General features: G+C 38.5%; 55 protein-coding genes (2 of these 55 cut by a window edge). 4 read left to right on the top strand and 51 right to left on the bottom strand.

All coding sequences use genetic code 11. The features are described from left to right. Positions 1–972, bottom strand: partial view of a YeiH family protein gene (locus tag E0E02_RS01585; RefSeq protein ID WP_133017652.1) — the 5' portion only. Its footprint begins 57 nt before the window's first position; the window shows 972 of its 1,029 coding nt (coding positions 1–972); it begins with the start codon at positions 970–972; its stop codon lies off the left edge, out of view. 103 nt (positions 973–1,075) lie between these two features. On the opposite strand from E0E02_RS01585, the gene E0E02_RS01580 reads away from it, so the two are divergent. Both E0E02_RS01580 and E0E02_RS01575 read left to right on the top strand, forming a co-directional pair. Next, positions 1,076–1,942 (top strand): LysR family transcriptional regulator, encoded by an 867-nt coding sequence (locus E0E02_RS01580; RefSeq protein WP_133017651.1) that lies wholly within the window; start codon positions 1,076–1,078, stop codon positions 1,940–1,942. A 79-nt stretch (positions 1,943–2,021) separates the two neighbouring features. Next, positions 2,022–2,693: a Crp/Fnr family transcriptional regulator gene (locus E0E02_RS01575; protein ID WP_074482065.1), complete on the top strand. Its 672-nt coding sequence runs from the start codon at positions 2,022–2,024 to the stop codon at positions 2,691–2,693. 40 nt (positions 2,694–2,733) lie between these two features. Here the strand turns inward: E0E02_RS01575 and E0E02_RS01570 are convergent, their stop codons facing one another. The 30 genes from E0E02_RS01570 to E0E02_RS01425 form a co-directional block, all read right to left on the bottom strand. Continuing rightward, on the bottom strand, positions 2,734–3,420 hold the full coding sequence (locus tag E0E02_RS01570; protein WP_133017650.1) for a YjjG family noncanonical pyrimidine nucleotidase: 687 nt from the start codon (positions 3,418–3,420) through the stop codon (positions 2,734–2,736). A 10-nt stretch (positions 3,421–3,430) separates the two neighbouring features. Beyond that, on the bottom strand, positions 3,431–3,760 hold the full coding sequence (locus tag E0E02_RS01565) for a potassium channel family protein (RefSeq protein ID WP_074563462.1): 330 nt from the start codon (positions 3,758–3,760) through the stop codon (positions 3,431–3,433). Between the two features lie 83 nt (positions 3,761–3,843). Further along, positions 3,844–4,527 (bottom strand): ABC transporter ATP-binding protein, encoded by a 684-nt coding sequence (locus E0E02_RS01560; RefSeq protein WP_133017649.1) that lies wholly within the window; start codon positions 4,525–4,527, stop codon positions 3,844–3,846. Positions 4,528–4,536: 9 nt separating this feature from the next. Next, a complete protein-coding gene (locus tag E0E02_RS01555) occupies positions 4,537–5,589 on the bottom strand; it encodes an FtsX-like permease family protein (protein ID WP_133017648.1) in 1,053 nt (350 codons plus the stop codon). A gap of 152 nt (positions 5,590–5,741) precedes the next feature. Continuing rightward, entirely contained in the window at positions 5,742–6,242 is a 501-nt protein-coding gene (locus E0E02_RS01550) for a YkgJ family cysteine cluster protein (RefSeq protein ID WP_021142109.1), read from the bottom strand. A gap of 80 nt (positions 6,243–6,322) precedes the next feature. Next, positions 6,323–7,186 carry a hypothetical protein gene (locus tag E0E02_RS01545; protein ID WP_133017683.1) on the bottom strand — a complete coding sequence of 288 codons (864 nt, stop codon included), beginning with the start codon at positions 7,184–7,186 and terminating at the stop codon, positions 6,323–6,325. A gap of 129 nt (positions 7,187–7,315) precedes the next feature. Then, positions 7,316–7,741, bottom strand: a complete 426-nt coding sequence (locus E0E02_RS01540; protein ID WP_133017647.1) for a cupin domain-containing protein — start codon at positions 7,739–7,741, stop codon at positions 7,316–7,318. A 15-nt stretch (positions 7,742–7,756) separates the two neighbouring features. After that, the gene (locus E0E02_RS01535; RefSeq protein WP_132868780.1) at positions 7,757–8,080 is read right to left on the bottom strand and encodes a carboxymuconolactone decarboxylase family protein; all 324 of its coding nucleotides are present in this window, start codon (positions 8,078–8,080) and stop codon (positions 7,757–7,759) included. A 23-nt stretch (positions 8,081–8,103) separates the two neighbouring features. Continuing rightward, positions 8,104–8,496 (bottom strand): stress response transcriptional regulator NmlR, encoded by a 393-nt coding sequence (gene nmlR / locus E0E02_RS01530; protein WP_133017646.1) that lies wholly within the window; start codon positions 8,494–8,496, stop codon positions 8,104–8,106. A 103-nt stretch (positions 8,497–8,599) separates the two neighbouring features. After that, positions 8,600–9,781 (bottom strand): Mbeg1-like protein, encoded by a 1,182-nt coding sequence (locus tag E0E02_RS01525; RefSeq protein WP_133017645.1) that lies wholly within the window; start codon positions 9,779–9,781, stop codon positions 8,600–8,602. Between the two features lie 80 nt (positions 9,782–9,861). After that, on the bottom strand, positions 9,862–12,651 hold the full coding sequence (locus E0E02_RS01520; RefSeq protein ID WP_133017644.1) for a cation-transporting P-type ATPase: 2,790 nt from the start codon (positions 12,649–12,651) through the stop codon (positions 9,862–9,864). Between the two features lie 158 nt (positions 12,652–12,809). Then, positions 12,810–13,292 (bottom strand): DUF2798 domain-containing protein, encoded by a 483-nt coding sequence (locus E0E02_RS01515; protein ID WP_039697103.1) that lies wholly within the window; start codon positions 13,290–13,292, stop codon positions 12,810–12,812. Positions 13,293–13,629: 337 nt separating this feature from the next. After that, the gene (locus E0E02_RS01510; protein ID WP_039697104.1) at positions 13,630–14,046 is read right to left on the bottom strand and encodes a cupin domain-containing protein; all 417 of its coding nucleotides are present in this window, start codon (positions 14,044–14,046) and stop codon (positions 13,630–13,632) included. A gap of 132 nt (positions 14,047–14,178) precedes the next feature. Beyond that, positions 14,179–16,056 (bottom strand): ABC transporter ATP-binding protein, encoded by a 1,878-nt coding sequence (locus E0E02_RS01505; RefSeq protein ID WP_133017643.1) that lies wholly within the window; start codon positions 16,054–16,056, stop codon positions 14,179–14,181. Beyond that, complete coding sequence (locus E0E02_RS01500) at positions 16,056–17,807, bottom strand: ABC transporter ATP-binding protein (protein WP_133017642.1); 1,752 nt, start codon at positions 17,805–17,807, stop codon at positions 16,056–16,058. Before E0E02_RS01500 ends, E0E02_RS01505 begins: the two co-directional genes overlap by 1 nt. Then, a complete protein-coding gene (locus E0E02_RS01495) occupies positions 17,800–18,246 on the bottom strand; it encodes a MarR family transcriptional regulator (RefSeq protein ID WP_074563441.1) in 447 nt (148 codons plus the stop codon). The genes E0E02_RS01500 and E0E02_RS01495 overlap by 8 nt, the downstream gene beginning before the upstream one ends. 229 nt (positions 18,247–18,475) lie before the next feature. Beyond that, entirely contained in the window at positions 18,476–19,684 is a 1,209-nt protein-coding gene (locus E0E02_RS01490; RefSeq protein ID WP_133017641.1) for an MFS transporter, read from the bottom strand. A gap of 81 nt (positions 19,685–19,765) precedes the next feature. Then, a complete protein-coding gene (locus E0E02_RS01485; RefSeq protein WP_039698351.1) occupies positions 19,766–20,623 on the bottom strand; it encodes an Rgg/GadR/MutR family transcriptional regulator in 858 nt (285 codons plus the stop codon). Between the two features lie 45 nt (positions 20,624–20,668). Further along, on the bottom strand, positions 20,669–22,588 hold the full coding sequence (locus E0E02_RS01480; protein ID WP_133017640.1) for an ABC-F family ATP-binding cassette domain-containing protein: 1,920 nt from the start codon (positions 22,586–22,588) through the stop codon (positions 20,669–20,671). 77 nt (positions 22,589–22,665) lie between these two features. Further along, positions 22,666–23,379 carry a M57 family metalloprotease gene (locus E0E02_RS01475; RefSeq protein ID WP_133017639.1) on the bottom strand — a complete coding sequence of 238 codons (714 nt, stop codon included), beginning with the start codon at positions 23,377–23,379 and terminating at the stop codon, positions 22,666–22,668. Positions 23,380–23,528: 149 nt separating this feature from the next. Then, positions 23,529–25,190, bottom strand: a complete 1,662-nt coding sequence (locus E0E02_RS01470; protein WP_039697111.1) for a ribonuclease J — start codon at positions 25,188–25,190, stop codon at positions 23,529–23,531. Positions 25,191–25,390: 200 nt separating this feature from the next. Continuing rightward, complete coding sequence (locus E0E02_RS01465; protein ID WP_039697112.1) at positions 25,391–26,149, bottom strand: ABC transporter ATP-binding protein; 759 nt, start codon at positions 26,147–26,149, stop codon at positions 25,391–25,393. Further along, the gene (locus E0E02_RS01460; RefSeq protein WP_133017638.1) at positions 26,146–27,015 is read right to left on the bottom strand and encodes an ABC transporter permease; all 870 of its coding nucleotides are present in this window, start codon (positions 27,013–27,015) and stop codon (positions 26,146–26,148) included. Before E0E02_RS01460 ends, E0E02_RS01465 begins: the two co-directional genes overlap by 4 nt. A 21-nt stretch (positions 27,016–27,036) precedes the next feature. Next, positions 27,037–28,038 carry a tryptophan ABC transporter substrate-binding protein gene (trpX, locus tag E0E02_RS01455; protein ID WP_133017637.1) on the bottom strand — a complete coding sequence of 334 codons (1,002 nt, stop codon included), beginning with the start codon at positions 28,036–28,038 and terminating at the stop codon, positions 27,037–27,039. A gap of 348 nt (positions 28,039–28,386) precedes the next feature. After that, entirely contained in the window at positions 28,387–30,009 is a 1,623-nt protein-coding gene (locus E0E02_RS01450; protein WP_133017636.1) for a peptidase M20, read from the bottom strand. Further along, positions 29,999–30,964 (bottom strand): NAD(P)-dependent oxidoreductase, encoded by a 966-nt coding sequence (locus tag E0E02_RS01445; protein ID WP_133017635.1) that lies wholly within the window; start codon positions 30,962–30,964, stop codon positions 29,999–30,001. Before E0E02_RS01445 ends, E0E02_RS01450 begins: the two co-directional genes overlap by 11 nt. Next, positions 30,942–32,027: a histidinol-phosphate transaminase gene (hisC, locus tag E0E02_RS01440; RefSeq protein ID WP_133017634.1), complete on the bottom strand. Its 1,086-nt coding sequence runs from the start codon at positions 32,025–32,027 to the stop codon at positions 30,942–30,944. The genes E0E02_RS01445 and hisC overlap by 23 nt, the downstream gene beginning before the upstream one ends. A 63-nt stretch (positions 32,028–32,090) precedes the next feature. Next, a complete protein-coding gene (locus E0E02_RS01435) occupies positions 32,091–32,927 on the bottom strand; it encodes an arginine deiminase family protein (protein ID WP_074625917.1) in 837 nt (278 codons plus the stop codon). Between the two features lie 12 nt (positions 32,928–32,939). Continuing rightward, a complete protein-coding gene (locus tag E0E02_RS01430) occupies positions 32,940–34,493 on the bottom strand; it encodes an ABC transporter permease subunit (RefSeq protein WP_133017633.1) in 1,554 nt (517 codons plus the stop codon). Positions 34,494–34,513: 20 nt separating this feature from the next. Beyond that, complete coding sequence (locus E0E02_RS01425; RefSeq protein WP_043878421.1) at positions 34,514–35,236, bottom strand: amino acid ABC transporter ATP-binding protein; 723 nt, start codon at positions 35,234–35,236, stop codon at positions 34,514–34,516. Positions 35,237–35,469: 233 nt separating this feature from the next. Between E0E02_RS01425 and E0E02_RS01420 the strand changes: the two genes are divergently transcribed. Beyond that, positions 35,470–36,330: a LysR family transcriptional regulator gene (locus E0E02_RS01420; RefSeq protein WP_133017632.1), complete on the top strand. Its 861-nt coding sequence runs from the start codon at positions 35,470–35,472 to the stop codon at positions 36,328–36,330. A 141-nt stretch (positions 36,331–36,471) separates the two neighbouring features. After that, the gene (locus tag E0E02_RS01415; RefSeq protein WP_074563425.1) at positions 36,472–38,133 is read left to right on the top strand and encodes an NFACT RNA binding domain-containing protein; all 1,662 of its coding nucleotides are present in this window, start codon (positions 36,472–36,474) and stop codon (positions 38,131–38,133) included. Between the two features lie 51 nt (positions 38,134–38,184). Here E0E02_RS01415 and E0E02_RS01410 read toward each other — a convergent pair whose 3' ends face one another. From E0E02_RS01410 to rnz, 20 genes are all read right to left on the bottom strand, one after another. Further along, positions 38,185–39,588, bottom strand: a complete 1,404-nt coding sequence (locus tag E0E02_RS01410; RefSeq protein WP_074563424.1) for an amino acid permease — start codon at positions 39,586–39,588, stop codon at positions 38,185–38,187. Positions 39,589–39,804: 216 nt separating this feature from the next. Next, positions 39,805–40,524, bottom strand: a complete 720-nt coding sequence (gene budA / locus E0E02_RS01405; RefSeq protein ID WP_039697121.1) for an acetolactate decarboxylase — start codon at positions 40,522–40,524, stop codon at positions 39,805–39,807. Positions 40,525–40,597: 73 nt separating this feature from the next. Beyond that, on the bottom strand, positions 40,598–42,271 hold the full coding sequence (gene alsS, locus E0E02_RS01400; protein ID WP_133017631.1) for an acetolactate synthase AlsS: 1,674 nt from the start codon (positions 42,269–42,271) through the stop codon (positions 40,598–40,600). 270 nt (positions 42,272–42,541) lie between these two features. Further along, entirely contained in the window at positions 42,542–42,718 is a 177-nt protein-coding gene (locus tag E0E02_RS01395) for a hypothetical protein (RefSeq protein ID WP_006532428.1), read from the bottom strand. Continuing rightward, complete coding sequence (locus E0E02_RS01390) at positions 42,702–43,937, bottom strand: CDC27 family protein (protein ID WP_074563420.1); 1,236 nt, start codon at positions 43,935–43,937, stop codon at positions 42,702–42,704. Before E0E02_RS01390 ends, E0E02_RS01395 begins: the two co-directional genes overlap by 17 nt. Continuing rightward, positions 43,927–45,114: an AI-2E family transporter gene (locus E0E02_RS01385; RefSeq protein ID WP_133017630.1), complete on the bottom strand. Its 1,188-nt coding sequence runs from the start codon at positions 45,112–45,114 to the stop codon at positions 43,927–43,929. Before E0E02_RS01385 ends, E0E02_RS01390 begins: the two co-directional genes overlap by 11 nt. 34 nt (positions 45,115–45,148) lie before the next feature. Beyond that, on the bottom strand, positions 45,149–45,634 hold the full coding sequence (locus tag E0E02_RS01380; protein ID WP_074563417.1) for an 8-oxo-dGTP diphosphatase: 486 nt from the start codon (positions 45,632–45,634) through the stop codon (positions 45,149–45,151). A 193-nt stretch (positions 45,635–45,827) separates the two neighbouring features. Further along, complete coding sequence (gene rfbB, locus E0E02_RS01375; protein WP_006532368.1) at positions 45,828–46,877, bottom strand: dTDP-glucose 4,6-dehydratase; 1,050 nt, start codon at positions 46,875–46,877, stop codon at positions 45,828–45,830. A 169-nt stretch (positions 46,878–47,046) separates the two neighbouring features. Continuing rightward, a complete protein-coding gene (locus E0E02_RS01370; protein ID WP_074563416.1) occupies positions 47,047–47,640 on the bottom strand; it encodes a dTDP-4-dehydrorhamnose 3,5-epimerase family protein in 594 nt (197 codons plus the stop codon). Further along, positions 47,640–48,509: a glucose-1-phosphate thymidylyltransferase RfbA gene (gene rfbA, locus E0E02_RS01365; RefSeq protein WP_074482010.1), complete on the bottom strand. Its 870-nt coding sequence runs from the start codon at positions 48,507–48,509 to the stop codon at positions 47,640–47,642. Before rfbA ends, E0E02_RS01370 begins: the two co-directional genes overlap by 1 nt. Positions 48,510–48,641: 132 nt before the next feature. Beyond that, positions 48,642–49,430 (bottom strand): Nif3-like dinuclear metal center hexameric protein, encoded by a 789-nt coding sequence (locus E0E02_RS01360; RefSeq protein WP_074563414.1) that lies wholly within the window; start codon positions 49,428–49,430, stop codon positions 48,642–48,644. After that, on the bottom strand, positions 49,417–50,103 hold the full coding sequence (locus E0E02_RS01355; protein WP_074563413.1) for a tRNA (adenine(22)-N(1))-methyltransferase TrmK: 687 nt from the start codon (positions 50,101–50,103) through the stop codon (positions 49,417–49,419). The genes E0E02_RS01360 and E0E02_RS01355 overlap by 14 nt, the downstream gene beginning before the upstream one ends. Before the next feature lie 91 nt (positions 50,104–50,194). Then, a complete protein-coding gene (nth, locus tag E0E02_RS01350; RefSeq protein ID WP_133017629.1) occupies positions 50,195–50,845 on the bottom strand; it encodes an endonuclease III in 651 nt (216 codons plus the stop codon). Beyond that, a complete protein-coding gene (locus tag E0E02_RS01345) occupies positions 50,845–51,519 on the bottom strand; it encodes a DnaD domain-containing protein (RefSeq protein WP_074601616.1) in 675 nt (224 codons plus the stop codon). Before E0E02_RS01345 ends, nth begins: the two co-directional genes overlap by 1 nt. Positions 51,520–51,597: 78 nt before the next feature. Beyond that, complete coding sequence (gene metA, locus E0E02_RS01340) at positions 51,598–52,542, bottom strand: homoserine O-succinyltransferase (RefSeq protein WP_074559710.1); 945 nt, start codon at positions 52,540–52,542, stop codon at positions 51,598–51,600. A gap of 107 nt (positions 52,543–52,649) precedes the next feature. Further along, a complete protein-coding gene (locus E0E02_RS01335; protein ID WP_004231134.1) occupies positions 52,650–53,168 on the bottom strand; it encodes an adenine phosphoribosyltransferase in 519 nt (172 codons plus the stop codon). A gap of 102 nt (positions 53,169–53,270) precedes the next feature. Continuing rightward, a complete protein-coding gene (bsh, locus tag E0E02_RS01330) occupies positions 53,271–54,248 on the bottom strand; it encodes a choloylglycine hydrolase (RefSeq protein WP_133017628.1) in 978 nt (325 codons plus the stop codon). A 170-nt stretch (positions 54,249–54,418) separates the two neighbouring features. Beyond that, positions 54,419–56,623, bottom strand: coding sequence for a single-stranded-DNA-specific exonuclease RecJ (gene recJ / locus E0E02_RS01325; protein WP_133017627.1), 2,205 nt, complete (start codon positions 56,621–56,623; stop codon positions 54,419–54,421). 35 nt (positions 56,624–56,658) lie between these two features. After that, positions 56,659–57,417: an SDR family oxidoreductase gene (locus tag E0E02_RS01320; RefSeq protein WP_133017626.1), complete on the bottom strand. Its 759-nt coding sequence runs from the start codon at positions 57,415–57,417 to the stop codon at positions 56,659–56,661. Next, positions 57,414–57,671, bottom strand: the 3' portion of a protein-coding gene (rnz, locus tag E0E02_RS01315; RefSeq protein WP_074559701.1) for a ribonuclease Z. Its footprint extends 672 nt past the window's final position; 258 of the gene's 930 nt are visible here — the last part of the coding sequence; its start codon lies off the right edge, out of view; the stop codon is at positions 57,414–57,416. The genes E0E02_RS01320 and rnz overlap by 4 nt, the downstream gene beginning before the upstream one ends.

Here is a 57,671-nt window from a genome sequence, read left to right as displayed (position 1 = left end):
ACAAGCAGCACCTACACCGATAGCTTGACCACCTGTTTTTACTAATTTGACTGGATTTGTATTAAGTCCAATAGCCCCCATAGCCATGACGATAAAGAATTTTGATAGTACTTTAAGCTGGTCAAAAATCATTGTATCAAAGCCAAGAGCACTTGCAAATGTTGTGACAACTGAGGCTAGCAAGAAATAAAGCACAAACATCGGAAAGGCTCTTTTTAGACTGAACGTCTTCTCAGAAGCTCCGCCATTTTTCGACGCTTTATAAGCCTGATAAAATGACAAACCAAGCGTAATTGGAATAATAGCGAGCGTGCGTGTCAACTTAACAATGGTCGCCCCTTCAAGGGTATTCGAGTGATGAATGGCATCCCATGCCGCTGCAGTCGCTGTTACAGATGAAGTGTCATTGACAGCTGTCCCCGCAAAAAGAGCAAAACCATGATTCGTAAGACCAAGCATATCACCCAATGTTGGGAAAATAAGCGCTGCTAAAATGTTAAAGAGGAAGATAACTGAGATACTCTTAGCCACTTCTTCGTCTTTAGCTTTAATAACTGGCGCTGTCGCTGCAATAGCTGAACCACCACAAATCGATGAGCCAACGCCGACCAAGGTTGCTGTATTAACGTCTAACTTCAACCATTTTTGCAAGCAAAAGGCTACAATCAAAGACGTCGAGATTGTCGAGATGATAATCGGCAACGACTGTACACCAACTTTGACAACTTGCATCAAATTAAGTCCAAAACCCAGTAAAACAACTGCTGTTTGCAAAATGTATTTTGAAGTAAAGGCAATGCCTTTAGCTGTTTTATCGCGTTTCTGATAGAAACTTCCCACAAACATGCCCAGTAAAATAGCAAAGACTGGTGCACCGACCAAAGGAAAGGCTTGCCCTAAGAGCCAAGCTGGCACAGCTAAAATCGCGCAAAGAATCACTCCTGGCGCTTTTTTCTGAATTGTTAACATAATGAACTCCTTTTCACGTCACTCATTATAGCGTGCCCAATCTATAATGTAAAATTATGATTTATTATGATACAATAACAAATAATAATTGCAAAGGAGATTTGTCATGCTTGATTATCGTGTGTTTACTTTTATGAAAGTCTGCGAAACGCTTAATTTCACCCAAGCCGCAAAAGAACTGCATATCACTCAGCCTGCTGTCACTAAGCATATCAAAGCTTTGGAAACCGAATATCAAACCAAACTCTTTACATTTTCTGGTAAACAATGCCAGATAACACAAAGTGGCAAAGAACTGCTTGATTTGCTGACGACAATGGACACAGATATTAAGCATTTCAAGACACAGCTCAAGCAAGATTTGCAACCGCTAAATTTTGGGGCAACTTTGACCATTGGCGAGTATGTTTTGACTGATTCTTTAGTGGATATTTTGGCAAATCATCCAAACTTTCAAGTCAAAATGCTGGTGGACAATACCGAGACACTATTGAAAGCTATTGATAATGGGCAGATTGATTTTGCCTTGATTGAAGGTTTCTTTTCAAAAGAAAAGTATGATTTTCTGCCTTATCGCACAGAACCTTTTATCGCTGTCGCTTCTCCCGACTCACCCCTAGCAAGCGGTAGCTATTCTTTAGAAGACCTACTAGCCTATCCTATCATCGTTCGCGAGCAAGGGTCTGGAACACGTGAAATGCTTGAAATCACGCTCAAGGAAGCCAACCTGACTATTTCAGATTTTCGCAAAATCACCGAAATTGGCAGCCTCAATACCATTTGTGAGCTGGTCCAAAAAAATTTAGGGATTAGTTTTGTCTACCAAAGCGTGGTTCAAAAAGAAATTTCAACAGGCAAACTTAAAAAAATCACTTTGGATATTCCTGCCATGAGCCATGATTTTACCTTTATTTGGCGCAAAAATAGCCACTTCAAACATCATTATCAAGATGTTTTTAAGCTCTTCTTCTAATTTTTTAGCTTGATAAAAACGCTTTTTTAACGTAAACTATATAGTTATATAGCCTATGTTAATTTTAGAAAGGGCAATTATGCACTCTACACTAGATATTACAGAACTTTATCAATACGGCGAACGTGTGACCTTTAAAAAGGGAGATAATCTCGCACAATCCGTCGCTGGCGAAACAAGCGGTGATATTTATATCCTATCTTCAGGCATTTGTGCTCTTTCATCTATTTCTTGCGATGGTAGAGAAACAACCTACCTTTACTTTAAAAAGCAACAATTTGTCGGCTTCGTGCCATTGATGAACACGCTACATTTGAACTATTACGGGAAAAAATCGTTTTCAATTGTTGCTAAAACGCCTTGCGTGGCTTACCGCATTTCTAATCGTCAATTTCAAGAATTGTTAGGCTTTCCTTCAGTTGTTAGCCTGATGTTAAATACATTGACAGAAAATCATATTTATCTCATGGAACATTTTCACAGTAGTAAAAATGAACCCGCTTTGGTCCAATTTTGCCGCTTCTTACTTGATCAGGCTGAACCGTGTGAAGCTGGTAATCTAGCCTTAAACACATTCTTTACCTATCAAGAAATCGCCTGCTACCTAGGCATGCACTCAGTAACCATTGCACGAATGGTAAAAGCACTTCGCGCTGAAGAAATGATTGAAAAAACAGGCCATCAGATTCATATTATAAATCCTGATCAAATGGCAAAACTAATCACCGAAGAACGCAAAATCGACTATTAAAGATAAAAGCTAGAAGTTTCAAACTTCTAGCTTTTTGTTTTTATCGTAATAATTTTAACAATTCTTGATAGTTGTGGACGGTGTAGGTAGGGTTGGCTGCGGTGTGGTTGGCTTTTTTATCTGGGTTATACCAGACAGTATCGATGCCAGCATTATTGCCACCTTGGATATCCGCCAGCAAATTATCACCAATCATCAGCGTTTTATCCTGATTAAATCGTGAAATGGCTCCAGAAATCGCATCATAAAAACCTTTATCTGGCTTTTGAAAACCAACTTCATCAGAGATAAAGACGTGTTCAAAATAATCTTTAATTCCTGAATTGGCCATACGACAAGTTTGAATCTTGGTAATGCCATTTGTTGCACCAAAAATGCGGTAACCTTCTTGATTTAGCTGGTCTAAAAGCTGATCTGCACCTGGAAGAATCTGACCTTGTTGGCTAAGAAAATCTTGATAGCGCATGGCAAAGGCATGACCATCAACCTCGTGCCCAAAATGGGCAAATAAACGAGAGAAACGCGTGTCAACTAACTCTTTCTTAGTAATCTTTTTCAGACTTAAATCATTCCAAAGTTTACGATTCATGGGAATATAAACTTCTTTATAAGTCTCAACATCACCCACACGCGCTTCTGTCAAAAGCTCTGTCAAAGCAACATCTTCTGCCGCGTTAAAATCAAGCAAAGTATGGTCCAAATCAAACAATAAATCACGATAAATCACAGGTCTTCTCTCACTTTCTTCTATCCAATTGACCCAATTTCTTAACAACAACAGCTAGAAAACTCCCCATAACCCCTAATCCGACGACTGAATACGCCATGGTAAAAATCTTTCCAGCCGCTGTGACGGGATAAATATCCCCGTAGCCAATCGTTGTTAAAGTTGTAAATGAAAAGTAAAGGGCATCTAAATAAGTAAAATGTTCTACGTGTGCATAAAAAAGTGTCCCACTAAGCAATAAAACAGCTGTGACACCAGCAATTCCTCTGGTTTCATCATCCTTAAAGAGTGACCATAAGACACGCAATGTCCGACGCATTTGCAAGAAAAAAGTAATCATGACGTCTCCTTTACTAACGACCCTTTTTTAAGTCAGTAAGATTTGACTTCATTATATCACACATCGCATCTCAAGACACATTACTACTGATAAGCAGCAATCTCTTCTTCTCGTAAAACGCCGTCTTCCATGACCAACAATCGGTCACAATAAGCAACTAAGCGTCTGTCGTGTGTAACCATTAAGACTGCTTTATTTTTTTCTTTAGCTTCATCGGCTAATATTTTGACAACTTCCATAGCTTTTTCGGTGTCTAAACTCGCTGTTGGTTCATCAGCCAAAATAATAGTCGGATCATTGTACAAAGCTCTGGCAATAGCCACTCGTTGCCTTTGTCCGCCTGAAATTTCCTCAGGGTATTTGTTTGCGATATCAGTGATGCCAAGCTGAGCAAAAAGACTATCAATCGACTCACGTTGCTTTTCCTTATCCACCTTATCAACCAAACGTAGCTGGTCTTTGATTTTTAAAAATGGCACTAAGTTTGAAGCTTGCAGAATAAATCCAATCTGGTCAAAACGCATTTTAGCGCGTTCTTTTTCTTTTTTCTGGCTAAATGATTGACCATTGAGTCTGACCTCACCTTGTGATGGGGATTGTAGCCCGCCAATAATGGTCAAAAAGGTACTTTTCCCAGAGCCTGATGGCCCAATAACTGCTACAAATTCTCCCTTATTAATGGTCAAATTGGTTTCTTTCAGAGCTTCAATTTGCTCTGAGCCATCTTTGAAATATTTTTTGATATTGATTAATTCAATTGCTGTCATAATTATCTCCTAACCGATTGCCTTTAAAGGGTCAACTTTGACAATGCTTACCACTGAGAAAAGGGCACCAAACACAGCGATAAGAATCATCAGTACGCTGATGCCTGCAAAGAAAATGGGATTAATCTGGAAAGGCACACTAGTTGGCAACACTAAAGCGCTAGCCATTGTCACCAAAAGCCCTAACCCAACTGCCAAGAGTGCCAGAATGAAGGTCTGTGCGAAAACCATTCGTGACAGATAGCCGTTAGAAATGCCTTGAGCTTTTAAGACGCCAAAAATTTCTTTCTTCTGAAGGGTCAAAATGTAGATAAAAATCCCAATCACGATAGCAGCGATGACGATTAAAAAGCCAATCATGAAAAAAAAGGTCAGATTTTGAGCTTTATAACCTGGAAGATTCTCGATGAAGCTTGCTGTGGTCATGCTTTCAAGCCCTTTTGGAACTTGATTAACCTTGCCACGAACCACAAGGGCACTGATGGTAGCAGCTTGGCTATTATCACCGAGAATGCTTGTCAGTGTGTCCTTGCTCAGATACAAAACAGGTTGCACATTAAAGCTAGCCTTGTCCGTAAAACCAGTGATAGTCAACTTTTTGCCACTATCTCCAAGAGTAATCTCATCACCAATCTCTAGTTGATAAGCTTTTTTCAAACTACTATCTGCGACAACTTGTCCGGTTTTTGAGAAAATCTTTCCATCACTAAGCTTTGGGCGTAAGAATTCATCTGACTTAATGGCAAATAAATTGACATTCACCTTCGACTTATCATTAGCTTTTATGGTTGCTGAAGCTTGTGTCAATTCAGCAGTTTGGTCTGCCTTGACTTCATCTGCTAAGGCTGTAGAAAAGCGTGACAAACGTAAATTTTTATTAGCTTGTTCGCTTAAGATAATATGGTCAGCTTTCCAAGAATCAACCGCCGAGCGATTGGTCTGGGCTAAACCATTAGCCAAGCCCGTCAGGAAAAAGACCAAGTAAGCAATCAAGAAAATCACCCCAATCACTAATCCATAACGCAGCTTCGAGTGTTTCATTTCATTCCAGGCTAAAAACATAACTGCCCTCCTCTATTTCGAATACTGTAAGCTTACTATGATTTTCAGGTAAAGTACATTAATTTGATTGCAAATTTTACCGTTTTCATGAAAACCCAGACACAGCAAGGGATAGGAAAAAAGCACCTCAAAATGAGATGCTTTCTAAATCTTTATTTCCCTTCCAATCGTTCTTTGAGTTTTTCAACAAAGAGGTAGGCTGCTGGGCAGAAAAGGGTATTTTTAATGGTTAGATTATTGATTTGATAGATTTTTTTGCGGTCTGTGTGTGGAAATTCACGGCAAGCTTTCGGGCGCACGTCGTAAATGGTACAAAGGTTGTCATCGCCTAAAAATGGACAAGGCATTGATTGAAAGACTTTGTCGCCGTCTTCATCAACACGAAGGTACATGTCTTCAAATACGCCAAGTTTCATGCGAAAGACTTTTGAGATACGCGTGATGTCAGCCTCGGTAAAGAGCGGACCTAAGCTTTTACAGCAGTTAGCACATTTGGTGCAATCAATCTCGTTGAAAACTTCTGTGTGAATTTCTTGAGTGATTTTATCAAGATTTTTAGGAGCTTTTTTCTTGAGTGTTGCTAAAAATTTGCGGTGTTCTTTTTGTTTTTGTTGAGCTAGTTCATGATAACGTTCAATGTCAATATCTGTCATTTTCATACTTTCTAATATTGTTTTCAGTCAGAAAATATTATAGCACAAATAAAAAGAGGACTCAAAAACCTCTTTGATTATCAGCGCAGCTTTAGCAAAGCCACACGTTCTTGCTCTTTGATTTCTTCGATGAATCTATGGTACTCAGTTTCTGCAGCTCTGCTATTTTGCCCAGCACCTTGAAAATCAATAAGCAAATGGTCAAGAAATACGGGATCTGTGCCCTTTTGCCTATAAATATTTCCTTGGAAAAAATATTTGCCAGTCTTTTTATCAATGGCAACTACAGATGAACGCCAGCGTGCTTTATAGCGGTTATCTGGTTTCCAGCTGATTTTTAACTGCTGACCAAGATAATACCAGCCCATCACTTGAAGGTTAATATTTTGCTTTCTTATCGGGTCTTTGTAAAAACACGACAGGGGATTTGCCTGATCTTCTTTTACTGAAAAAGGATGAAAATCTTGAATGCCTTGATAATCTTCATACGATAACAACTGCTCTTCTTGCCACTCACTATGAAAAATAGATGAATGAGCATCTCTAAAAGGATCATAAACATCATCATCAATTTTTTTCCCGTATGCAATCCAATCCATAGCTGCTTGATTATAATAAGTTATATAATCTTTTTGGTCATCTCGACTACTTGGCACCTGCAAAATCTGAATCGTCTCACGCGCCTTAATCGGAACAGACATCATGGCATTGTAAAGCATCGATGTCGTAAACACCTTAATACGTTTTAAATCCTTGCTATAGCCTTTTTCAGAGCGATTAAGGACATAAAAATCATCATCTTCTAGCTTGAAGACAATGACAAATTGTAAATTTTTTCGTTTCTGGTCTATTCTAAAAATCGGTGTGGCGTATTGAGTGTCGTTTTTAAAGAGTTTTAAAAACTTGCCAGCCTGCACCAATCTTGTGTGTTTCATTTGCATCATGATTTCTAGTTTAACATGGTCAAAAGAAATTGTCACGATAAGCAGTATCAAAAAACGCCCAAGCTGTTTCTTGGACGTTATTATTGGATGGATTGTTTTGGGTTTTAGGAGTAAAAGGTTAATTAGAATTTATAGGTTGTTATAATCTTCTTCGCTTACTGCTTCTAGCCAAGTGTTTGAGGTATTTTCACCTGGGACTTCTAGCGAAATATGGCTAAACCATGAGTCTTTCTTAGCACCGTGCCAGTGTTTTGTATTGGCTGGAATCACAATGACTTTACCCGGTTCAAGACTGACAGCTTTCTTACCTTCTTCTTGATACCAACCTTGACCTGCGGTACAAATCAGAATTTGACCACCGCCTTTGTCAGCCTTGTGAATGTGCCAGTGATTTCTACAACCCGGTTCAAAGGTCACATTTGCTAGAAAAAGTGGCGAATCCGCATCAACCAAGGGATTGAGGAAAGAATTGCCATCAAAATATTGTGCGTATGCGTCGTTTGCTTGCCCTTTTCCAAAGACATTTTCTCTATCAAAAAGTTCTTTATCTGTCATCGATTTCTCCCTCACTTAATCTTCGTTCCAAACTTCTTTTGCAAGATTGAAGACTGCCCAAGCTTTTGGCCAACCTGCGTAGAAAGCTACGTGTGTGATAACAGCAGCAATCTCAGCTTTGCTGACACCATTGTTCTTAGCATTTTGTAAATGATAAACAAGAGAACTGTCGGTGATACCAGATGACATAAGAGCTACAACTGTGATGATACAACGCGTCTTTAAGTCAATATCGTTATTATTCCAATTCTCACCAAAAAGCACGTCATCATTAAAATGCGCAAAATCTGGTGCAAATTCACCCAACTGGTCACGTCCTGCGGTTTGTTTAATTGTCATGTTAACTCCTATTTTCTAAATGTTTAATCAGCTGTTCCTTCTTCAAAAAGACTATCTTCTTTTTTCAAAATGATGTTTTTATAATTCTCAATTTTATAATCTAGTCGTTCTTTAGCAGCTTGCAGTTCAGCAATGCGGGAAATCAATTTTTCACGTTGTTCTTCTAAAATTTTCATTCGTGCTTTTTCCGTGCCTTCACCTTCTTCAACCAAACTCATGTATTCAATCAAAGATTCTACGCTCATACCAGCACTTCTAAAACAACGAATAAATTCAAGAGCAGCAATATCTTTTTCAGAAAAATCCCTGACACCAGATTTATTTCGGCGCACTCGTGGCAACAAGCCAATACGCTCATAATAGCGGATCGTATCTGCTGAAACGCCCGTTTGCTCACTGACTTTTTTGATATTCATAACTCATCTCCTCTCATCTTTCTAACACAGTATATACCTTAGAGTTAACTCTAAGTCAAGCAAATTGCACAAAAAAACTTGGGAAAACCCAAGATTTTTACTCTTATTTCTTTTTATCTAAACGTGACAAAAGACTATTGAAATCAGGTAGCGACAAATTTATCTTATCTCTGCTAAGGTTGCCCAAGCGACTGTGCCCAACAAAAGCTTGCAAAAATAATTTAGCTGATTTAGCTAACAAGAGCTTTTTCTCTGTTCCGATAGAATAAAATGAAGCAATGCTTGTGGCTAATTTTGCCCCAAATTCTCGGTCAATTGTGACGTCATTGATGCTATGAATTCCGCTTGACATCAGGGTATCAAAGAGAGTGTCAAAAAGTATTTTCAATTCTTGGCTAGACAATTCATTCATCCATTGCTTGAAAGTCTTCTCAAGATTTTGGCTCAAATCAGTTTGACCTTCGGCTAGAATAAACTGACCCGTTTTTTCATCAAATTGCCAAGTTGTTAAAGCGTGCTGCATAATTCCACTTGCTTGGCTCTTCACTACGATTGGCTTGATATCATTATAAAGCATGACCCCAACAATCGATTCCTCTGGTCGAATAACACAGACACGATCACGAATAGCTAAATAGCCAGGCTCTTTTAAACCAGACTCTTGTAGCCCCGGTGCATCAAGCATGTAGACCTTTTCAATTTGCTGGCGCACGCAATCACTGACATGAGAAACAGCATACAATACTAAGTTTCCACCCTTGGAATGCCCGCTAACGGTAACCTTGCCAGAATGTTCTTCCAAATAACGTTCAAGGTAAGCAACCGCTGCTCGGTGAGCAGGAATTTCTTGAACATAAGTCATCTTGAAATCTTCTTTCCAACCAATCATGGTATCATCTGTCCCGCGAAAAACCAGCTGATGATGGTTAATTTCAGGTAAAGTAAAGACCATAGCTGAAAACTGTCTTTCGTATTCCGCATCAACGTCATTGACATAATCAGACAAATTCAAATTGGCAAAACGTTTTGAAGCCACAACTTTCTGCAAAAGCTTAATCCGCTCTTCAGTCACTAAAAAACTATGACTAAAGGTCTTTTCTCCAGTAACATAAGGCAATAAAACCTCGTGGAGATTAACCATTTTAGAAAAGTCAATCGACTTGTCTAACTCTTCGAAACAAAAGTAACCGAGTTCATTTAAACATAAAATATCAGCTTCGTTAAATGCAAATTCGTCAAACGTACGACTGCCATTACAGTCTAAATAATCATTAATTGTTGCCATAATTCTCCCCTAACTCTTGAATTTTACAGAGATTTGCAAAGAGTGTCAAGGAAAAGCCAGACCCCAAGAGCAAATCACATCTATTTTCGCATCAAACGTTTTCGCCACTCTTCAAGGCCAACAATAACAAATGGACAAAGCACCAAATAAAGCCAATGCCAAAGACCAAGACTTGCGGTGTTAAAGAGATGATGGAAAATAGGCACGTAAACCAAAATCACAAAGATAATCAATTCAACGATTAATCCAATATTAATCAATGGATTGCCAAATAATTGCAACTTACGAATGGATTGATCAGAAGTTCGGCTGTTCATGACCATACCGATTTGACAGAAGATAATAGCACCCAAGGTCATGGTGGTTGCTTCTTGGTACAATTGACCTGAACCTGCAAGCACCGCTAAATTACCATTATGAAGTAGATAAGTGATGAAGAACGCACCCATGGCAAGAACTGATTCGATCAAACCATACCATAAAAAAGCTTTTATCAGCAATTTCTTATCCAGCAAACGGTCAGTCAATTTACGAGGAGGTTGATTCATGACACCTGGTTCTGGAGGTTCAACCCCTAAACCAAGCGCTGGAATCATATCAGTTCCCAAATCGACGGCTAGAATTTGCATAACAGTCAAAGGAAGTGGCACAAAACCTCTTGATAAGAGGAAGAATGCAGACGGTACCGCTTCTGGTGTGTTGGAATTAAAGATGTAGGTCAAGAATTTCTTGATGTTATGGTAAACGGCACGTCCTTCTTCAACCGCATCAACGATGGAAGCAAAGTGGTCGTCTGTTAAAATCATATCTGCCGATTCCTTGGCGACATCAGTACCCGTGAGTCCCATTGCCACACCGATATTGGCTTTTTTAAGAGCAGGGGCATCATTGACGCCATCACCTGTTACAGCAACGACTTCGCCCAATTCTTGCAAAGCTGTTACCACACGGTATTTTTGTTCTGGTGCCACACGCGCAAAGACAATCTCACCTTTAAGAGCTTCTTTTAAGGCGTCATCAGACATCTCTTCTAATTCAAGACCTGTTACCACACGCGCATCATCGCCACGCACAATACCGATTTTCTTTGCGATACTGAGCGCTGTCAAACCGTAGTCACCCGTCACCATGATAATACGAATACTTGCACGGTGACATTTTTCAACCGCCTCACGCACACCTTCACGAGGAGGGTCACTCATAGCAATCAAGCCAAGAAAGACCATATTGTGTTCCAGAGTTTCTTGCGTCCATTGTTCTTCTTGGGTCAAACGGTCGCTTTCCAAAGTTCGATAAGCAAGTGCCAAAACACGCAAACCATCCTTAGCAAAAGCATCATTGGCAGCTAAGATTCTCGCTTGAACGTCTGCCGTCATTTCATGAATACCTTTTTGATCTTTGTAAAAATGGCAGAGCTCTACCATTTCTTTTGGAGCACCTTTGGTGATGGACACCAAAGAACTGCCATCAACTAAGCTGTCAACTTGGTTAACAGTCGTCATGCGCTTGCGCACTGAATCAAAAGGTAATTCTTTCAAGCGTGGTCCCCAAGACTTGTTTTTTTCAAGAGTTAAACCTGCTTTTTCAGCCAAGACATTCAGGCAAGCTTCGGTTGGGTCACCAAGAACTGTGTAGGAAGCATTTTCCTCACTCGGTGGCAAGACTTGAGCATTACTGCAGAGGTGAGCAAAGCGGACGAGGTGTTCAAGTGGTTGACTTTCGATAAGCGCAGCTTTCTTGCCGCCACTTCTGCGGATATCTCCTTCAGCAGCATAGCCTAGTCCTGTCACATCATACTGAGCAGATACTTGCCAGAGGTGGTTAACCGTCATAGCATTTTGGGTTAATGTCCCGGTTTTATCCGAGCAAATGACTGAGGTTGCTCCCAAGGTTTCAACTGACGATAATTTTTTAACCAAGGCATTGGACTTAGCCATGCGTTGCACCGCCATTGCCAAAGAAAGGGTTACTGTTGGAAGCAAACCTTCTGGGATAAAAGCAACAATCATCCCAAGCGCAAAAATGAAAGATTTAGCAAAAGGTTCATGGACAAATAAAGTTGCTGCGATAAAGAAGATAACACCTACTGTAATGGCAATGACTGAAATTTGTTTGGTCAAGTGGTCCAATTCTTTTTGAAGCGGACTTTTGTCATCAACCATATTTTGGGTTAGGTGAGCAATTTGCCCAAATTGTGTTGACATACCGATTGCAGACACAACCATTTTAGCTGAACCAGATGAAACAGTCGTTCCGGCAAAGACCATATTGTCATACTCGAGAGCTGTTTTTTGAGCATCTGTATCAGCTTCGCTATTTTTATAAACAGGATTTGATTCCCCCGTTAATGCAGACTGGTTGACCTGCAAGTCCGTCGCAAAGATAACACGACCATCTGCAGAGATACGGTCACCTTCTTCAATCAAAACAAGGTCGCCAGGCACCAACTCTTCAGCAAGTACCTTTTCTTCTTGTCCATCACGAATAACACGTGCATAAGAAGGAAGCATCTTTTTAAGAGCTTCGGTTGCTTGGCTAGCACGGTATTCTTGAACAAAACTAAAAACACCATTGACAATATTGACAAACCAAATGGCAAGACCGAGTTCCACGCTGTGAGACAAAATCGCCACAGCACCACCAACCCAAAGCAAAATCGCCATGAGACTGGTGAAATTCTTGATAAAAGTCACAATTACGGGTTCTTTTTCTGCCTCTTTTAGCCGATTTGGACCATATTGTTTTTGACGTTCCTTGACTTGTTCGTGCCTGAGCCCAGATTGTTGCGTAGCAGCGGCTTGATAAACATCCTTTGCTGCGTAAGTTTCAAGGTCAAGTTGAACAGTTTTTTCATTTGTTCTATCACTCATAACTTGTTCCTCGATTTCTAAAAACGGTTTCACGTCCTTAAAGCCATTATACTACTTTTCAAAATCATTTAGGCAAATCAAGCTAGCCTTTCACACCATTTTCAACAGAATTTCCAAGTTTGTACAAAAAAGCTGGAAGATACCTTCCAGCTTTTACTTTATTCTGTTACTTCGACAGGCACTTCTGCTAAAATTCCTTGTTTTTGAATTTCTCCGAGGAAGAAACGCGCAATTGGACCAACGATTAAGAAATTATAAGGTAAGGCCACGACAAAGTTTGTAATCCATGTACGTCCATATAATGGAAGAGAAATAGCTGAAAAGCCATGACTAAAGACCATTCCATAAAATGACATACATGTTACCATACCAAGAACCATGCAGCCTGAAATCGTAAGGATTTTTACTAATTGGTGTTTTAAACCACTTGGTAGGATTCCAAAAGCAATTTTCTTAGCAATTGGACCAACGATTAAAGTATCTAAAATGAAAGCAACGATAAACCCTGGAATAAATCCCAAAAAGACATGTTTCCAAGAAAAAGCTCCTACAACGAACAAGTTCCACATACTCATTCCGAAAACCATCATTCCACACATCAAACACGTAAATACCATTGCTTCTTTAAAATTACGAGGCATTTTATTCTCCATTCATTTCATTTTTTATCAACCCTCAACCTAGGTCGGCGTACAACAATATGTCCTCCGCTAGGATAGTGTCTGAATGGATTTTTTACTCCAACACTTCTCCAATCAACTCCAGTTTACAGTCAACAGGATTCAGTCTACCATAAAAAAATTTTCTTCGTAAGTGATTTTTGCCAAAAAATAAAAGTAAACGTTTTACACATTTACCTCTCATTTTATTAATCAATAATTTGTTCCATACGTGTTTCTAGTGGTGTCATACCTTGAAGTTCTTTGAAAACACTTAAAAAGAAGATATAAAAAAAGACGCCAGATGCGTCTTTAAAACTTACTTCTCTCCCAATATTTTCCTTACCAATTCTTCGCAATCGACTTTGTCGTTTTTGATTTTGTCAGATTGGTTATTGCCGCTTGGGACGAAGCGAAAAACGGTGAACTGAACTTCTTCTTTAGTATCACCAATGATTCGATGTATCGAATCGTTTACCCGTAGGACATCACCGCAATTCGCCGTATAAGTCTTTATGGCATTGTCTTCCAAGACTTGAATGGTTACATTTCCTTTTGTCGGTACAATAACTTCTTCAATAGCTTGATGCTTATGCCAATCCTGAATGGTATTTGCAGGTAAAACATTTTGATGAATTTCAAATTCGGGATATAAGAAATAATTCACCTTAGTTCCATTGTCTTTTTCAACCGAAATAGCTTCTGAAAATTGCCGAATGTCAATAAATTTTGACATGATAGCCCTCCTTTGGTTTGAACAAAGTATATCACGACAATTTAGCATTTTCAACTAAAAATATATACCTAAAACACAAAAAACAACCCTTGAAAAACAGCTCTGCTATTTTCCAAAGATTGTCTAAATCTGTTATTCGCTGATGGCGTTACCTGTGTAGAGTTGGTAGTAACGGCCTTTTTGAGCGATTAATTCGTCGTGGTTACCACGTTCAATGATGCGTCCTTGTTCAAGAACCATGATACAATCAGCGTTGCGAACCGTTGATAAGCGGTGGGCAATGACAAAGGTTGTACGACCTTTCATAAGAGCGTCCATACCTTCTTGGACGTGAACTTCGGTACGTGTATCGATTGATGAGGTTGCTTCATCAAGGATCAATGCTGGTGGATTAGCCACAGCCGCACGCGCAATCGCAAGCAATTGACGTTGTCCTTGAGAAAGATTGCTTCCGTCACCCGTCAAAACAGTATCATAACCTTCAGGCAAGCGTTTAATGAAATCATGCGCATTTGCCAATTTTGCGGCATCGATACATTCGTCATCAGTCGCATTCAAATGTCCGTAACGGATGTTGTCCATAACTGTACCAGTGAAAAGGTGTGTATCTTGCAATACAATCCCTAAACTACGACGAAGATCTGCTTTTTTGATTTTACGGATATTGATGCCATCGTAATGAATCTTACCTTCTTGGATATCGTAGAAACGGTTAATCAAGTTCGTAATGGTTGTTTTACCAGCACCAGTTGAACCGACAAAGGCAATCTTTTGGCCAGGTTCTGCAAAAAGATTGATGTCATGAAGCACCATCTTATCATCATTGTATCCAAAGGTAACATCTGTGAAAGTCACGCGACCTTCTTGCTTGTGATAAGTGACTGTACCATCTTCATGCGGGTGTTTCCATGCCCATGTACCAGTTGCTTCTTCAACTTCTTGAAGATTTCCATCAGCATCTTCTTTGGCATTGACCAATTCAACATAGCCTTCATCAACTTCAACTTCAGCGTCAAGCAATTTGAAGACACGGTCTGCACCGGCCATCGCCATAACCACTGAGTTGATTTGTTGGCTGATTTGAGTAATTGGGTTAGTAAATCCACGGTTCAAAGCAAGGAAAGAAACCAAAGTTCCCAAAGTCAAGCCAGCATATCCATGAAGAGCCAAAGCTGCACCAAGCATAGCACAAAGAACGTATGAAATGTGTCCAATGTTAGCAGACACTGGCATCAAGATATTGGCAAAAATATTGGCATTTGTAGCTGAATGACGGAGTTCTTGGTTGAGTTTACGGAAATCTTCTTTGGCACGTTCTTCGTGGTTAAAGACTTTAACGACTTTTTGACCGTCCATCATTTCTTCGATGAAACCATTAACGCGACCGAGGTCATTTTGTTGGTCATGGAAATATTTTGATGATTGCGCAGCGATTTTACGAGCTACATAAAGCAAAACAATAACCATGAAAACTGACAAGGCTGATAATGGCACATTTAGAACTAACATGCTGACAAAAGTTGTCAAAATCGAAAAGCTTGAGTTGACCACTTGCGGGATACTTTGTCCAATCAATTGACGAAGCGTATCAACGTCGTTGGTATAGATTGACATGATGTCCCCGTGAGCATGCGTATCAAAGTACTTGATTGGCAAGCTTTCCATGTGCGTAAAGAGGTCAATACGAATACGACGCATTGTTCCTTGTCCCACATAAACCATCAAACGGTTATAAGTGTAAGTACTTGCTACCCCAATAATCCCAATAATGATTAGTTGGAAAATAGCATGCGCTAAACCAGAAAAGTCAGGATTTTTAGCAGCCAAAAGAGGTGTGACATAACTATCAATCAAGGTTTGCATGAACAAACTAAAACGAACCATACAAAGCGCAGCAATCAAAATCAAGACGAAAACAGCCATGAAACGCCATTTATAATTCTTAATCACATAAGCCAAAACACGTTTTAGTGTGGCTTGTTTGTTCACTTCTTTTTTAGGTTGAGACATTAGTTATTACCTCCTTCCTCATCAAAATCCCCGCTACCTTGTTGTTGAACCTCATTGATTTCACGGTAGATAGCGTTTGTTTTAAGTAATTCATCGTGGCTAGCAAAGCCTGAGATTTTACCATCATCAAGCACCAAAATCTTATCTGCGTGTTGCACACTTGAAATACGTTGTGCAATGATAATTTTTGTTGTTCCTGGAATTGTTTCTTCAAATGAACGACGGATATTGGCATCTGTGGCAGTATCCACGGCACTTGTTGAATCATCCAAAATCAAAACTTTTGGTTTTTTAAGCAATGCACGAGCGATACAAAGACGTTGCTTTTGACCACCAGAGACGTTGCTTCCGCCTTGTTCAATCCATGTATTGTATTTGTCAGGGAAACGTTCGATAAATTCGTCTGCACAAGCTTGGCGACAAGCTTCCATACATTCTTCGTCAGTCGCATTTTCATTTCCCCAACGAAGGTTATCAAGAATAGTTCCTGAGAAAAGGACATTTTTTTGAAGCACTACGGCAACTTGGTCACGAAGAACTTCCAAATCGTATTCGCGAACATCGTGTCCACCAACTTTAACTGACCCTGCATCCACATCATAAAGACGAGAAATCAAGTTAGCAAATGATGTCTTACCAGAACCAGTACCACCAATAACACCGATGATTTCACCAGATTTGACACTAAGGTCAATATCAGAAAGGACTTCTTCTCCACCACCGTGTTTGTATGAAAAATGCACGTGGTTAAATTCAATGTTTCCATTTGGAACTTCCATCAATGGATTTTCAGGATTCACGATATCAGCTTTTTCATTAAGCACTTCTGTAATACGTTCGGCACTGGCTGTACTCATTGAAACCATAACCATAATCATTGACAACATCATAAGAGACATCATCATGGCAAAGATGTAAGACATTAGGGATGTCAATTCACCCGTTGTCAGTGTACCACCAACAATGAATTGTGCTCCAAACCATGATAAGCAGATGATACAACCAAAGATAATAAACATCATGACTGGCACGTTGAAAATGATGATTTTTTCAGCTTTAACAAATAAACGGTAAATATTTTCAGCAGCCTTCGTGAATTTTTTATTTTCATATTTTTCACGTACAAATGCTTTAACCACACGAATGGCAGAAATATTTTCCTGAACGCTGGCATTCAAATCATCGTATTTACGGAAAACGTAATTGAAAGTTGTCATAGCCTTACGCATGATAAATAGAAGCGATGCTCCTAAAATCAAGACAGCCGCAAGGAAAATCAAACTCAAACGTTGGTCCACCACAAAACACATAATCATACTAACAACGATTGTCAGCGGTGCACGCACAACGATACGAATAATCATTTGATAAGCATTCTGTACATTTGTAACGTCTGTTGTCATACGAGTGACAAGACCAGCTGTACTGTATTTATCAATATTTGAAAAGGCGAAGGTTTGAATATTTTCATACATTCCTTCACGCAAATTAGCGGCAAATCCTGCTGAGGCTTGCGCAGCGAATTTACCAGCCAAGAAACCAGTTGTTAAACCACATGTGGCAAGAACCAACATCAAGATTCCATACTTCATGGCAACAGCCAAGTTCCCAGCTTGTACCCCTTGGTCAATTAACTTAGCAATGACAAAAGGGACTGACATATCGAAGAAAACCTCTAAAGCTGCACACAAAGGAGCAAGTAAAGATGGTGTCTTATACTCCTTGACTTGAGCTAAAAGAGTTTTAATCATTCTCGTCACCTCTTTCTACAACATTATAATAAGCTCGTTCGAGCAATGAATGAAATGTTTCTTGATCTTTATCAAAAAAGCCTCTAATGATATCGTCTTCAGACTCTTCCAAGTGACCACAAACCAGCATAATCAAGTCCATACCCTTATCAGAAATACGCACTTTCTTGATTCGCTTGTCTTTTTCATCCTGACCTGTAATAACTAATTCCTTTTGTTCCAAACGCGAGATAATCCCAGCCATGGTTGGTTGCGACACTTCAAATTCTCTCTCTAATTCCTTATAAGTACAACAATCCTTGTCATCTTTTAAATACAACAATACCCAAGATTGCATAATGGTGATATTATAAGGCTTCAAGAAATTATTCATGTTTTGTTCCAAACGATGCGCAATTCGCTTAACAAGCCAACCATATGGAGCATTTTTAGGATTCATAGTTACCTCCGACAATAAAAAAGCAAGTCCCTAAAAAACATCCGTCAGAATTTGTAGACATTTTTTAAAGTTTGCTAAACATTTCATTTTATTCCATTAATTATTATAAAACTTTGAGTTAAAAAGTCAATAGCCTGCTATTGATTTTTTAAAAAACTAAAAAATGATATGCAAACTTATCCAAAATTAGCATATTGCCAATCCCAGACAGCTGCATACCATTAAAGAGTTACCCTTCTTTTTCGTGAGATAGTTTCAATCGTTTGTTGCTATAACATAATCCTACCATGGCTAATAGAAAAACAGCTAAGCCAATAATGATAAAACTATAAGCCGAAATACTACTTCTTATCAAAGTCATCACTAAAGTTCCTAATGGCATAAATAGAATCGCTAAAGTATAAATACTTGAAATCACTCGTCCCATATACTCATTAGCGACACGACTTTGAACTTGACTAAAGAAATGAATATTAAAGATAGTTTCAAAAAGACTGTAAAACAACACTCCAGAAAAACTCAAAAAAATAGGCAAACCTGTTAAGGGTGAAATAGCCAAAACAGTTATTCCTAGCCCGCTAAACCCTAATGCCCATAATAATGCTGATATCGTATTAGGAACTCTTTTGGACACTATCGCACCGAAAATAGAACCAACTGCCGATAAACTAAGGAGTGTCGCATAAGCACTCGACATTTTAAAAATACTAGAACTAAAAGGCAATAAATAAGTCAGCATTGCCAAGAAAAGATTTACCGTTGTAGCCATTATCAAAAGAAAAAATATCTCTTTTTGAGCAACAATATATAAAAATCCTTTCCAAATATCTTTAAGAATCTCTCTAGATGTTAAATTCTGTCTGATTTCGTGTCCAACATAGTCAACATGCCTAATCATCAGCAGACAAAGAAAAGAAATCCCAAAAGTCAAACTATCCACAATTAAAGTCCAACGAATCCCCAAATAATGGTAAATAAGAAATCCTAATAGAGGTGAACTCACCTTAATGATTTGAACAGAGGTTTCTAAATACGAATTATAACTAACAAGCTTCTCTTTTTTGACAACCTCAGGAACATAAGCTCGATAAGCTGGGTTAGAAAAAGCATTCGATACAGCAAGCAGCATATTTGCCAGAATCAAACCGTATAACATCAAGCGATTACTAGGAATAAATGCCAAGATTACACACAGCAAAGCACAAAGCCCATCAGTCCAAAGCAAAATCTTGCGACGCCTAAACCTATCTGCAATTGCTCCACCAAATGGATTAAGGATAATAGCAATCACAACTTCGACAATTTGGTAAATTCCCAACATCTTTTGTCCAAAACTGCCCATGGACACAATCCAACTGCTATTCCCATAATCATATAAAACATCTCCAAGTTTGTTAACTGCCCTACTTGCTAAAAGTTTTAAACTGTTTTTCTCCACTTTCATCCCCCTTAAATCTTTTCCATTATTATAAATGAGATTTTTAAGGGAATAAAAAAATTCCCGAATACGAGAATTTTTTCATTTTAAAACTTTTTCCATATGAGATTGATAGTGTTTCGCGTGATTGATAGCACCAGTCACTTCAAAACAAAAAATGGCATTTTTCATATCATCTATCCCGCTGAAATCACCTTTAGCATATTTTAAGAAGCCCTTTTCGTAGAGAAAAACCGTACGGTGATAAGCATTTCGCTCATTTGACAATAACTTTTCAGCTTCTTTCTCAAAAAAACTCGCTTCCTCTAATTCCCCACGCTCTGTGCAAATCTCTATCATATTAATCAAGGTGCATTCAACCAAATTTCGATTCGTTGAAATCTCAGAATAATAATCGACTCGTTTCAGAATTTCTCTAACCATGCGACTCATCAAAGGAGTTGGATAAAAGGTGTAAAAATTACCAATTAAGATTAAATCACCAATTTCCCAGTTTTCTTTTTGAAAGAGGTAATCAATCACAAAATCCAAATCCTCTTTTGACATAGTACGAGTGTCGTCGCATTGGCAAATCATGCCTCGAAAGAGAATGATATTAAGCTTTGCTTGGATATCGGTAAAATCTTTTTCAAGTTTCTTTTGTTCCTCTTGAATCATTTTCTCCAAGCCTTGAACATCCTTCTGATAATGGTAAACAGCCATTTGAGACATCAATTTCTTCTGTCCCAGTTTTTTGTAGTTATTGGCTCGATTCATGAATTCATCAAGTGAAAGTTGAATGGCTTGCAAGGCTAGAAGAAATTTATTTAGAGAAATATCGGACTCACCTCGTTCAAAACGCGATAGCTGTGAAATGGATAAATCATCGCAGGCTACCTGCTTCAAAGAAAAACCACGATTGATTCGAGATTCTTTAAAGATTGGTCCATAATCTTGCATAAATTCTCCTTTCCCCACTTCAGCATTGCACTCATTAGGTCAATTTCACCCCTCAACTTTTTCGCTGAGTTCTTCCCATTCTAACATGAGGGTTTCTTGTTGTTCAGTTAATTCATCAAGTTCTTTTTGAAGATCAACAAGTTCTGTTGCATCATTTGTAGCCAACATGGCTTGATTGATTTCCTCTTCACGCGCTTCAATCTCTTCTAATTGATTTTCGATTTCAGCAATGCGACGTGTGAGTTTGCGAAGTTCTTTCTGGTTAGCTTTTTGGGCTTGATAATCATTTGCGGGCGCTTTTTCAACGACTACAGTTGTTTTTTCTTGCGCTTCTTCTTCCTTCATGCGAGCCAATTCTTCCAGCTCTGCTTTTTTCTCAAGGTAATAATCATAATCGCCAAGATAAAGGGTTGATCCTTCTTCGGAGATTTCAAGCACTTTTGTCGCTACACGGTTAATGAAATAACGGTCGTGACTGACAAATAGCAAAGTCCCATCAAAATCAATCAAGGCATCTTCCAAAACTTCCTTGCTGTCGATATCCAAGTGGTTGGTTGGTTCGTCAAGGATAAGGAAATTGTTGTTTTGCATTGACAATTTTGCTAACAAAAGACGAGCTCGTTCGCCACCTGAAAGCATGCTGACAGATTTCTTAACGTCATCACCTGAGAAAAGGAAGGCTCCTAGACGATTTCTGATTTCTACTTCAGGTGTAGTTGAGAAATCATTCCACAACTCATCAAGAACGGTATTGGTACGTGTCAAATTTGATTGTGTTTGGTCATAGTAACCAACTTCAACGTTAGCGCCATAAGTTGATGTTCCTTTGATAAATGGAATCTGACCCACAATTGATTTAATCAAGGTTGATTTTCCGATACCATTTGGTCCAACGATGGCGATGGCATCAAATTTCTTGACATCAATGTTGATTGGCTCTGACAAGATTTGATCATCGTAACCAATCGCCGCATCAGTTACTGTTAAAACAACATTTCCTGACACTTTATCAGCGTGGAAAGTCATATTGGCTGATTTTTGACCAGCTGACGGTTTATCCAAGCGTTCCATTTTTTCTAATTGTTTGCGGCGGGCTTGGGCACGTTTTGTCGTTGAGGCACGAACAAGGTTACGTTGCACAAAGTCTTCCAACTTAGCAATTTCCTTAGCTTGTTTTTCGTAATTTTTAGCTTCAAGAGCTAATTTCTCAGCCTTCAAGTCCATGAATTTTGAGTAATTACCGACATAACGGTCAAGCGAATGTTTTGTCAAATCAAGCGTCACTGTTGCAACTTTATCAAGGAAGTAACGGTCGTGACTGACAATAATCAAAGCGCCTTGATAGTTGACCAAGTAATTTTCAAGCCAAGCAATGGTTTCAATATCCAAATGGTTGGTTGGTTCGTCAAGTACAAGAAGTTCAGGCTTTTCAAGCAACATTTTAGCAAGAGCCAAGCGCGTATTTTGCCCACCAGACAACTCAGAAATCTTCATTTGCCACATCGATTCATCAAATTTGAACCCATTCAAAATGGCTTTGATTTCTGCCTCGTAAGTGAATCCACCTTTAACACGAAATTCTTCTGATAAACGGTCGTAATCCGACATCAATTTATCAAAAGCATCACCTGTTAGCTCTGCCATTTGCATTTCCATCTTACGAAGACGAGATTCCATGCTACGCACATCATCAAAAACGTGCAACATTTCATCAAAAATGGTATTTTCTGACTCAAAACGGCTATCTTGCGCCAAATATGACAAACTTAAGTCACGTTTTGTATTGATTTCACCTGATGTTGGAGCTTCTTCACCGACTAAAATTTTAAGCAAAGTTGATTTACCAGCACCATTTCGCCCAACAAGCGCAATGCGGTCTTTTTCATCAACTTGAATATTAATATTGTCAAATAAGACATCGCCCGAAAATGAGCGTTCAATTTTGTTTCCTTGTAAAATAATCATAGTTCTATTTTAACAAATCCTCACTCGTTAAACTAGGATAATATCAAAAAATCTGCTCAAATGAGCAGATTTCATTACTATTGATTATAAATCGATTGCACTTTTTGAATATCAACCGTTTGAATGCCGTAGTATGATCCTGAAGACTGCATGACAGATTCTTCATTATCGTCGTGGTCAAGCCCAATCGCGTGTCCCAATTCGTGCTCTGCTGTGTAGACGATACGATTATGCGTGTAGCCATAATCATTATCAAGTAAGTAATAGGTATTTAACTTGACGTCCACATGCGTAATCTGATTAGTCAGCGCATTGGTTTCGGTTTCAGCAAGCCCTGCTGCCTTAGAGCTGGCATCAGAATACTCTGTCGCCACAATATTAGCAGAACTTTCATCATTCACAAGCGTAAAAGTAAAAGCCCCCGTTGCATTCCAAGCATTGATGGCTTCTTCATAAGCATTTACCAAAGTTTTATTGGTCGTTTTAATATAAACCGTCGCTGAATTACTTGACCAACGAGCTCCAGAATAATGCGTGAAATCATCAGTCGATAAATTCTTTAAATTCTTAGCAATATCATCTTTATTATCCTGAAAATATGCTGTCACACTATTAGCAGCATCTAAAATGGAATTTGCTAACTGTGAGCTACTATTATTGGCATAATAAAGCAGACCAAAACACACAATCGCAATCAAAATGATTGTCTTAATAATAGCCCAGAAAAAATTCCAGATAATATTAATAATGAGGCTTGGAATGAAAAAGATAATCTTAAATAGTGTTCTCATACGTACCCTTTCTTTCTAGAATTCTAAGCATTAACAAATTACCTCGGGCTTTAGTATAACAAGCTCAGCTTAAAAAAACAAGAAAAAATAAACATTTCGGTACACAACAAAAAAGAAGCTAGTAAAAAAAAACTAGCTTCAAATTATTTTTATCTCACTTCCATAACGACTGGTAAAATCGCTGGGCGGCGTTTGGTTTGGTCAAAGAGGAATTTAGCCACTTCATCGCGGACAGCTCCTTTTAGTTCACCCCAGTCAAAACTATCTTGTTCCAAGTAGTTTTCAACAGTTTGGTTAACCAATTCAGCTGATTCACGAAGGATATCACGACTCTTCTTAACGTAAACAAATCCGCGTGTGTGAATTTTTGCTTTTGATACAATTTTCTTTTCGCGTTTATTAACAGTCAAGGCAACGATGAAGATACCATCTTCTGACAAGACTTTACGGTCACGAAGAACGATGTTTCCAACATCACCGATGGCATTACCATCAATCATGACATCGCCTGCTGGTACGCTACCTTCATGGTTGAAACCATTTTTACCAAGAACCATAACATCACCGCGTTTCACGATGTAGATGTTTTCAGGGTACATTCCCACTTCTTGTGCCAATTCAGCATGAGCTGCCAAATTACGGTACTCACCTTGAACTGGGAAAAGGTATTTCGGTTGAAGAAGGTTAAGCATCAACTGCAAATCACGTCCATTGGCATGACCTGAGACATTAAGTGTCTTCGTAATAAGGTTAACCGTACCACCAGCTTTGTAAATAAGGTTTTCAACACGCGCAACCGCTGCTTCTTTTGAAAGACTTGGTGTTGTAACGATGTAAACCAAATCACCATCTTTAATTTGAACATAACGGTGACGACCAAGTGCCATCTTATGTAGACCATTGATTGGTTCACCCATGCGACCAGCTTCAAGAATAATTAATTCATGGTCTTCGTATTTGTGCATGTCTTTTGGTTTGATGATTAATTTTTCATCAACCAAACGAAGACGTTTCATGCGGATAGCTGTGCGGACAATATTTTCAGCATCAAATCCAGTCAAGACCACACGACGACCGTATTCAGCAGCTGAGTCAAAAACTTGTTGGATACGCACTAGGTTTGAGGCTACCGCAGCAATGATAACGCGACCTTCAGCGTCAGCAATAGCGCTATCCATTTCAGCAGCAACTTCTGCTTCGCTTGCTGTCATGACGTGGCTTGTAGCATTTGCAGAATCAGAAAGAAGGGCAAGTACTCCTTCACGTCCAATTTCAGTCAAACGTCCCAAGTCAGTGCGGTAATATTTACGCGCAGCTTGGTCAAACTTAAAGTCACCTGTGTAGACAATATTTCCTTCATCGGTACCAACTACAATCCCTAAACTTTCAGGAACTGAGTGAGTTGTTTTGAAGAATGAAATCGTCGCATCTGCAAATTCAATTTCTGTTTCAGCATCAATAACATGGAAGTTATTGAATTTCTTAACGTTGTTATTTTTCTTAACAAAGAGCTTCGCTAACTCAATAGTAAGTGGTGAACCAAAGACTGGCGCTTTGAATTCTTGCAAAATATAAGGCAAAGCTCCAATAGCATCGGCGTGCCCGTGTGTCAAGAAAATCCCTTGCACACGTTTTTTGTTTTCAATTAGGTAATCAAGGTTTGGAATGACTTCATCCACACCAAGTTGCTCATTTTCAGGATACTTCAGTCCAGCATCCAAAACGAAAATTGAGTCATTAACTTCTACCACATAGAGGTTTTTCGCATTTTCACGAACCCCACCTAGGGCAATAATTTTAATATCGCTCATGACGATGTTTTCTCCTCTTTTTTATTTTTTTATACGTGCAAACCATGTTTGCTTATTTCTTTACTAACGGTCCTTGCCTCCAAAAAGGTTAGCAAGTCGAATTACAGCAATTTAATTGTAACATATTTTCAGAAGATTTTCTTCTTTATGATTTGGAAAAGTCACTCAAGGCACAAAAAAACGCCCGAGGGCGTTTCATTTTATTCAAATAATTGATAGTAATCAGCGATTGCCATTTGGGCTTTTTCATCTTGGTTGAGGTCTTTGATGATTTTTCCGTCTTTCATGACAATCAAGCGATTACCGTATTTCAAAGCGTCTTCCATGTGGTGGGTAATCATAAGCGCCGTTAACTGATCTCCTGTTACAAATTCATCTGTCAAGTTCATCAAAGACACGCTTGTTTTGGGATCAAGTGCTGCTGTATGTTCATCGAGTAATAACAACTCTGGGCGTTTTAGTGTTGCCATCAAAAGGCTAAGTGCTTGACGTTGCCCACCTGATAAAAGACCTGTTGGGGTGTCCAAATGTTTTTCAAGTCCGTTACCTGTTCGTGCCACCAATTTCTTAAATTCATCTGTAAAACTGTGAATTTTTCGTGGCAAAAGCCCACGTTTTTCACCACGGTATTTGGCAATTAAGAGATTTTCAGCCACTGTCATACGAGGTGCTGTTCCCATTTTAGGATCTTGGAAGACACGCGCAAGGTAATTAGCACGTTTTTCAGCAGGCAGATGCGTCACATCTTTTCCAAGGATTGAAATGCTTCCGCTAGTTAACATCAAAGTCCCAGCAATCACGTTAAAGAGGGTTGATTTGCCGGCACCATTACCACCTAAAATCGTTAAAAAGTCATGCTCATAAATGGTCAAGTTCACATCGTCAAGGATTGTTTTGACCTCATCAAGACCATTATTAACTTGAACTGTTGCATTTTTTAATTCGACAATTTTTTTCATCGTGATAAGGTCACTCCTTTAAAGAATTTATTTTTAAGAACAGGTACCATGAGACAGATTGCTAGGACTAAGGCGCTGAACAATTTGAGATAGTTTGTATTGAAACCAAGTGCAATCACACCTGTGATTAAGAATTGATACAAGATTGAACCAACCACAATAGCAATCAAACGTTCAAGTAGTGTCAAACCAGTTGAGTAAAGCACCTCACCAATAATGATACTTGCAAGACCGATTACAATAACACCAATCCCTTTTGACACATCAGCGTAGCCGTCTTGTTGACTGACAAGAGCCCCTGACAAAGCAATCAAACCATTTGAAATGGTAAGTCCCATAACTTCCATACGGTCAGTATTGATTCCAAAACTCTTTGCCATATCACGGTTATCACCAGTTGCGATGTAAGCTTGACCAAGACGTGTGTATAAAAAGAAAATCAACGCTGAAATGACGATTACCACTGTCAAAAGACCGATTACCAAAAGATTTGTACTGTCAGCAAATGGAAGCAAAGCTTGCAAAGGCTTGATATTTAGCAAACCAAGATTAGCACGCTTCATAACCATAAGCATGACAGAGTTACATGACGTCATTACCAAAATCCCTGCTAAGAGCGTTGGAATTTTTCCTTTAGTATAAAGAAGACCAGTAACAAGACCAGCTAAACAACCCGCAAGCATACCTGCCAAAGTAGCTAACAAAGGGTGTGTTCCGTGATTCATCAAAGTAACAGCTACTGCTCCACCAAGAGGGAAAGAACCCTCAGTCGTCATATCTGGAAAATTAAGAATTCGGAAAGTCAGGTAAATTCCTAAACCAAGAATCCCCCACAAAAGTCCTTGTGAAACTGACGAAATAATCATATGATGTTTTCTCCTTCTCTCCTAATTTTCATCTGCTTTGACAGCTACAGTTGCTTTTGACAACATGCTATCTGGAATCGTAATGCCAAGTTCTTGGGCTTCTTTCAAGTTAAGGGTTGGGGTACCAGTATTAACGATGTTAACTGGGACGTCTGATACTTTTTTACCAGCAAGTAATTTAACAGCAATTTTTGCTGTTTCAACCCCTAAATCATATTGACTTTGAGCGACTGAAGCGATGCTTCCTTGTTCAACCATGGTGTCCACACATGAATAAACTGGAATCTTAGCAGCGTTTGCTGAGTTGACAACAGTTGAAAAAGCTGAGGCAATCGTATTATCTTGTGGGACAAAAACAGCATCAACCTTACCAGTCATAACAGACATAGTTGTTTTAATTTCATTGGTTGATGGAACAGCGTATTCAATTACATTGATACCAGCTGTTTTAGCGTATTTTTTAAATTCAGCCACTTGAGATACGGAATTATCTTCGCTGCTAGCATACAAGACTCCGATTGTTTTAGCGTTTGGTGTAATTTCTTGAATCATCTCAACCGTTTGTTTAATTGGCACTTGGTTAGAAACTCCTGTTACGTTTCCTTCCGGTTTTTTCAAATTCTTAACCAATTTTGCTCCGACTGGGTCTGAAATAGCTCCCATCACAACCGGAATGTCTTTGGTTGCTGAGGCTAGACCTTGGGCAGCTGGTGTTGCAATACCAATGACCACATCATTTTTAGCATGAACCAATTGTTTACTCATGGTTTGGATTTTACTTTGGTCACCTTCGGCATTTAAAACGGTAATCTTCGCATTTGCTTTGTCATAACCGGCATCAGCTAAGCCATCTTCAATCCCTCTTTCGATTTCATCAAGAGCATCGTGGGTAACATATTGTAGAATACCGATTTTAATCTCTCCATTTTTCGCTGACTCATTTTTAGTCTGGTCATAAATCATTGAACCAGCTACTAAAATGACAAGGGCAATAAGTGTTCCAATAAGTGCTTTATTTTTCATATTTTTCTCCGTTGAACAATCTAATTTATTTAATACCTTATTTTCAATTTGATGAGTCAACTAAAAAGAAAAGCGTCTAGTAATTGCTTACTACACGCTTTTTTATCTTTTAACTAAGATTAGCGCATAGATACTTTTTAGAAGTACTCCAAAAGTCGTATCTATGCAACAACATAAACACAACTTTTACATACGCCAACTTTGCCAACTTGTAAGAGTTTGTGTCATGTTCATATCTTAGCTTCCTCCTGTGTTTTTTAATAATTATAACCTAAATTCTGAAAATTTCAAGTTCTTTTCGAAATTTTCTTATTTTTATTCAAAACACTTATTTGCCATGCTCAAACTTTAGCTTAAATGCTTGATAAAACTTCTAATAACCTTTGGAAGAGTGTGATAAGAATAAGGTTTGTAGAGTCTTTCTTTCCAAGTATGAGCTCCAATACCGTAAACGCCCAAGTCAAGAGCTGGAATGTCAAGCTTTCTGATGGTATCAACTGGCAATGGATAAATTGCATCCATCAGAGGAAAATTCGCTTTTAGTTTTTCAATGTCTTCTGGACTTTCTCGCATCGCAAGATAGCTAGAATCACTTAAAAATGGGAAAAAACGTCGTTTCACAAAATGTTCTTCAGGAAATTCTGCCATCATTTTTTCAAGCGCTTGGTCAACATCGCTGTCTTTATCAGTATAATTGTGAGGACAAAACGGCGGTGCTAAAAAGACAATCACTTTTGCTTCATCAGACTGTGTTTTTGCCTCAAGGTAGTCAATTAAATCAAAACCAACTTCTCGTTTGTCAAAATCTCCGATAGTTTCAAAGAACTCCCTAATCAAGGCTTGGCTATCAAAACCTTTTTTCTCCAAAACATCTAGATACTGCGAAAAAGTCATCACAGTAATATCATGCGAAATCTGGCTATGAATATGACTTCTTTCCGAATAAATCTTAAAGCGTTCTTTATAATGTCTTGAAACCTCATGGACAGCCTCACGACTAGCTTCCATTAAGGTGTGCAAAATGGTATCTGCACTTTTTTCATATAAGAAAGTATTGAAGTAAAGATTGGCACGCTTGTTTGTTTGGACATTATAAAAATCCTTGCAATCTCGTTGTAAAAGCACAGAACTTGGCAATATATCTTCATTGTCAATTTTTTCAACTAAATCAAGGTTGGTATTGATTTTAAGATTAATCGCACTGGAAATCATTGTGGCATCAATGCCCATTAGGCAACTACCAACATGCGTTTCTCTCCCTTTGATGTAAAAACATGTCAGCATTTTTCCAGCTGCGCCCGTGTAGATATATTTCTTATCATCACCGTCATATGATGGCGAAATAAAATCTGTATTGATAGCCACTTTAAAATCATAGCCAGCTTTACGCAAACGTAAAAGTTCACTTGAGGCTTGAATAGCACCCGTATGGTCATTTTCCTCAACACAATTGGTCATTACAAGTAAATTACAGGGCAGTTCATCCATGTGTTCCATGTAATACAAAAGTGTTGCAATATTGACCGCATCGCCTGATTTCATATCAAGCATTCCTCGTCCAAAGAGCCAATCACCTGATTTGGCATGCTCTTGAACGACAGGGTCATCGTCATAATCTTTAAAAAAATCTAGCAGAGCATCTGGATCATTTGCGATTGTCTTTAGTGGACCATAATCCTCTATGCCTACGGTGTCCATATGCGAGTGTAAAATGACAGTCTTAGTTGTTCCTGATTTTTTAAGCAGTGCAAAATTATTTTTTCGTTTCAAGGAGTCATTTTCTAAAACCTGCTGCCAGAGGTCTTCTGGGTGATCTTTAAAATACGGTGCTGACTGCAATAAGTCATAAATGGCATCTGCCAGCTTGACCTCTCCTGCTGTACCATTTACCGAAAGAATGGACACCAAATATTTAGCAATTGCTTCGATGCGCTCTGGCAAACTGTAGGCTTCAATCGTTTCAAATTTCATGATGATACTCCTTTAAAATGGCAACTGCATTTTTAACCGTTTGAACTTGCAAGGTATTCAGACTTTCTTGACTGTAAAAGGCTGAATGCGGCGTTAGAATAACATTCTCGCGTCCAAGCAAAGGATTGTTAAGCAGATCTGGATTTTCACTTTCTAAAACATCCAAGCCAGCACCAATCACTTTGCCCTCATCAAGTGCTTCTACCAAGGCTGCTTCGTCAACCAGACTACCACGCGCCACATTGATAAACATTACTGGTTTCTTCAATTTCTTAAAGAAATCACGATTAAAGAAATGCTCATTTGCCGAATTAGCAAATAAATGCAAGCTAATCACATCAGCTTCTGCTTGAATAGTCTCAACCGAGACCAATTTGACCCCAATTTCTTCTGCCACTTCTTCTTGCAAAAAAGGATCGTAGGCAATCACTGACATGCCAAAACTTTTCGCACGTTTTGCCACTGCTTGACCAATTCGACCAAGCCCAAAAATCGCCAAAGTTTGCGAGGACAAACGCTTCACTTCACCAGCTTTTTGATAACTCCAAAAACCAGCTTCAATGTATTTCCGATGAATAAAAAGTTTTTGATTTAGTGCTAGTAATAGAGCAATCGTGTGGTTGGCAACATCTTCTGTCGAATAAGCTCCTAAATTTCGAATAGCAATACCTAACTTCTCAGCATACTCACAGTCAATGGTATTTGTTCCCGTAGCATTAACCGCAATACCTTTCAAATCTGGAAATTTTGCCAGAATATTTTCCTTCAAGGGAAGAAAGGCTGTCAAAAGAACATCCACACCAGACATTCGTTCGATGAACTCATCCTCATTGATATAAGGGTAAACAGAAATTTCGCTATCGGCAGGTAAAAGTTCCTTTAAGAGGTTAACTTCGATACTCAAATCACGCTCCGCCAAAACATTTGGATAATCAGAAATTAACACTTTTAACATGATCTTTCTCCTTTAAAATAGCATCTACCTCACTGACTAGACGGTGCATTTCTTGCTTGGTTCCAATTGTGATACGAACATAATCTTTAACCTCTGCTATGTCATAGCGACGAACCAAAATATGACGCTCACGCAATTTCTCATACAATTCCTCTCCTGAAATCACAGGTGAAGAGGCATAAATAAAGTTTGTCTTACTGTTTAAAACCTTGAAACCTAAGATTCGCAAAGCTGATGTCAAGAAATCACGATTTTCGATAATTTCCTTAACATGTCTTTCAAAATGAAATTCATCTTCAAGACTTGCTAGAGCAACTTCTTCTTGTAGCAAACTCACATTGAATGGATTAACCGTCATTTTTAAATCTTCCATATCTTTGATAAGTTCTTTACAAGCAACCGCGTAACCAATACGACCGCCGGCTAATTGACGCGATTTGGAAAAAGTACGAACCACAATCAAATTTGAAAACTCCTCAACCAAGGAAGTCGCTGATTGTGAAGCACCACCAAAATCAATATAAGCTTCATCAACAATCACCAATCGCTCAAGATTCGAGGCAAGCAACTTCTTGATAGCTGACAAAGGTTTCAAAAATCCTGTTGGGGCATCTGGATTCACCACTATAACAGCGTGGGGAAGTTTTTCATAATCTGATAAATCAACGCGTAAATCTTTTGTCAAAGGCACTTCTAACGCATCATACCCAAAGGTGTCAGCATAGCCTTTATAAAAAGGATAAGTCACTTTCGGAAAAGCAAGTTTATCGCCTCGTTCAAAAAATGTTCTAAAGATTAAATCTAAAACATCATCTGCTCCTGTTCCAACAATGATGTTTGTTTTATCCAAAGAATGCAAATCAGCCAATTTTTGACGTAATTTATGCTGACAAGGATCGTTGTAATAATTTAAATTCTGAGCATTTTTCAAAACCTCTAAAACACGAGGGCTAGGCTCTTGTGAACTTTCATTGGCATTTAATTTAAGGTAATCATCTCCAAGTTGTTCACCAGGTTTGTAAGCGACAATAGTTTCAAATGATTTAGCTAAAAATGTTGACATAACAAACTTTCTAAATTGTTTTTTACGTGGCAATCCACATCTACAAATGATAATTAAAAGTGATTAATAACGTTCAAGCGGGAAAGTCATGCAATGCACGCCACCACCTGCTTTCAATAACTCCGTCATATCGACCTCTATGACTTCCATGCCTTCACTGCGAAGTGCTTCGTTAATAAAAATATTTTGTTTTAAACTCATCACACGATTATCTCCCAAAGCTTCAACGTTATAACCATGTTTAAAAATCATGTCTTGCGTTCCAGAAATAATCTTAATGCCTTTTTCCTTGACCAAGGTAACAAAATCTTCTGGCAATCCAGCCTCATAAGCAATAGCAAGTTTCGGTGCCACTAAGTTAAAGCACATATCCAGATGAAGGTAGTCTGGATTTGCCTTAACAGCATAGACCTTGTAACCATATGGTTCTAATTGCTTACGAATTTCATCAACACCTGTGAGATTGGTGCGATCAATCACCCCAATCGCTAATGTCTTCTCATCAATAAATGCAAAATCACCCCCTTCAAAGTAACCTTCAGTAACTTCAGCAATTTTTGGAATGCCAAGTCCCGCCATAATGTCTTCGTAATGACGACGTTCCTCAAAACGAATAGGCTTTTTAAAACGCCCTAAGATATACCCTTCCTTAACATCACCTCCAAAATCTCTAGCAAAAACTGCATTTGGCATTTTTTTTCCAGAAGTGACCTGGACCACTTCTACGCCATTATCCTGGTAAGCTTTGACCACAGCGCCGTACTCTTGCATCATTTTGTCGTGGTCCAAAGGTTCAGTGTACTGCTCTGAAATCACATTAATCGGCGCCGCACTTACCAGAAAATCTGGTCGGCACATTAACACTTTTCGTAAACGGCTGGTTCCATCAATTACTGCCATAAGAATCTCCTCCTACTCATTTTCTCCCGTATTTTTTTGTGCTAAAGCACTATAGGTTTTCATCCATTTATCAAAGCTACCATCTTTTTTATCTTGCTCAATCAATTTATCCACGTAAGCCTTGAGCGATTGATTGCCTTTAGTTAATGCCATAGCTGTCTCAGTTGTCCCTGGTAAATCAATGTCAGCATAAGTCAATTCACTGTTACTTGCGATATATTGGTCAGCTACCGTATCATCTGCAACCACAGCATCCACTTTACCTTGTGCTAAATTCAAAAACGCATCTGGCAAACTTGATAAGGCAACTATCTGCTTAGGTTTGATGTCCTCTTTGACCACATCTTCTTGCGTTGTTGATTTTTGTACTGCAATCGAACTTTGTGATAAATCAGCAATCGCAGTGTACTGAGGAGCTGAATCTTTACGAACAACAACTTTATTGATTTGCTTAACGTAGTTTTGTGTGAAATCGACCGACTTTTCACGTTCTTTTGTTTTTGTCATCCCGGCAATGGCGATATCAGCATTTCCTGACGTGATAGTTCCTAGAATCGAATCAAAATTCATATTTTTAACCACTAATTTCACCTGCAATTTATTTGCTAATTGCTTGGCAAAAGCTAAGTCAACTCCAACAGCTTTCTTGTGACCTGATGACAAATCGTAAAACTCATAAGGAGCGTAGCCAATGTTAGTTGCAACAACCAGCTGTCCAGAATTCTGAATCTTCTCGATGCTTCCAGCAGTCGTGTTTATTTCCCTACGATTAAAAGCAAAAGCACCAATTATCATTACTATAAAAGCTGCTGTCACTAGCAAACTCTTCCAGCTAGCTTTAATAGTTTGCACCAGCTCATCCCATTTATCACGCAAAGTTAATTCTTCTGCACTGCGATTCATCTTTCTTTCATAATGTGCAACGATACGTGTGGTTGAAAAAGTAAAAACCAAATAAACAATCCCAACGGCAATTACCGCTTGAAAAGGTTTATAAGAAATCCCCTGAATAGTGCTTGCTGTAAACATCAAATCAGCAACCCCAATTACCGATGCTTGCGAACTTGACTTAATGTTATTCGCAAATTCATTTCCCAAAGTTGGCAAAATATTTTTAAACGCCTGCGGGATAATCACATACCGATAAGCTTGAAATTTATTAAAGCCAATACTTCTAGCCCCTTCAAATTGTCCTGAATCTACCGCTTGAATCCCAGACCGATAAATCTCAGCAACAAAGACCGATTCTCCAACCGTTAAACCCGTTAAGGCTGCAATCAAACGGTCTAAATCAACACCAAAAAGCGTACTTTTAGGAATATTTAACCCCAGCATGGGCAAACCATAAAAGAAGAGTGACAAAATGACTAGCATCGGCAAACCACGAATCACTTCAATGTAAAGTTTTGTCAATCCACTAATCAAAAGATTGTCACTCATCCTAGCTGCGGTGACAACACCCCCTAAAATCAGGGCTAAAACCATGGAAACCACCGACAAAAAGACTGTCATCAGGGCACCATCTAAAATAAATCCACCATAACTTTCCAGAAACCCACCAAACATAACTCTCTCCTAGGCCTAACTTATAAAATTTGCTTCAAAAAACTTGCCACACGTTGATTTGGATAAGAACGATTCACCTCTTCAGGTAGCATGTCTGCGATTAACTCACCATTTTCAAGAAATACAATACGATCTGCCACTTCTTTTGCAAAACCAATCTCGTGTGTCACAATAATCATTGTCGTACCACTTTTAGCAATAGCTTTCATCACCTGCAAAACCTCACCAACCATCTCAGGATCAAGCGCTGAAGTCGGCTCATCAAATAAAATAATGTCAGGTTGCATTGCCAAAGCTCTTGCTATAGCAACACGTTGTTTCTGACCGCCAGACAGATTTTCAGGATAAGCATCTTTCTTATCAAGCAAGCCAACTGCCATCAGCAAGCGAAAAACAATTTCATCCACCTCTTCGCTGCTTTTCCGGTGTAATTTTTCTGGACCGATACCAATATTTTTAGCAATGGTCATGTTATTAAAAAGGTTAAAGTGTTGAAAGACCATATTGACATGTTCTCGTAGCAAATTGTCATTCATATTCATGTCATAAATGTTTTTCCCCATAACCGCAATTTCACCACCGTCAACCTTTTCCAATTTATTAATCGTTCGAATCAAGGTTGACTTTCCACTTCCAGACGGTCCAATCAAAACCACAACCTCACCTTTTTTAACAGACAGATTGATGTTTTTTAGAACTTCTTGCTTACCATAACTTTTTCGAATGCCCTTCATTTCGATCATATACTTCGCTGTCAAATCAAAAGTCGCCAACTCCTCTTCCAAAGCAACCATACCGCAGACCTCTTTCTTAATTGATGTCAATATTTTATAATTTTCAGAATTTTATTTCAATAGTTTATGTTAGGTTTTATGACATATGCGTGGATTTTTTCTATTTTTTTATGATTTTGGTGATTATTTTCTTTATTTTCGAATCCTTGTTTATAACTTTTATTTATGATAAAATCAAAAATATGAAATATAGTTATAAATTATCTATTTTTGACTTCAAATTAATCAAAGACATTTATGAAACACAGAGTTTCTCTGAAGCTGCTAAGCTTAATAATATCAGTCAACCAGCTGTTTCTAAGCGTGTAAAAGAAATCAATAGCAATTTATGTGAGATTTTCTTACGTAAAAATAAAAAAATATCCCTAACACCTAAGGGAAAAGACATTTATCAATTTGCTAATCAGACATTGCTTGCTTTTAACAGCCTGCTTGATAATTTGGACTCTACCTTTGAGCAAAGTATCATTCTTGGTTCTGATACCTCTTATCTCAAGACCTATTTGTCAGCCATTCAAAAATATTTGCCAGAAAACCGTAAACTCAATGTCCAAACTTACAGTAATTCCCATCAGATTTTTCAAGCGCTTTTGGATGACCAAATTGATCTTGGAATTATGTCAGGTAGCTACACACAAAAAGGTGTGCTCAAACTTCCACTTCGCTCTGATAAATTGATGATTGTCGGGCAAAGAGAGCTCATTGAAAAATTTGACAAGGGTGAAGAATCGCTTTTCTTACTTTATCACATGACCAGCAGCTACCATAATTACTTAAAAGAATTTATTAAGATTAATCAGCTGCCAACCCAACACCATATTTCTATCGATAACCTCTCACTTATTGAACACGAAGTGCTTAAAGGTACTGGCATTACCATTGTCAGTCAAGACATCGCAGAACGTCTGCTTGAAAATCCAAATATCATTTCAAGCTCTAAAAAGCTAAAAGACATTTTTATCAAGACCTACGCCATCGTCAAAATGGAAAACAAACATTACCAAGACCTTCTAGCAATCATTCAAAAATTAAAAAAATCGTAAGGGGCAAACTTTCCCATATCGCAGAGTCCAGATTTTGCAATGGTTATGGTATAATAGAAGAATTGAAAACATGAGATTAGAAAGGAGACGTCGTAAACTTCTTATCGCTTTTGATGAGCTAGTGTTACGGCAACTTTAATCATGTCATTTGATGGTTTTTTCCTACACCATTTAACCAAAGAATTACAAGACGAGCTTCTCTACGGACGCATTCAAAAAGTTAATCAGCCTTTTGAGCACGAGCTTGTTTTAACCATTCGTAATAACCGTAAAAATTATAAACTGTTACTTTCTGCCCACCCTGTTTTTGGGCGCCTGCAAATTACTAAAACAGACTTTCAAAACCCTCAAACACCTAATACTTTTACCATGATTATGCGTAAATACCTTCAAGGTGCTGTTATTGAAAGCATCACACAAATTGAGAATGACCGTGTTTTAGAAATTGCCTTTTCAAATAAGAATGAAATTGGTGACAACATCAAGGTTACCTTGGTTGTTGAAATCATGGGCAAACACAGTAACATCATCTTGATTGATAAGGCTGAAAGTAAGATTATCGAATCTATCAAACATATCGGTTTCTCACAAAACAGCTACCGAACAATCTTGCCTGGTTCAACTTACATTGCACCGCCAAAAACAGATGCTAAAAATCCTTTTACTGTTTCAGATGAAAAATTATTTGAAATCTTACAAACTGAGGATTTGGCACCACGTCATCTTCAAAAACTCTTCCAAGGTTTGGGACGTGATACCGCTGAAAATTTGGCAGCTCAGCTTAGTGATGACAAACTCAAACAGTTCCGTGCTTTCTTTGCTCGACCTGTCCAGCCAAATATGACTGACAAATCATTTGCAGCGGTGCCATTTGATAAGAGTGGTCAAACTTTTGACAGCCTTTCAGAGTTGCTAGATGTTTTCTATCAAGATAAAGCTGAACGCGATCGCGTCAACCAACAATCAAGCGACTTGATTCACCGTGTTCAGACTGAACTCGATAAAAACATCAAAAAACTAGCAAAACAAGAAAAAGAATTAGCAGCTACTGAGAACGCCGAAGAATTCCGCCAAAAAGGCGAACTCTTAACCACTTATCTCTCAATGGTGCCAAACAACCAAGACCAAGTGGAACTTGATAACTACTACACTAATGAAAAAATCACTATTGCTCTTGATAAAAGTTTGACCCCTAACCAAAATGCTCAGCGCTATTTCAAAAAATACCAAAAACTAAAAGAAGCTGTCAAACACTTAACAGGACTCATCGAAGAAACAAAACACACAATCACTTATCTTGAAAGCGTCGAGACAGCTCTAAGCCACGCTTCTATCTCTGATATCGAAGACATTCGTGAAGAGTTGGTGGAAACTGGTTTTGTCAAACGCCGCACGCGCGATAAACGTCACAAGCGTAAAAAACCAGAACAATACCTTGCTTCAGATGGCAAGACAATCATCATGGTCGGACGCAACAACCTGCAAAATGATGAATTAACTTTCAAAATGGCTAAAAAAGGTGAACTCTGGTTCCACGCCAAGGACATTCCAGGTAGTCACGTACTCATCAAAGACAACCTCAATCCAAGCGACGAAGTCAAAACTGACGCCGCTGAATTGGCAGCCTATTACTCAAAAGCTCGCCTATCAAATCTTATCCAAGTTGATATGATCGAAGCTAAAAAACTCAACAAACCTACTGGTGCCAAACCTGGTTTTGTCACATACACTGGTCAAAAAACACTTCGCGTTACACCAACCGAAGAAAAAATCAATAGCATGCGCATCGAAAATAAGAAATAAGTTGCTGTTAAAATTGCAAAAAAGCATTGGCTAAAAACCAATGCTTTTTGTTTATTCTTCTGTTTTATCGATTAATTTTGAGTGACGGTAACCATAAGCAAAGTAAATGATTGTTCCAATCACAAAGGCAATGATAAAGCCAAACCATGTCTCAAGCTTACATTGTGTCATCAAAGCAAAGCAAACCACAATTGATAATATTGGCAAAAATGGCACCCAAGGTGTTCTGAATTCACCTTCTTTTGGCTCACCAAAATCTTTACGAAGTTTGATAACACCAAAAGCAAGCAAAATAAGATAAGCCAAAGTCACAATATTTACCAATAAAGCTAGAATTTCCAAAGGAAAGACCCCTGAGAAGAACATTGTGACAATCCCAACAAAAATAGTCGCTTTTTTCGGTACTTTGCTCTTTGGTGTTAATTCTTGGAATTGCTCAGGCAAAAGCCCATCACAACTGACATTGTAAATCACACGTGACAAGGCAAACATCATAGAAATACATACCGTTACCAGTGTCAAAATCACCACTACAGAGACAATATTACCAACCAAAGGGAAACCAATGCTACGTAGAACAAATGGCACCACATCAGCTGTATTTAATTTTGTATAATGAACAGTTCCTGTCAAAACCAAAGTAACCAAGACATACAACAAAGTTGTCAATCCAATTGAAAAGAAGATACCTTGTGGAATTTTCTTTTGAGGTTCTTTGGTTTCATCAGCCGCCATCGAAATAGATTCAAATCCAAGGAAAGCAAAGAACATCAATGATGCACCAGCCATGATACCAACTTTACCACCATAAATTTGACCAAATCCGAACGGTGCAAAATCACTCCAGTTTTGCGTATTGATTGCTGTCAAACCAAGAGCGATAAAGATAATCAAAACGGCTAATTTAAAAATAACCAAAACCGAATTAAATCTTAATACCGTTTGAACCCCTAACACAACAAGGGCAGTCACACAAAGCAATAAGAGAACCGGAACAATATCAATATAAGTTCCTTTAGCAGGATTGAAAGGACCACTCAAGGCAGTCGGCAAACTGATACCGAAAGTTTTCAAGAAAGCCTTTAAATACTCTCCCCAACCAGAGGCTGCCGTTGAAATCGCTCCAGCAAATTCAATCATCATAAACCAACCTGCAATCCAAGCTGGGTACTCTCCAAAAACAGTATACAAATAGCGATACACACCACCTGAATGTGGCAAGCGTGAAGAAAATTCTGCAAAGAATAAAGCTGACATGGTTACACAGATAGCAGCAATAATAATTGAAATAGTAATCGCAGGTCCTGCGTATTGAGAAGCACCTACTCCTGTTATCGTGAAAATCCCTGTCCCAACAATCGAACCTACCCCTAAAAAGATAAGTTCAGCAAGCCCCAGGCGTCTTTGTAGATGACTTGTCTTTTGCGCCATCGGGGTCTTTCGAAAAATATCCATACATTCTCCTGTTATTTGTTTGAAATCGTCATGCAATTCTTATAATTCTATCAATTCTTGATACAAGATTCACATGCACAACGTCTTTTATTTTAGGATAAATATAAGTAAAAATCAACTCTATATCTCATTTTTATCCGTAAAAAAACACATTACTAAAACAAGATAAACTCGTTTTTAGAAATGTGCCTTTTTCATATGCGATAACTAGACGATTTATTCGCTTTTTTTGATGTCTTCTTTCAATTCGTCCATGTTAAATTTTGCAAAAAGATATTTACGGTCTTGAACTGGGAAACGTTGATCAAGTTGGTCAACAGGTCCTACTTCAACCACACCTTCTGAAATCACAAAATCCATCACATGACCACCAAAGGTTAAATCATCTGAAATAAAGTGTAAATGATAACCAGCAACACTCACACCATGGAACATCTTAGGTGTCCAGATACCCACAATAGTCCCCGTGACATTTTCACGTGAATATTCAGGTTGGCGTGTTGCGACTTCTGCAAATTTTGTATTTGGCGCAGATTTTGGAATCATGCGAACATGCATGTTAGAAAAAGTCCCTTTAATCTTAATCGAACGGAACAAGTTTACCCCATCATAATATGACTCGATACGCTTTTTCAACTCAGCATCTGTCATTTCAAAACGTTGTTTAAAAATCACTTCTGCTTGATGAGGAACAACTGCAGCGTAAGGAACTTTGACATCATCAGAAACCTCAACAATTTCAGGTTTTCCGTTTGAACCGATAGCTTGATAGGCTTTACCGTCTAGAATAATCAACTCTCCATCAATAGAATCGAGTGTCCCGATTCCTAAATCACCATGCTCTAGTAGCTCACCGATGGTTAATGTTCCACCATAAAGACCAGCCATCAGGGCACTTAAGGTATTATATTGAAAAAGTTTAATTGCTTCTGACATATTCTCCTTCACTTTCGTCATTTAAAATTAACTGTCATTAATATTTTATTGCCAAATTCGTTAAATTGCAAGCTTAATAAAACTCGTCTGGTAAGATTGTTTCACCAAGTTTAATGTTATCTTTGTAATCGATTGGAATATCGATAAGTACTGGTCCGTTTTCTGCTTCAGCAAGGGCTTTTTTGAAGGTTGTTTCAAAACCTTCTTTGCTATCAACACGGTAACCTTTAGCACCGAAGCTTTCTGCGTATTTGACAAAATCAACAGGACCAAAATCAACACCTGAAGAACGACCGTATTTCATCTCTTCTTGGAATTCAACCATGTTGTATTTACCATCATTCCAGATAATGTGAACGATTGGCAAGTTAAGACGAACTGCAGTTTCTAATTCTTGCGCTGAGAAGAGGAAACCACCATCACCAGATACAGAGATAACGGTTGTATTTGGACGAACAAGGGCTGCTGAAATTGCCCAAGGAAGTGCTACACCGAGTGTTTGCATACCATTTGAGAAGAGTAGGTGACGTGCTTCGTATGATTTGAAGTAACGTGCCATCCAGATGTAGTGACTACCGACGTCAACAGTTACAGTCATATCATCTGTGATATTTTCTTGCATAACATCAATCACATCAAGTGGGTGAACCACACCAGGATTTGAGTCACGGTCAAATTTCACATCTTCAACCACATTTTTCTTAAGATTTTGAAGGTAGTCTACTGATGCTTTTGGCAAAGTGTAACCATTAACTGCTGGTAAAAGCAAATCAATCGTATCAGCAATATCACCAATCAATTCACGTTCAGGTTGGAAATAAGTATCAACTTCAGCTTGAGCCACATCAATAACAATGATACGTGCTGAAATCTCAGCGTTCCAGTTTCTGGCTTCATATTCAATTGGGTCATAACCAATTGCAATGACAAGGTCAGCTTTTTTAAGCAACATGTCCCCTGGTTGGTTACGGAAAAGTCCTACACGACCAAAGAAAGTGTCTTCTTCAAGTTCACGTGATACGATACCTGCCCCTTGGAAAGTTTCAACAACTGGCAATTTAACAGCTTCAAGCAATTTACGAATTGATTTTGTGACCGCACGTGTTGAAGCACCATTTCCCAAAAGTAAAACTGGCAACTCAGCATTGCGAATCGCTTGAGCAAGATAGTTCACGTCATCAACAGATGCTGAACCAAGTTTAGGGTCAGTTAGTGGCTTAATAGCTTTTACAGATACTAAACTATCCGTAACGTCTTGCGGAATTGAGATAAAGCTTGCGCCGCGTCGACCTGATTTAGCTACACGGTAGGCATTGGCGATGATTTCAGAAAGTGTATTTGGGTCATGCACTTCAACAGCTGACTTCGTTACTGGTTCCATCATCGCAACGTTTTTCATTGATTGGTGTGAACGTTTCAACAAGTCACAACGTTTTACTTGTCCTGAGATGGCAAGAACTGGGTCACCTTCATCAGTCGCCGTTACAAGACCAGTTGCTAAGTTTGACACACCAGGACCACTTGTTGTAATTACAACACCTGGATTACCTGTGATACGTCCGATACCTTGCGCCATAAAGGCTGCATTTTGCTCATGACGTGCAACAATCAATTTTGGACCTTTGTCTTCAAGTGTATCGAAAACACGGTCAATTTTTGCGCCCGGAATACCAAAAACGTATTCGACGTCATGATTAATAAGGCTATCTACAACAAGATCAGCCCCATATTGCTTTTGTTCAGTCATTTTATCTCCTATATGTCTTTAGATGACTAATTAAGAACAGATTTTAAAGTTCCAATACATCACAATTTCAAGAAAATCTGGCGATAAAATTAGTCAAATCTAAATCACAAATTTTTATTTTTTCACAAATATGAATCAATTATACCATAGTTTTACGAAAAGTTTGTGAAATTTCGCTTGTGAAATTTTTATTTATCTTTCTAAAGTAAGATTGAAAACATTCTTGAAAATTACAAGAAAAAACACGACGAAATTGTCGCGCTTTTTACTCTATTTTTTTCGTCTTGTTCTAACAAAATCATAGATGGTCATCAAGATAAAACCACCAAATACCACAAGAATATTGCGAAGTGGTTCACCACTTTGATCAAAGAATGATAGCAAAACAAAAATGATAATAACCGTTATCAGGTTACTAGCCAAAAGACTCTTAAAATTCATCTTCATTTAAAAATTCCACCATATTGACATCATCTGGAACCATGGTTAAGTAACGTTTAGCCACATCTTTGGCACGATCTGTATAACCAAATTCGCGCAAAATATAAGCATAGTCTTGCAAGAATTCTGGATTATCTGCCAAATCCGTTGCCAAATCATCATAAATCTTGAGGGCTTTTTTATCAGCTTCAAGCGCTTGATAGGCTTTGGCAATGTTCCATTTAGTAAGGACATTATCAATGTTGTCACGATTAAGGGCAACAACATCGTCATAGCGTTCTTCTTCTAAGTACAAGTTAGTCAAACGCATCAAAACATCTTCATCGTCAACCGCTACGTCTTTAGCTTTCAAAAGATAGCTTTCGGCTTGTTTGGTATCGTGTAATTCATATGAAAATTGTGATGCTGCGAGCAAAAGATTGGTATCAAATTCATTTTTAGCCAAACCTTTTTGCACCAAACGAAGTGCTTCTTCAGTTTTATTTTCTTCATGAAGAGATTGTGCGTAAACATACTCATACCCTTCAAAGTCAGGATTCATTGTCTCCAATTGTTTGAAGTAAATATTTGCTTTTTGGTATTCATCTTGATCATACAAAATTGTCGCTAATTCAAAGATTGTATTGTCATCGTATTCAATCTCAACAGCTTTTTCAAGAAACTCGATAGCTGCTTCAAATTTTCCGAGACTGGCATAAGCACGACCGATACGTTGATAAGTTGACACACCAGTTAGTTCAAGAATATCTCGATTATCTAGCTTAGCGTATTCTTTGATAGCTTGATTGTAATTACCAAGTTCCATTTCGATTTCAGCCAAACCAAAAATAACCAAAGGTTCATCACTAATCTGACTCGCTTGGAGAAGTTTTTCACGCGCAACGTCAGCTAGCCCTTCCATTTCATAGATATCTGCCATAACAAGCAAAGCAGACAAATAAGCATCGCTCTCAGGCGAAATAGCATCAAGATACAAGAAAGCACCTTCGATGTCACCATCTTCAGTCGCAATCTGAGCTAAGTTGATATTAACTTCAGGATAATCTTCACGTTCTTGCAAATAAATTTCTTTTGCTTGTGGCAAGAAACCAATGCTCTCAAGATACTCTGCTAATTCCAAAAGAGTCTCAGCATCGTCTTCTTTCAAAGCTCGTTTAAAATATTTATTAGCGTGCTCTAAATCTTGACTCTGAATTGAGGCAACCATTTTTTCACTATTTAACATCTTTTGATTCTTCTTCTCCTTCTTCTACAATTAACTCTTCTTCATATAAACCACTGACAGCTTTGTACCAGTCAAAAATTTCTTTAACAACCACCTTGATAGAGGCATAAACCGGAATTCCAAGGAACACTCCCCAAATACCAAACATTGAGCCAGACGTTAGCAAAATAAACATAATGGTAATCGGATGGATGCTTAGCTTGCTTCCCAAAACCAAAGGTGCTACAAAACGCCCTTCAATCGTTTGTTCAACCACGAAGGTCACAAGAACCTTAATCAGCATAATTGGTCCTTGAACAATCCCCATAATCACAACCGGAACCATAGCTAAGAAACTACCAAGATATGGAATCATATTAAGGAACCCTGCAATAATACCAAAAGTTGCCGCATAACGCAAACCAATCATATTAAAGAAGATTGTGAACATGATTCCAACAACAATCGCAACGGTTACTTGACCTTGAACATAACCAGCAAGCTGCTTGTTGATATCTCCAAGAATACGTGACGTTGGACGACGCATTCTAGTCGGAAGTGCCTTAATTAACCCCTCTTTCATCTTATGACTATCTCTTAAGAAATAAAAGAGAATGAACGGTGACATAATGATAGCTAAGGTCACGCGAGCAATGGCGCTAGCAAAGCTTGATGCCCAGTCAATTGCATTCTTAGAAAAGCTTTCCGCATAATCAACAGCTTTATCACTGATATTAGCTAGCATATCTTGCAATTCTGACTGATAATTAGCCAACCAAGGACTCTTCAAAAGCTTAGAGCTTTCGACGTTAACACTTTTAACATAAGCAGGCAAATTCTCAACAAATGAGGTTAATTGCCCTTCAATCATGGGAATAAAACTTGCAACAGCCCAAATGAGTAAAGCCACAATAACAGCATAAACAATGAAAATTGAAGCCGTTCGATTAACACCACGTCGTTCAATCAATCCAACCAAAGGCTTAATCAGGTAGTAAAGAATTGCCGAAATCACCAAAGGAAGCATGATGATGGCTAAAAAAGACAGAACAGGTTTAAATAGAAATGAAATCTTAGTGAACAAATAAAGGGTCAAAAAGACAAGAAAAGTGACCATAACTGCCACAGTAGCTTGACTGTTTAAAACCCATTTAAAAAACCAAGACTCCGTAAATTTCTTTTCTTGATGACGATCCATAAAAACTCCTCTCTTTAGACAACTTCAATAAGGACTACTTATCGCCATAAAAAGTAACACTCTTATCTACTAAGCGTTGCTTGTCATCATAAGTAAACTTAGCTGAGAAGAATGGCACATCATCTAAAATCCACTTAAAGATTTCATAGTCACCTTCCCAAGTTGGTTTTGATAGCACCTTATCATAAGGAACCCACTCAAGAGTACCCTCACGTGATTCTTCGTCAGAGATTAATTCACCTTCAAAATCTGTCACCTTAAAGACGTAGGTATACCAATCGTGACCAGGCGTAAATTCAGGGAAAGTAATCACACCTTTAAAATCCATTTCCTTAACCGTAAAATGCGTTTCTTCAAAAATTTCACGTTTGGCACATTCATCAGGCGTTTCACCCGCTTCAAGTTTACCACCAACCGAAATCCATTTTCCCTCATGAACATCATTAGGCTTTTTATTACGATGCAAAAGCAATAGTGCCTCACCGTTATCAATATAACAAATCGTCGCTAACTTCGTCATCTTTCTCTTCTTTCTCGTTTTCTTCTATTGTACCAGAAAACCAAACACAATTCTTGAATCAAAGCATAACTTGTAAAATAATTCTAGGTTTTTATAGATATTTTTCAATTAACCCTATCTTAGCTTTACTTTTTTCTCAAAAGATAAAAAAAGCCCCGCAGCAAGCGTGGCTTGATACGATAGGCTTTTTAAATTATTTATCAAGAACTTTTTGTGTTTTAGCGTAGTTAGCTTCAACAGCTTCTTTTTCAGCTTTCCACCAATCTTGGTTATCTGTATACCATTTGATTGTTGCTTCAAGTCCTTCTTCAAAGTTAGTATATTTTGGTTCCCAACCAAGTTCTTCACGAAGTTTAGTTGAGTCGATAGCGTAACGAAGATCGTGACCTGCACGGTCTGTTACGTGATCGTAGGCATCTTTTGGTTGACCCATTTTTTCAAGGATAAGTTCAAGAACTTCTTTGTTGTTCTTTTCGCCATCTGCACCGATAAGGTAAGTTTCACCGATACGTCCTTTTGTCAAGATTGCCCAAACACCAGTTGAGTGGTCGTTTGTGTGAATCCAGTCACGAACGTTTTTACCATCACCGTAAAGTTTTGGTTTAATTCCTGACAAGATGTTTGTGATTTGACGAGGAATGAATTTTTCGATGTGTTGGTATGGTCCATAGTTGTTAGAGCAGTTAGAGATAGTTGCTTTAACGCCAAATGAACGTACCCAAGCTTTAACGATCAAATCTGATGCTGCTTTTGTTGATGAGTATGGTGAACTTGGGTTGTATTTAGTTTCAGCAGTAAATTTTTCACCTGGACCTTCACCATGTCCTGGAAGGTCTTCACGAAGTGGAAGGTCTCCGTAAACTTCGTCAGTTGATACGTGGTGAAAACGGATATCGTATTTACGAGCTGCTTCCAAAAGTGTGTATGTACCAACAAAGTTTGTTTGGATGAATGGACTTGGATCTTTTAGTGAGTTATCGTTGTGGCTTTCTGCAGCGTAGTGAACGATTGCATCAGCTTTAGCAGCCAATTTGTCAACCAATTCTGCGTCAGCGATATCACCAACAACCAACTCAACACGGTCACCAAGGATTTCTTCTAAGTTTGCACGGTTACCAGCGTATGTTAATTTATCAAGAACGGTAACGTGTACATCTGGGTGGTTATTGTAAACATAGTGTACGAAGTTTGAACCGATGAAACCTGCACCACCGGTTACAATGATATTTTTGTATTCAGACATAATTTAAGATACAAAGGGACATTTCGCTCGCGAAAAATCTCATAGAAAAATAGGAAATCTGACGCAGACGACTAGCGTCTAGGAAGATTTATCTTTTTTCTTAGAGATTTAGTCCCGTGTTCAGTTTCTTAAAACTGAACACTCCTTTCTGATTAATTTTTTATTTTTATTACAAATCTTTTTTGCTTAATGGTTTAACATCTTTAAGCATTGGGTGATTTTTATCTGCTTCAGAAACTTCTGCTGCTTCCAAGTTTTCCCATTTGATTCCAAGAGTTGGATCAGCGTAGTTTACAAAAGCGTATTTTGGTTTAAGTTCAAGTGCCCAGTAGTCGTTAACCAAGTAGCTGTATGATACTTTATCAGACAATACTTGGAAACCGTTAGCGACACCACGTGGTACAAAGATACCTTTTGAAGCATCGATAACTGTTTGGTAAACATGACCAAAGCTGTCACCTTCACGTAAGTCAACCCATGAACCTAGGACTTTACCTTCGTCAGCAACTGAGATGTATTTATCCCATGGTTCTGCGTGAAGTCCACGCAAAACGTTTTTATGTGAAAAGCTAACGTTATTTTGTAATTTTCCTTCTGCAAAGAATGATTCTGGGAAACCAAGAGGAAGCATTTTTTCTTTTTGGAAGTTTTCTTTAAACCATCCGCGGTTGTCACCGTGAACAGGAATATCAAATTCGATCATTCCTGGGATGGCTTCAATTTTACGTGCTGCTAATTCTTTACCAAAAAACTGTTCTGTCATTAGTCTTCTCCAATCAAACGGAGCAAGTATTTTCCGTATTCGTTTTTCTTAAGTGGTTGTGCAAGGTTGTAAACATCTTCTTTTGTGATGTAACCCATGCGGTATGCGATTTCTTCCAAGTTTGCCACTTGAAGGTTTTGCATACGTTGCACTGTTTCGATGTATTGAGCTGCTTCAAGAAGGCTTTCGTGTGTTCCTGTATCAAGCCATGCAAAGCCACGTCCCATAACTTCTACAGAAAGGTCGCCACGTTCAAGATAGGCTTTGTTAACATCTGTGATTTCAAGTTCGCCACGTGCACTTGGTTTGATGTTCTTAGCAATTTCCACAACATCGTTATCGTAGAAGTAAAGACCTGTTACAGCATAGTGTGATTTTGGATGTTCTGGTTTTTCTTCTATTGAGATAGCGTTGAAATCTTCATCAAACTCAACAACACCAAAACGTTCTGGGTCTTTTACTTGGTAACCAAAGACAGTAGCACCTTTTTCTTTGCTTGCTGCTTTTTGAAGCATTTTACTTAGACCTGCTCCATGGTAAATGTTGTCTCCTAATACAAGAGCAACATTGTCATCTCCGATAAATTCTTCACCGATGATAAAGGCTTGTGCCAATCCATCTGGACTTGGTTGTACAGCGTAAGAAAGTGAAATACCAAATTCTGAACCATCGCCAAGTAGTTCTTCAAAACGATGAATATCAGTTGGTGTTGAGATAATTAAGATGTCTCGAATACCAGCCAACATCAATGTTGATAGTGGATAATAAATCATTGGTTTATCATACACTGGCATAAGTTGTTTTGAAGCCGCACGAGTCAAAGGATACAAACGTGTTCCTGAACCTCCTGCAAGAATAATACCTTTCATAGTTAGGTCTCCCTCTTTATTAATAAATTATCAATTATCAGAACTATTCTATCATTTTTTGCAAATGCTGTCACTAAATTTCCTAATTTTACAAGCTTTTAACGAAAATTACTGACAAATGTCAGTAATTATTTATAAATGATAAAACGGATTTGTTTCTGCCTCACTGGCAATGAAATCTACTGACCAATGATTGTCATTTTTCCAATCATTGAATTTTTCAAGTAGTTTATCTACCATGAGCACTTCAATATGATGCCCCGGATCAATTGCTAACATGCCATTTGTAATCATTTCTTGAGCAGTATGATAGTAAATATCACCAGTAATGTAGACTTGTGCCCCTTTTGCCATTGCTTCACGATAAAAACTTTGACCACTACCACCACAAATAGCCACACGATTAATGAGCTTATCTTGGTTTCCATATGCGACCAAACGAACACTATCTAAGTTGAATTTTTCTTTAACCTTAAGAGCAAATTCTGAAAAAGTTTGCTCCTCAATCATTCCAACTCGACCAATCCCGTAACCATCAGCCGTAGGACTTAAAATCTCTGTATCAGTAATGTCTAACAGCTCACAGAACCAATCATTTAAACCATCTGGCACAATATCGATATTTGTGTGACTCACGTATACGGCGATATCATGTTTTACCAAGTCAAGGTAAATCTGATTTTGGGGAGTCGCCACAAGGTCTTTTAGTGGACGAAAAATGGGAGCATGCTTAACGATAATCAAGTCAACATTTTTCTCGATTGCTTCTGCCACTGTCGTTTCACGCACATCAAGAGCAATCATGACACAACTAACTTCTTTATCAAGAGTTCCAATTTGGAGACCAGAAATATCTCCTTCCATAGAAAGCTCACGTGGACAGTATGCTTCGTAGCGTTCAATGATTTCACTTGCTTTCATTGATAGCCTCCTTGATAGCTGTCATTTTTTGTGAAATAGCTGCGCGGTCATCGACACGATTTTCTGGAACGTGAGGCAAAGCGATTTCTAATTTTTTCAATTCTCGTTGCCAACGTGCTTTGAAGGCAGTTGATTTTTCTTGGTTCAAGAAAGGACCAAAGCGTAGGTCTGTCTCTGACAAAGTCATTTGACCGTGTTCAACGACCATGATTTCATAAAATTTATCATTTTCTGTCATGATTTCTTCAGTAACAAGTTTGAAGCCATTGTTCATCAACCAAGCACGAAGCTCATCTTCACGATTATTAGGTTGCAAGATGAGGCGGTCTACACTTGCTAATTTTTCAACTCCTGCCGCCAAAATATCAGCAATCAAGCCGCCGCCCATACCACAAATCGTAATCGTTGTTACTTGGTCTGATGCTTCAAAGGCTGCCAAACCATCTGCCAAACGCACAACGATTTTATCTGCCAAACCAGCGCCAGCAACATTATGAACTGCCGATTCATATGGACCTTTGACAACTTCACCAGCAATGGCAAAATCAATTTTTCCCTCTTCCATCAAGGCAATCGGTAAGTAAGCATGGTCACTTCCGACATCCAGTAAGCGTGCTCCTTGCGGTACAAATTCTGCTACGGCAGCTAAGCGCTTAGATAATACTGTTTGCATAATTCTTCCTTCTAAAATATCATTCTTTTTAATTATATCAAAAACAACTTCTCCTTACAAAAACATAACAAAAGCAACTCAAGTGAGCTGCTTAGTTAGTTTTCACATTTTCTTTATAATATTTGCAATAAGCTTGAACTGGGCAAATATCACATTTAGGCTTTTTAGCTAAGCAATGATAGCGTCCAAAGAAAATCAAGCGATGATGTGTCAAAATCCAATCTTTCTTTGGAATTTTTTTCATCAAATCTTCTTCGATTTCTTTAACATCAGCATCTGGTGCAGAAATATTCAGGCGCTTAGCAATGCGTGACACATGCGTATCCACAGCAATCGATGGGATACCGTAAACTTCTGCTAACACAACATTAGCCGTTTTTCGTCCCACTCCTGGCAAGGTTTCTAACTCCTTGTGGGTCTTAGGAACTTGCCCGTCGAAGTCTTGTAAAATCGCTCTTGCCGTCTTAATAATGTTTCGAGCTTTGTTCTTATAAAGTCCAATAGTTCGCAAACACTCCTCAACATCAGCCAAATTTGCCTTAGCCAAAGCCTCGATTTCTGGGTAATGTTTCCAAAGATTTGGAGTCACCTTATTCACTGCTTTATCCGTCGTTTGAGCAGACAAAATCACCGCGATAAGCAGTTGAAATGGCGTCTCCCATTCCAACTCGCCACGCGCTTCTGGATACATATCACCAATAATAGCTAAGATTTTCTTTAAACGCTCACGTCCAACTCTCATTAGTCACTCCACAAATCCATTGCAGCCAAAAAGTCATCTGACACATTGACTTTACCTGCTTTTGAATCTTCATGCTCTTTGCGACGTTCCTCAACTTGACGCATAGTTGTAATGCCTTCACGACGCCAATTTCGCAAAATGGCATTGATGTAATTCCAGTTTGTCTTGCCGTTAAACACAGCTTCACGAAGCGCTGCGCGCACTAGGTCTGGATCCGTTTTATCCTCACGAATAGTTTTTTGCAAATCTTCCAATTCAAATGGACTTAGCATACGACCTAGCTCACGTTCAAAATCTTCGACAAGTTCTTTCACAGGATTTACATCTTGTTTTTCAGGAACTTGTTTTGGTTCAGATACTAATTTATCCAAAAGGGCTAAAACAGGACTAGCATCAAAAATCACTTCGATTTCACTACCAAGTTCAATAGTCTTCATATCAAGTAAACCTTGAGCAGTCAAATCAGAAATCGAGCGGTTAACTTCTGCCACTGTTTTATTCAGCGCGCTAGCAATTTGACTAGGTGCCAAATCATCCATCTTAGTCGTGTTTTGGAGATAAATAAACTGCCAAATCAAAAAATCATCTGCACGTTTAAAAATGTCTTTGTAATGAAAGAGAAGAGCACTCGGCAATACAAGATTGCCTGATTTATAATTTTCCAAATAACTCATAATATATTCCTAAAAAATCATCACATTTAAAACTGAACCTGACAAAGATAAAGCAAGATTTGACCGACAATCATCTCATCACAAGTAACCGTAAAAAGATGGTTCTTTTTCCAATTGCTCCAACTGATAAGGCGTCTCTTGGTAAACAGCATAATTAATCCAATTACTAAAGAAAGTTGTTGCCGCTAAGTTCCACTTCATCGGAACATCTTGCTCAGGATCGTCATTGACGTAATAATGCGCAGGCACATTAGGATTTTTTCCAACTTTAACATCACGCTTGTACTCACGATCCAAAGTTTCACGGTCATATTCCAAATGTCCAAAGCTATAAACTTCGCGCAAATCTTTACTAGCTACGATAGACAAACCAACTGTGGGACCTTCAGCAATTACTTCTAATCGATCAACCTTAGCAACATCTTCATGACGAACTTCTGTATATCTAGAATGCGGCGCCATAAAGCAGTCATCAAACCCACGGACAATCGGATTAGAAGGTTGTTTGACATTTTGAGAAAAGATGCCTGATAATTTTTCCTCTAGCAAAACCTTCTTAATACCATATTTGTAGTAGAGCCCAGCTTGCGCTCCCCAACACAAGTGCAAGGTTGAATAGACATGAGATTTTGCCCAATCAAAGATTTGGCACAATTCATCCCAATAATCCACTTCCTCATAAGCCAAGGTTTCAACTGGAGCACCCGTGATAATCAACCCATCATAATACTTGTGTTTAACATCCGCAAAAGTTTTATAGAAGGTTTCTAAATGCTCAGCCGTTGTATTTTTTGACTCGTGACTAGTCATATAGAGGAATTCAACATTAATCTGCAAAGGCGTATTGGCTAGCAAACGCAAGAGTTGTGTCTCTGTCACTTCTTTTGTTGGCATCAAGTTAACGATGAGAAAATCCATCGGTCTAATATCTTGATGCTTTGCTCGTTTATTATCCATGATGAAGACATTCTCTTTGCGCAAAATGTCTAAGGCCGGTAATTCTTTATCAAGTTTTATTGGCATGAAAATATCTCCACTCTATAATATTATATTTAAGTAATATTATAAAAGATGGAGATATAGTTTTCAATTATATAATTTCTTTAGGTAGTTATAGTTTTTAGCTATAATTATCCTGGGAAATTCATTAAGACTTTCGTATCATAACCTTCAAGTGCTTTACGTCCGTTCAATCCGTCCAATTCAACAAGGAAAGCACATCCAGCAACGATACCACCAAGGCGTTCTACCATTTCGATAGTAGCTTTCACAGTACCACCTGTTGCCAAAAGGTCATCAACGATAAGGACACGTTGTCCAGGTTTGATAGCATCAGCATGCATACATAGTGTATCAATGCCGTACTCTTTTTCGTAATCAGCTGAGATTACTTCACGTGGTAATTTACCAGGTTTACGAACTGGTGCGAAACCAATTCCAAGTTCAAATGCAACTGGGCATCCGACGATAAATCCGCGTGCCTCTGGACCAACAATCATGTCGATCTTCTTGTCAGTAGCATACTGTACAATTTCGCGAACAGCATAGCTATAAGCATTTCCATCTGCCATCAAAGGAGAAATATCACGGAAAGTGACTCCTTCTTTAGGATAGTTTTCAATTGTAGCGATATAATTTTTTAAATCCATTTTCTTCTTTCTATGGGCTTTTTGCCAAAAAATGTTTTACATTTCATTATAGCATATTTTTCGAAAAAAGGAAGGGAATTTAGGTAATAAATTTTCAAGATCTTAATTTTGGTAATTCACTTGCCAATCTTTAATCAATGGATAAGTAACTAACTTGCTATCATCCAAATTTTCCTTATGCATATCAACAGCTGTAATCTGTGAATTATCGTAAGTTGTGTAGTAATAAATACCTTTTTCTGTATTGATACATGAACTGTAAATAGTGTATTCGTATTTGCCGCTTTCATCCACGTAACATAACCCTTTTTGTTGTTCAACGGATTTCAAAATATGGAAGAATTGGTTAACACTAGATGCTTCAGTATCTTCTGCGACTGAGTTTAATTTAGTAAATGCCACTTTAACATAGCGTGACATAGATGATAAATCACCAGGCAAACCAAGTCCACCCATTCCTCGGCTGTAAGTGTCCAAGGCAATTTCTGTAGAGAAAAGATTGTCGGAAACTTTTGGTGAAAGGTGACGGTAATTGTTCAAGTTAAATAATTGTTTATCAAAAGTTGGATTATTAGTCAAAACACCAGTTGGATTGTCATAGACCTTGAGTCCACTTGCTACTGATTCCAACACAATAGCTTCTTGACGGTCTGCAATCAACCAGTGCAAGGGACTTGGTTGAAAATCATCACTAAATGCTTCATTTGTGACGTTAAGATTTTGGCAAAGCTTCTTAACTTCAGCAACAGATTGACATTGTGATAAGAACCATGGAATCAATTCAAAAGATGCAAGGTTGTCTTTTCCTTCTACCACTTCTTTATAGTCAGCATTTTCAGGGAAATTCAAACCTGCCATTCCTAAACCTTTTTCATTAACTGCTTCGTAATAAAGTGGGTAATCAGCAACTACCGTTGCCATTCCAATCATGGCATAGTGGTCTTTATTTTCACCTTTGTGCTTAAACGAGAATGGGTAAGTTCTAGGACAAATAGTCACCGTTTCATTGTAGGAAAAATCCAAATCAAGATTACGACCAAAGTAACTATCCTTAGTTGTATAAGTAATCGCAGTACACATAAGAAACCTCCTTATTACAAGAAAATTCATAAGTTATTAAATATTTTTGTAGCGAGTCATCCCTACATAACCATATTATAGTTCTGTCTCAATAGAAAAACAAATATTTAGCAACCGCTTACTTTTATTCGACAAAAAACTATGACAAGCTAAAACTTGTCATAGTTTTCTTAATTATTATCCATCAACCAATCATAGATTTCTTGCGGAGTGCCAAGTGCCATAAGTTCTTGATACTTCACTTCTTTTTTCAGATTTTGATAGATTTGGCTGTCTGAGATGCTACGCTTTTGAGCATCTTTATTAACGACCATAACACCATCTGTGATGGTTACAAAGTCTAATTCATCAAAGATTTGAATCATTTTTACCAGCAAAATATCTGGGATATTAAGGTATTGACTCAAGTCTTTGAGTTTATAACGAACGTCAAATTCAGGGAATTGGTAAATCGTTTTATACAATTTAGCAAATTGTTCACGAGTTCCATACCCTGTCAAATAGTAGGCACGTTTGATGTGGTTTTTAAAATAAACGGCATCAAATTGTCGACCGACAAAAAGGGATTTGAGTTCTTCAGCCTTCTCAGGAATATCTAGCACAACCACTTCACTGGCACTGGTGTCTTCGCTCAAAACAGGAACACGTTCAGGAAGGCTGGCATTTTTAGCACGAATATCAATCAACTGAACGCCGTCAACACGCGCGTCTTCAAGCATCAACTGAACAGTGGTTTGCCCGTTCCATTTGTTGATTGACAAGGTAACGGCAAGACAGAGATTCTGTGCTTGTTGAAATTCTTGCACCAAGTGACCTTGATTAAAGGCAACAAGGTCTACAGCCGTGCTTCCCTGAGCAATTTTCAACTTCAAGTGGGCACCATTTTGCCCCATGGTACGTGCTTGTTTAACGGTAAAGTCTTTGATTTCAAAGACCGGCTTAGCATTATCCATCCCAAAAGGTGCAATCTTCTCAAGACTTTTAACAGTGTCCAAGTCAATTTCTGACAAGTCTAGCACTTCATCAATGATCAAAGTCTTTTTCTGAGCTAAATTAATATCATTTTCAGCAATGTAATCGCACAAGACCTGTGACAATTGCTCTAAGTTATCAACGGGCAAGGTCATCCCAGCTGCGCCAGCATGTCCACCAAAGGCTTCAAATAAATCACGATGTTCATCAAGCGCATGGAAGATATTGATAGCCTCAATACTTCTAGCAGAACCTTTTGCCATGCCGTCTTCAATGTTTAAGACAATAACTGGCTGAGCAATATGCTCCAAAATACGACCAGCGACAATCCCAAGAACACCTGGATGCCAGCCTTCTTTTGCTAACACTTGAACAGGCTTATCAAGGTCAACCATGCCCATGGCTTCGTCATAAATCTTTTGAACAATTTCTTTACGTTCTTCATTTTTGTCATTAATCATTTGCGCAATGCTTAGCGCTTCTTCATCATCAAAGCCAGTCAATAATTCAACAGCTGGATTTGGATCATCTAGACGACCAAGAGCATTTAGCTGCGGTGCAATTTTAAACCCAACAGTTTCCTCATTAACATCTGACATGTCAATATCAGATACTTTCATTAGTTCCATTAAACCAATGCGTTCGGTCTGCTTGAGCATTTCAAGACCAACCTTAACCATGATACGATTTTCATCTGTTAGGCTAACCATATCAGCAATGGTTCCGATAGCAACTAAATCTAGCATTTCTGTGGGAATTGATTCCAACAAGGCACAAGCAACTTTGAAAGCTACGCCACATCCTGCTAAATACTTGAACGGATAATCCGCTTCCGGATGCTCTGGATGTACAATGGCAAATGCGTCTGGAAGCTCTGCTGGTAAGCCATGGTGGTCAGTAACAATGACATCTACTCCTTGACTTTGTGCATAGCTAATAGCTTCATGCCCAGCTACGCCATTATCCACCGTAATAATCAAAGAAACCTGTTGTTGCTCAATAAAGTATTTATAGACCGATTCATTTGGTCCATAGCCATCAACAAATCGGTTAGGAAGATAGACTTGAACTTCAGCCCCAAGCATTTCCAGTGCTTCTTTCATGATACTAGCGCTAGTCATCCCATCGGCATCATAGTCCCCATAAACCAAGATTTGTTCGTAATTTTCAATAGCTTGACGAATGCGAGCAACTGCCTTGTCCATATCATGCAACAAATATGGATCATGAAGTTGTGATAAATCATTTGATAAAAATTGAGCTAGTTTTTCGCCATTATCAATGCCTCGACTGTATAGAATTTTGCTGGCTAATGCCGTTATATTTTCTTTTTTTGTCACTTCAAAAAAGCCATCATCTGGCTCTTTTTCAATGTTTTTCCAATTGTATTTACTTGTTATCATTCACTTCTCACTTCTTATGTAGAATTGAAAGGAGGTTATTTATAGTTAAAAACTTTGCGTGCTAAAAAATCAGCAATCTTAGGGAAAAGGGTATATAATTTATGAGCTGCTGCCATTGAAAATGGCATATTCACTTCACGTTTGTTCTTACCTAAAATAGCAACCGTACGTCTGGCAACTTCTTCTGGTTGCAAAACAAAACGTCCAACACTCTTTAAGTATTCTCCAGATGGATCTGCCTTGTCAAAGAATGTCGTTGCAATCGGTCCAGGGTTAATGGTAGTCACATAGACATTACTATCAGCAAGTTCCAAACGTAGGGCATTTGAAAAGCCAATCACCGCAAATTTTGTTGCCGAGTAAACTGATGATTTCGCTGAAGCAATCAAACCAGCGATGCTGGCAATATTGACAATATGTCCCTGTCCCGCTTCTTTCATCTTATGCCCAACCAAACGTGATAAAGTCATCGTCGCAAAGGTATTGATATCAAACATGTCACGGATTTCAGCTGTCGTATAAGCATCAAACTCACTAAAATCACCATAACCGGCATTGTTGATAAAGATATCAATGTGACTATGCTCAGCGTATAGTTTTTCAACCATAGCGCCAATCGCTTCATCACTTGTCATATCAAGTTCGTAGCAAACTGTGTTAGGACGTTCAGCATAACAAGCTTCAAGTTTTTTTACATTACGTCCTAAGGCAATCACAAAGTCATCAGCTGGCAACTGTTTGACAATTTCTTTGGCTAGTCCACCTGTTGCTCCTGTAATAGCAATTATTCTCATAAGCTAATTTCTTCCAAATCTTTAACCAAGTGTGTGTTTTCAAAGATTGCTTGAGCATCCGTTTCAATTTGTTTGCATTCGCGTCCCAAGAAACGAGCACTGATGTGATTAAGCAATAAACATTTAGCTGACGCTTCTTTAGCAATCTGGGCAGCCTGAGTTCCTGTTGAGTGTCCGTGCTTGCGGGCGATTCTCTCATCACCTTTGCCATATGTTGATTCGTGAACCAAGATATCAGCTCCCAAACCAAGACG

The organism is Streptococcus sp. KCJ4932 (genome assembly GCF_004352745.1).
In the GTDB taxonomy this organism is placed as follows: Bacteria; Bacillota; Bacilli; order Lactobacillales; family Streptococcaceae; genus Streptococcus; species Streptococcus ruminicola.
The sequence above is the reverse complement of the archived record's forward strand: the minus strand, read 5'-3'. Positions and strand labels throughout refer to the sequence as shown.

What these genes read in the sequence shown, in the direction of transcription:
- E0E02_RS01580 (WP_133017651.1), top strand. Translation starts at nt 1,076, where the DNA reads ATGCTTGATTATCGTGTGTTTACTTTTATGAAAGTCTGCGAAACGCTT.
- E0E02_RS01575 (WP_074482065.1), top strand. Translation starts at nt 2,022, where the DNA reads ATGCACTCTACACTAGATATTACAGAACTTTATCAATACGGCGAACGT.
- E0E02_RS01565 (WP_074563462.1), bottom strand. Translation starts at nt 3,760, where the DNA reads ATGATTACTTTTTTCTTGCAAATGCGTCGGACATTGCGTGTCTTATGG.
- E0E02_RS01560 (WP_133017649.1), bottom strand. Translation starts at nt 4,527, where the DNA reads ATGACAGCAATTGAATTAATCAATATCAAAAAATATTTCAAAGATGGC.
- E0E02_RS01555 (WP_133017648.1), bottom strand. Translation starts at nt 5,589, where the DNA reads ATGTTTTTAGCCTGGAATGAAATGAAACACTCGAAGCTGCGTTATGGA.
- E0E02_RS01550 (WP_021142109.1), bottom strand. Translation starts at nt 6,242, where the DNA reads ATGACAGATATTGACATTGAACGTTATCATGAACTAGCTCAACAAAAA.
- E0E02_RS01545 (WP_133017683.1), bottom strand. Translation starts at nt 7,186, where the DNA reads ATGATGCAAATGAAACACACAAGATTGGTGCAGGCTGGCAAGTTTTTA.
- E0E02_RS01540 (WP_133017647.1), bottom strand. Translation starts at nt 7,741, where the DNA reads ATGACAGATAAAGAACTTTTTGATAGAGAAAATGTCTTTGGAAAAGGG.
- E0E02_RS01535 (WP_132868780.1), bottom strand. Translation starts at nt 8,080, where the DNA reads ATGACAATTAAACAAACCGCAGGACGTGACCAGTTGGGTGAATTTGCA.
- nmlR (WP_133017646.1), bottom strand. Translation starts at nt 8,496, where the DNA reads ATGAATATCAAAAAAGTCAGTGAGCAAACGGGCGTTTCAGCAGATACG.
- E0E02_RS01525 (WP_133017645.1), bottom strand. Translation starts at nt 9,781, where the DNA reads ATGGCAACAATTAATGATTATTTAGACTGTAATGGCAGTCGTACGTTT.
- E0E02_RS01520 (WP_133017644.1), bottom strand. Translation starts at nt 12,651, where the DNA reads ATGAGTGATAGAACAAATGAAAAAACTGTTCAACTTGACCTTGAAACT.
- E0E02_RS01515 (WP_039697103.1), bottom strand. Translation starts at nt 13,292, where the DNA reads ATGCCTCGTAATTTTAAAGAAGCAATGGTATTTACGTGTTTGATGTGT.
- E0E02_RS01510 (WP_039697104.1), bottom strand. Translation starts at nt 14,046, where the DNA reads ATGTCAAAATTTATTGACATTCGGCAATTTTCAGAAGCTATTTCGGTT.
- E0E02_RS01505 (WP_133017643.1), bottom strand. Translation starts at nt 16,056, where the DNA reads ATGTCTCAACCTAAAAAAGAAGTGAACAAACAAGCCACACTAAAACGT.
- E0E02_RS01500 (WP_133017642.1), bottom strand. Translation starts at nt 17,807, where the DNA reads ATGATTAAAACTCTTTTAGCTCAAGTCAAGGAGTATAAGACACCATCT.
- E0E02_RS01495 (WP_074563441.1), bottom strand. Translation starts at nt 18,246, where the DNA reads ATGAATCCTAAAAATGCTCCATATGGTTGGCTTGTTAAGCGAATTGCG.
- E0E02_RS01485 (WP_039698351.1), bottom strand. Translation starts at nt 20,623, where the DNA reads ATGCAAGATTATGGACCAATCTTTAAAGAATCTCGAATCAATCGTGGT.
- E0E02_RS01480 (WP_133017640.1), bottom strand. Translation starts at nt 22,588, where the DNA reads ATGATTATTTTACAAGGAAACAAAATTGAACGCTCATTTTCGGGCGAT.
- E0E02_RS01475 (WP_133017639.1), bottom strand. Translation starts at nt 23,379, where the DNA reads ATGAGAACACTATTTAAGATTATCTTTTTCATTCCAAGCCTCATTATT.
- E0E02_RS01470 (WP_039697111.1), bottom strand. Translation starts at nt 25,190, where the DNA reads ATGAGCGATATTAAAATTATTGCCCTAGGTGGGGTTCGTGAAAATGCG.
- E0E02_RS01465 (WP_039697112.1), bottom strand. Translation starts at nt 26,149, where the DNA reads ATGAAAAAAATTGTCGAATTAAAAAATGCAACAGTTCAAGTTAATAAT.
- E0E02_RS01460 (WP_133017638.1), bottom strand. Translation starts at nt 27,015, where the DNA reads ATGATTATTTCGTCAGTTTCACAAGGACTTTTGTGGGGGATTCTTGGT.
- trpX (WP_133017637.1), bottom strand. Translation starts at nt 28,038, where the DNA reads ATGAAAAATAAAGCACTTATTGGAACACTTATTGCCCTTGTCATTTTA.
- E0E02_RS01450 (WP_133017636.1), bottom strand. Translation starts at nt 30,009, where the DNA reads ATGAAATTTGAAACGATTGAAGCCTACAGTTTGCCAGAGCGCATCGAA.
- E0E02_RS01445 (WP_133017635.1), bottom strand. Translation starts at nt 30,964, where the DNA reads ATGTTAAAAGTGTTAATTTCTGATTATCCAAATGTTTTGGCGGAGCGT.
- hisC (WP_133017634.1), bottom strand. Translation starts at nt 32,027, where the DNA reads ATGTCAACATTTTTAGCTAAATCATTTGAAACTATTGTCGCTTACAAA.
- E0E02_RS01435 (WP_074625917.1), bottom strand. Translation starts at nt 32,927, where the DNA reads ATGGCAGTAATTGATGGAACCAGCCGTTTACGAAAAGTGTTAATGTGC.
- E0E02_RS01430 (WP_133017633.1), bottom strand. Translation starts at nt 34,493, where the DNA reads ATGTTTGGTGGGTTTCTGGAAAGTTATGGTGGATTTATTTTAGATGGT.
- E0E02_RS01425 (WP_043878421.1), bottom strand. Translation starts at nt 35,236, where the DNA reads ATGATCGAAATGAAGGGCATTCGAAAAAGTTATGGTAAGCAAGAAGTT.
- E0E02_RS01420 (WP_133017632.1), top strand. Translation starts at nt 35,470, where the DNA reads ATGAAATATAGTTATAAATTATCTATTTTTGACTTCAAATTAATCAAA.
- E0E02_RS01415 (WP_074563425.1), top strand. Translation starts at nt 36,472, where the DNA reads ATGTCATTTGATGGTTTTTTCCTACACCATTTAACCAAAGAATTACAA.
- E0E02_RS01410 (WP_074563424.1), bottom strand. Translation starts at nt 39,588, where the DNA reads ATGGATATTTTTCGAAAGACCCCGATGGCGCAAAAGACAAGTCATCTA.
- budA (WP_039697121.1), bottom strand. Translation starts at nt 40,524, where the DNA reads ATGTCAGAAGCAATTAAACTTTTTCAATATAATACCTTAAGTGCCCTG.
- alsS (WP_133017631.1), bottom strand. Translation starts at nt 42,271, where the DNA reads ATGACTGAACAAAAGCAATATGGGGCTGATCTTGTTGTAGATAGCCTT.
- E0E02_RS01395 (WP_006532428.1), bottom strand. Translation starts at nt 42,718, where the DNA reads ATGAAGATGAATTTTAAGAGTCTTTTGGCTAGTAACCTGATAACGGTT.
- E0E02_RS01390 (WP_074563420.1), bottom strand. Translation starts at nt 43,937, where the DNA reads ATGTTAAATAGTGAAAAAATGGTTGCCTCAATTCAGAGTCAAGATTTA.
- E0E02_RS01385 (WP_133017630.1), bottom strand. Translation starts at nt 45,114, where the DNA reads ATGGATCGTCATCAAGAAAAGAAATTTACGGAGTCTTGGTTTTTTAAA.
- E0E02_RS01380 (WP_074563417.1), bottom strand. Translation starts at nt 45,634, where the DNA reads ATGACGAAGTTAGCGACGATTTGTTATATTGATAACGGTGAGGCACTA.
- rfbB (WP_006532368.1), bottom strand. Translation starts at nt 46,877, where the DNA reads ATGTCTGAATACAAAAATATCATTGTAACCGGTGGTGCAGGTTTCATC.
- E0E02_RS01370 (WP_074563416.1), bottom strand. Translation starts at nt 47,640, where the DNA reads ATGACAGAACAGTTTTTTGGTAAAGAATTAGCAGCACGTAAAATTGAA.
- rfbA (WP_074482010.1), bottom strand. Translation starts at nt 48,509, where the DNA reads ATGAAAGGTATTATTCTTGCAGGAGGTTCAGGAACACGTTTGTATCCT.
- E0E02_RS01360 (WP_074563414.1), bottom strand. Translation starts at nt 49,430, where the DNA reads ATGAAAGCAAGTGAAATCATTGAACGCTACGAAGCATACTGTCCACGT.
- E0E02_RS01355 (WP_074563413.1), bottom strand. Translation starts at nt 50,103, where the DNA reads ATGCAAACAGTATTATCTAAGCGCTTAGCTGCCGTAGCAGAATTTGTA.
- nth (WP_133017629.1), bottom strand. Translation starts at nt 50,845, where the DNA reads ATGAGAGTTGGACGTGAGCGTTTAAAGAAAATCTTAGCTATTATTGGT.
- E0E02_RS01345 (WP_074601616.1), bottom strand. Translation starts at nt 51,519, where the DNA reads ATGAGTTATTTGGAAAATTATAAATCAGGCAATCTTGTATTGCCGAGT.
- metA (WP_074559710.1), bottom strand. Translation starts at nt 52,542, where the DNA reads ATGCCAATAAAACTTGATAAAGAATTACCGGCCTTAGACATTTTGCGC.
- E0E02_RS01335 (WP_004231134.1), bottom strand. Translation starts at nt 53,168, where the DNA reads ATGGATTTAAAAAATTATATCGCTACAATTGAAAACTATCCTAAAGAA.
- bsh (WP_133017628.1), bottom strand. Translation starts at nt 54,248, where the DNA reads ATGTGTACTGCGATTACTTATACAACTAAGGATAGTTACTTTGGTCGT.
- recJ (WP_133017627.1), bottom strand. Translation starts at nt 56,623, where the DNA reads ATGATAACAAGTAAATACAATTGGAAAAACATTGAAAAAGAGCCAGAT.
- E0E02_RS01320 (WP_133017626.1), bottom strand. Translation starts at nt 57,417, where the DNA reads ATGAGAATAATTGCTATTACAGGAGCAACAGGTGGACTAGCCAAAGAA.